This window comes from Flagellimonas onchidii (assembly GCF_004804315.1).
GTDB classification, from domain to species: Bacteria; Bacteroidota; Bacteroidia; order Flavobacteriales; family Flavobacteriaceae; genus Flagellimonas; species Flagellimonas onchidii.
This window is the reverse complement of sequence record NZ_SRXX01000023.1, coordinates 1-43,623: the sequence shown is the minus strand read 5'-3', so window position 1 is coordinate 43,623 and position 43,623 is coordinate 1. Positions and strand designations below refer to the sequence as shown.

Genomic DNA, 43,623 nt, shown 5'->3' with positions numbered 1-43,623 from the left:
ATAGGCTAAGGCTCACCGCCACACAGGCCCGCCTGATACTCAGTCCTTCCTCTTTGGCCAAGTATCCGACAGCTTCTCGCTTTTCGGCGGGCCTTAGAGCTTTTTTTTCGATAAGGTTCTTCAGCGCATTGTTCTCAAAGGCCAGATCGGCGTACATGCGCTTGAACTCCGCCAGTTCCGACTCCATCTCCTTCATCTTCTTGAGTTGGTTGACCCTCATGCCCCCATATTTTGCCTTCCAGTTGTAAAAAGTGGGTTGGCTGATACCATGCTCACGGCATATCTCCGCTACGGCCTTGCCATGTTCCTGTCCCGATAGTACCTTGATGATCTGTGTCTCGGTGAATCTGCTCTTTTTCATTCCCTCAAATTTAAAACGTTGAACTCTAATTTTCAACGCTCCTATTTATAGGGAGCCTTACAAATTCCCTGAGTTTGCGGCAAAGGTTATAATGTAACCTTAAATATAGACCTTCATTGATTTCTACTTTAATCGACCAAACATTCATATCGGCATCATATTTTCCATTGTCTTTAACCACCCTGTATACCATATAGTCAAAACATTTAGAATCGATAAGAGATTGGACAGATTCAGAAAAAAGCAGAGATGCTTCTTCATTCATGCAAAGAAAATAGGAAATGGCATCCATAGAACGGGTATACAAAATAAATAGAGGGATTACCAAATATAATAAATCACGCACTATACTGCGTAATTTATTATTAAGGATTTGCGCAAATTCCCTTCATGACAAAAGAGGAACTGTCCGAAAAGAGAAAATCTATTTCTAAACGTATCAAAGAACTACGGTTGGCTTCTGGATATACCAGTTATGAGACATTTGCCATTGACAAAGGCTTTTCTAGACGTGGTTATTGGAGCTTGGAGAACGGCGGCAATTTCACCATCAACACACTTCTAAAGATTACTGAAATCCACAATATTACACTTATCGAATTCTTTAAGGGTGTAGAATAAAATTCTTCATCAAACCCAAGCTGGAGAAAAACTTTTAAACTGCTTTTCCTTTACTCTAAAGGTTTTGTCTATTATATACACATATATTTATATAAATAAGTATTTAAATATATACATACTTATATATTGAATATTGACGTAAAAAAGTATATCCATGAGCGTGTGGGTATACCAATCAATTGTCAAATTTATTGAATTACCAGTCATTCCCTTTGGAATGTTAAGAGAACTCAGGGGCATACATGTTTTGCATAGTGAATATCCCAGTGGAAAAATCGCCACTGTTATTGACACGTAAACCATATTCAAGAACATAAGTCCCTTTCAAATAAACTGTCAAAGAAAAAATGTGTAGACACATCTTTTGTTGACTGATAGTACCCCAATCCATCTTGCCATTTATATTATAAATGGAAATCAGGTCCTTGAGATCAACATATTTCAAATTATTATTGAAAACTATCAATAGAAATAACAGCAATTGGCATATCAGGAAAGCATCTTTCTTTTTTCAAAATCCTTTTCCATAAGAACTATAATTTTTTGTGTAATCTTATTGGCAATATATTTTTTAATAAGCTTTAAGGTGTTCCGGAGCATCCAATTCTTTTTAAACTTATTATTTATCTCATATGTGATTATTTTGACAATCCGGTTCTTCATTTGAGATTTTATGCTCTCAAGGTAATTACGTTGAAGTCTGGGAAATTCTCCAATGGTATACTTAAAAGGGTTGGTATCTTGATTTTCTTTGTCAAAAAGGAGATTGATATCAGGGATAATTGGAAAATAAACCTTCTCTTTATTTTCACGCTTGAAAGCCCTTAAAGATTCTTTGTTCAACTCTTTAAATAATGGGTGCATATTATTTGCATCATATTCCAACATCAAAAATGCCCTTAAAAAATTGCGGGCATTGTTCCTTCCTAGAAAAAAGTCATGCTTTCTAAACTCTATATCCAAAAAACCTCCAAACCCTCCAAGTGCCGCGCAGGATAATGGTGGATGGTTTTTTAAAACACCCATTTTCTCCCATTTTATGGGAAAAACCAATAACCGAAGATAATCCCTATAAAAAGATCCCGAGTGCTTAACCCTCACCTGCTCTCTTAGAGTCGTGTATAACTTAGGAATCACGTCCCAAAAGCTTTTTTGAAACCTCTGGATAGAAAAAGAATCTTCAATGGGAATGAATTCATCTTGGTTATAAAAATTGGGAAAAGGGTCGATCATAACTGTACCGAACATCGGTAATTTAGAATTATAGGGCGGATTTAGTTCTTCGAGCACTTGCACTACTTCTGAATATGGCTCATTATTGATAGTCCCGCCATCCACATTTGTGAAGTCAAAATATTCTTCCTTTATTTCTATTTCAATTGCCCCGGCTCTCTCATTTTTTATTCCAAGGTTTCTAAGAATACTGTTCTTAATATACTCTTTGGATAATTTTCTTTCAAAGTGTCTCGGTGCCAGCCCAATAGGAAAAGCTCCGGTAGCTTTTGTACATAACTTTATCAATTCTTTGGATTCCAGGTCGTAAGGATCAAATTTTAGGAATATATCCTTGTCCTTCCCAACATTATATTTCAACTTAAAATGGGCCACAATCATATGTTCGTTCATACGATGACCTGGAGAATAAGGAAAATTGGCCGAGGTGAAGTTTTCAAAATTCAGTTCAAATGGCACTCCACGAAGACTACACAGCGTAACCAAAACCCTTAAATCTTCTGAAATATATGAGGGTAGTTCCCTTTTTTGGTCTTTAGGCACAAGATTATCAAAAACCTTGTCAGCTATCCGATCAATAGGTTGGGTGTTGAGCAAGGAGGGTATTCCATCTTTGTTATTCTCAAAATCATCGGTAAGTAACATTTTTTCAAAAGTTCCCATTTTAGGGCCTTCTTTCTTCGTATCATCATCGAGCAATACCCAGCTATCATAAAGTATATTACCTGTTTTTGTGTCTGATGGCTCTTTGACCGGTTCCATTTTCGAAAATGCTGAAAGTGCAGTAATTACTCCTACCATTCCCCCTGCGGATGCCCCTCCAAGAGCATCAATGCAAACATTGTGAAGGGGTATTTTTTTTTCAAAATCATTTAATGGTTGTTTTGCAACAATCTTGTTCCGAACGATTGTCTTTTGTTCTTCCCAAAGTTCTAGAACCTCAATAAGGTAATCCATGAAGCCAGCAGTATAGGCACCAGCGGATACGGCGCCAGCCATAGTGATTCCTAAGTGAAATGTGTTCCGGGTCTCCATTCAGCCCTTAAGTAATCATAATTTGTTTAGAATATCCTTTAAAACATCCAATAATCATTCTGTTTGCTTTAAAAACCTTATGCCTCTTAGTTAGTTGAATTTCATTGAAATTTTATAAAAAAATGGCGATACTTATTGAGATAAGTAATATGGAATCAAAAGATTATTCCTTTTACAATATCAACCACAGTTTTTATTACTTTATTCTTAAAGTGCCCCAAGCTTATCTTAGAAATTCCAACTTTCTCTAGCCCTTTCATGGCCAATAGATCTTTTTGGCTTTTCACCAACCATTGATATTCATCCATGCTTATATCTCCACTTGCAAGTAATTTTGTCCACCGCTCCAACTTATCTTTTGATGCATTTAAAAAATCTTCAATGTCTTTTTTTGTTTCTTTCTTGAAACCCCCATACTGGTCTCCTAAAACTTGTAAAAGGGATTCTTTAAGTTCCTTAAGTATTTTTTCAAAATCCATAATACCATTCGATTATTGGTTATCTAATATGATGTTCATAAGACTATTTTCCGATTTCTTATCTTTTTTCCCCTCGTACTGAATCAAGATATCCATAGCTTCCACTACTTGATTCTTGGATTCTTTCAAAAAAACTTGGGAGAATTTTCCTTTTTCTTTCCAATTTTTGAAAAACCCAGCTAAAAGATTTTTGTCATCATCTGAAAGTAGCTTCCACATCTGATAGGAAATTCCATTGTTAGGTTTGTCCTTCTCATAAACAGTAATTTTCTCTACATCAACAAATAAATCCGCTATTTCTTGGGAATGGTCTTGATAAGGTGTAATTGCCTTGTCCATCAATCGAGAAGCATCTACTTTAATTTCCACCGCCTTTTGATACGAATATTGATCAAAAGGGGCAGTCCTGATAGCCGCACAGGAATTAAACATAAATACTGCTAATCCTATTAGGGCAAATAATTTCAATGGTATACTATTCTTCATAATGGTCATATTTACAATTGGAATAATTTTTCTCTCACTTTTAATATTGCATTCATGTGATAATGGACAATCTTATCCCTGCCATCTTTGGTCATCAAGATATTTTTACACTCTTCCTCATTGTCCATAAAAAAGTTCTCCGTTAGAATCGCGGGCATCCTAGTTTTGGTCAAAACATAAAAACGGCGTTCTTTGTCCAAATCTCCATCGGAAAAATCTGTACGAAGTTTTCTATCCGGGAACACGTGTTTATACTCATTACCAAAAATGGTTGCTATTTTATCACTTTTCGTATCCCCAGGGGAAGTAAAGATTTCCGAACCATGACCACCACCCGCATTTGCATGTACGCTCAAATAAAAACTATTGTTCTTTGGATATAGGTTTGCCCTTTTGACACGAGTTTCCAATCGGACATCCCAATATTCAGGAGCAATATTGACATAAGAGATTTTATGTCTTGACAATTCCTGAATCAATCCATTCACAATGGCTCGGTTAAACTCTCCTTCAAAAAGTTGGGAGTTGTCATTCCAAATAGGACTTCTTTTTCCAAGGGTTTGATATTCTCCATTAATAAGTCCCCCATGACCGTTATCCAATAAAACAAGCATTTTTTTTACTGTTTTTCAATGTGTTGGTACTTCTCCATTACCTGTGCTGCAATAGCTTTAACATTCCCTATGGAGATATCACCTCCCTTATTTTCAACTTCTTTCAAAACCGTTAAAATCAAATCCAACGTTGGAACATCAAAATTCCCTCCTACCGTTCTTAATGCTGCTGAAAGCAACTCTAATTTTTGTATATCCATTTTCTTATTTTAAAAATTATGTGTTTTGTATGATGCTGACAGTACGCGATATATTTGTTACTCCTGAAGCTGTTGTTGTAATAGTTATGGTTGCAATTCTTTGAGACCCCGTATTATTGGGCTGAATATCCACTCCAAAGGTGCCCTCCCCGACTCCAAAATTGTTTAGCAGAAAAGCCCATGATTGATTGGATGAAACAGTCCAGGATGTATTACTATTTACATCAAAACCAGTAATTTGACCTGATGAAAAAACAACTTGGGAAAGTGGAGAAACCGTTAGTGTTGGAATGAATGTCGTTACTTCATCATATTTTCTAAAATTTCGCAATGAGTTTTTTGAGCCAGAATATGCTGGATCAAAACCACTTGCAGATGCTTCGGCAAAACATTCTACCAAATCATCCTGTGATCCTGAAATTTCATCTACAACATCTTGTAATGAAAAGCTATAATTATCAGGTACTGCCATTATATCAATTTTTCTATTAGTTTTTCCAATTTTTCAACCCTCGCTTCCAATTCAGCATTTTTTGCGACCAATAAATCCACATAAGCAACAGATTTATAACCCTCATCATTTGTTCTCACAAACTCTGGATGCTCTTTTTCCAATTCTTGAGCAATAACACCATATCTTTTTTCCTTTTCGTCTTTTAGGAGAAAAGTCTTCCATTTTGCATTAATTCTAGCTGGTTCAACATCTTGAACGTTACTTTTCAAACGTTCGTCGGAGGAAAGGATAAAATTAGAAGCGGTTATGGTGCTAGATCCTACTACTGTACCATTCTCATTTACTGTAAAAATCACATTACCCGTTCCCGTAGTATTATGACCAATCTGAAACTTTGCATCAGAATTGTTGTTATTGGAATCAATATTAATGCGTAAATGATGATATGAGTTTATTGTTATGTCGTCACCGTAAGTATCGCCATAAGTACTTCGTATCGAATGATGAGTATTAGTTCCATAGTTGTCTGCATCCCAAGTAAAAAATATCCCTGCAAACCTATACAGGTTGGAATGGACACCATTGATTACCCTTCCATGAATATCGTTAACTCCTTCAATGGTTCCATCTGTATGTAATCTCAGTATATCTGGATCATTGGTTCCGTGGATTGAAACATAATCTCCAAAGCCATTATCATCTGAAGGACATAAATGCAAGACTCCTTCATTTGTTTCTGAGTTTGATGTTTCATGCATAATATAACCCGGATCATTTGATGAAGGTCCTGCAGAGAAGTTTATATACCTTTTGTATGTTGTGGTATCTGAAAAAGTATCTGCAATATTTGAGGTTCCGGATTCAGAATAAATCCTAATTGATGTATCCTCTAACCTAAATTCATTAGCTCGAAGAAAAGATCCAAAAACACGAGTCCCATTAGCAAAATCACCTCCGTAGTTGATTGCCAAATAATTTCCGTCACTTGAAGAAAAACCCACAAAAGCCCTTTTTCCATTACTTCTTACATCCCGACCATGAAAACTCCATCGATTACTCCCATCTGATGCATCCAGAAATTGGTCTAGCCAATCATTTGTTCTTGCAAGTCGAATCCAACTACTCCAAGCACCATTATAATAACCCCTAAAAAACACCTCTGGACTACCATCGTTGTATGTGTAGTATTGCTGTGTTACTCCAGCAGATTTCTGTACCACCAATGAGCCCGCTTTTGCTTCAGGATAATTACTCCCACTTGCCGCATCTGCATTTGCACTTTGGTAATAAAATCCAGCCGTTTGATATGTGTTCAAGTCTTGACCCCCAGGAAGCTCAGACGCTGACAACGGAAACAAGTCGTTATCATTTCCCTCATGCCAAATATCATTATCATTTATCCTAAACACTCCATTAGAGTACATATGGATACTTTTCCAGTCTTTGTCTCCAGCTCCATTACCCCCAATTAACAATATATTGTTATTGTTGGTGTTCGGCTTAATAAATGTTGTCGTTGAATCACTAAAGGTCAAATTAGGAAGTTCCAAATCTCCCTGCATGGTATCTCCAGATTTGCTGACCTTACCATCCAATAAAGCCTGCAAACCAACAACTGTTGCGATTGGAATTGAATCGGGCAAACTCTTAACATCCAAAACCTCGGTTCCGCCAGATAACAATTGAAAGGTATAAGTCCCATCCCCATTATTAGTTATTCCGGTTACCGCATCCTCTTCCTCGATGTTCAAAAAGCTATCGATCAAATCGGAAAATTGCACCTCTGTTGGATAATCTCCTGTCTCAAAATAGGTCTTTAATGTCGTATTGTCTCTTTTCATATGTTGAAGTCTAATCGTTATTCAGAAACTATTTGTTTTCTACGTTTGCGAGCCTACTTTCCAACTCTGCGACTTTTGCCACCAGCAAATCAATATATCTCACCGACAGGTTTCCATCTTCATCATCATAAACAAATTCTGGATGATTATCTTGGAGATCTTGAGCAATGACCCCGTATCTTAATTCTCCAGGAGCAGCTTTCATTTCAAAGGTTTTCCATTTAGTACAAATCCTTGGCTGATTAAGGTCTTCTATTTTGGTCTTTTTCCTTTGATCTGATGACAATATAAAATTGTCGGCATACATATTCCCTCTTGCGTATATATGGCCATGCGATGCATTTAGAAAAATCCGGGCGTTACCATCAGCTGCTACATACATACCCCATCCACCTGGATTAGTTCCTAAGTCGGTTGAATTAAGAAAGGACGCTCCAGAGTTGGAGTAGCCAATCCCGTACATATTTCCAAGAGTAGCTCGATTTGGCAAATAACTAGTCCCAATAGTAAATATTGGGTTTGTATGTGTTCCCGAAGATGATGTATTGTGACTACCTACCAAATAACCTGAGTTAGCCAATTGCCTTATAAAATTCTCGGAAGTGGAATTTGTCAACACACCTCCATTAGGGCGAAACGCCCCATTAACCGTTAAGTCCGAATTAATAGTGCTGAGAGTTCTTCCAAAATTATGAGTGACTCTACCTCCCCAACCAGAAGACCAATTATCGGGAGAGCAATTTATTTGTAAACCTTCCTCAGCATTTACATAAACATATTCCCCTGTTTGTCCAGTAGCCTGACCAGCGGATTCCCCTGCATTTAAAACCAGTTGTTGGCCTGAATTTGTATCTATCCTATTGGTCTTTATCCTACTACCTACAGTAAGCACACCGCTCATGGTATCGTCGGTATCACTTCTCAAAAAGTTTGAGCCTTGTATCCCATCCAAGGTGTCAGCATCAAGACCAGAACCTGCGCCATCGTTACCGGCATGATACATCTTGTGTGTGGTTGCACCTGCGTCTGGTGAAAAGAAAATACCAGATGCCGATCCTGCCATTTTAGCAAAAACCAATTCATTACTGGCACCACCAGTATCTGTATCATTTGATCCAATACCTATCCTCCAATCTAATAAATCTCCATCTTGTTTGAGTCTAATACTAGGATGATCCCCTTCATTGTTATTATCAGTATCTGCCTGAACTGTTAGGACAGCATCTCCAGAAGTGCCTGAACTTACTGTAAGATTACCGTTGATCGTATCTCCAGATTTGCTGACCTTCCCATCCAATAATGCCTGTAAACCAACAATGGTGGCAATGGGAATTGAATCCGGGAGACTTTTGACATCCAGAACCTGAGTTCCTCCAGACAGCAATTGAAACGTATAGGTCCCGTTCCCATTGTCGGTTATTCCGGTTACCGCATCCTCTTCCTCGATGTTGAGAAAGCTATCAATCAAATCGGAAAATTGTACCTCTGTTGGGTAATCTCCCGTCTCAAAATAGGTTTTTAATGTCGTGTTATTTCTTTTCATGATATACTTTAATTATGTTTCAAAATGGAATACCTCAACAGTTCTATTATGCCAATGGCATGGTCAGCACTTTATCTTCTTGACTAATCAATCCCGCGGTATTTTCCACTACTATTTTAAAATGATGATATATCTCCTGATTATCTGAATTCTTTATGGGCAGAATATTGGTTCCCAAATCAGTAGTCTCAAGAGGAACGCTGATATTTTGGTCATTGGACTGAACTTCAAAAATCTTCAACCAATTTCCTTCATTATTTAATTTGTATAGATGATACTTCCCTTTATATATGGTCTTTTCCCAACTTAGCACAATATTGCCCAATTCCAATCCCCCATTGACCACGTCCCCCATAAAGGTGATTTGCGGAGCCAAAGGGTTTGTATTCTCCACGATTGCGGACACGATGAGTTTTGATGTTTCTGAAGGAACAAAATCGGTGATAACAACATTTGGATTATCCTTGTCCGCATACTCAATTTCCCTATATGCTAAGGCTCTATAATAGATGGGGTCTCCATAGGGCACTTCAGAAAGGTCTTCAAAACTGTCCGATATTTCCCAAATGTCGTTGCTTACCTGATCTGATATTTGCAAGTCGAGCTCTTTGACCTTGACCATACTCCTAACCGACAATGCATCCGCGGCTTTAAGGGTTCTATATAATGCAATCTTTTTAATGCTTTCTATATTGGGATACGCATTTATCTCTATCCTCATTTCAGGTATAATTCCCAAAAGTTTATTTTCCAAAATGGGAACAACCTTTTTTATTGATGGTGCAATTGGCGGATTGGTATTTATCAATTTAACAGGACCTAGAACAGGACTAAAATCTCCCATTTGCATTTTGTTGCCCAATTCTTTCACAGCATAGAAATAAAGATTGTTGGATGTGCCATCCAATCCAAAATCAGTAAACTGCACTTGGTTGACTGCTAAAGTTTTCGCCATTGGGGCTATGTCAAAATCAGGAGACTCTGGTGAAAGTAAAGCTCCATTCCCATCCCTTACCACCTGTTTTTTGGGGATAGGTCTATAACTTGAATCATTGATATAATCGTACAACAAAGGAATCTCGGTCAATGGGACAAAAATATTTTGTATAGCAACCTTAATGCGATCTACCATAGTCCCTGGGTCAATACTTCCAGGAGTTTCGCCTCCAGCAATATCAAACAATGAGTTATTATCTGGGTTTGGCAGTCTATAGCCCTCCACATTTTCTGGATAAATGGCAAACTGTCCATCTGTCTGATATGAATTTGATGGGTAATCGTAATCAAATCCAAGTAAATTTTGCCATCTGTTTGCCAAAAATGATGAATCAGAATCCTGAATTTCCTGCTTTACCTGTGCCACTGTCTCAGGTTTGTACAATATGTTTAGGATGGCATCATCATCCGCTCGGTAATACAATATCCCATGTGGTCTTTGCAAGAATTGGGTTGTGAGTGTATATGAGGCCTTTCCAAAACCATCAGGTCTAGTGGCATACAATGGTCCGATTGGAAGTTCAGGCTGCAATGGTTCAATCACCTCTTGTGCGAACATTACCGTTGGTACCGATATTTTTGAAAATTGGGTTCCAGAATTTCCTAAAGTCCTAAAACCAAAGCATGTATACTTTATTCCCTCTCCTTCACCTGGCAATACGGTATTTTCCGTGAGGCCCGAACCAATATCGGCATACAAATAAATACGATATCCCGGATAATAGTTGACTTGTATGTTCCCTGTTTGTATTGAATCATACGAGGGATCCGATGAAAAGCCATTGTCTATGAAATAGACTACCAAATTGTTTGCAGTTCCTATATTTTCAGTTTTAACTACTTCCAGGGTTCTTCGGTTTCCATTAACATCACCTGTTGTGTGTATCCGTATGATTCCTTTATGCCATTGCACAGGGTTTGCACCTGAACTTTGTGGATGGTTAGCCAATTGGGTAGATGAAAATGTAGCTTTATATAGCCCTTTGTGTTCCAAAATGGGTTGATTGCTTCCATCAAAACCAACCGTTTGAGAAACTTCCTCTACAACTGCATCGTCCCATATACCCCTTGATTTTTCCACAAACTCTTCTATAATGTCATCAGGCCCCCTTCTTTCGATAACTTCCCTATGCACACTCCAATTATCTCCAATTTGTACTTTTAATGAATGTGGGTTGGGAGTTCCCCAACTTGAAGCGTTCTGAAGGTTTTCAACAGCCATGAACATTCCATCCCCAAAAATCTTGGGGGCCTGTAATGGTTCGTTGGCATCTGGTTCCACAACCGTTCTTAGTTTATCCGAAATTTGTTTCTTGTAGACAGTAAAAACTATTCCATCATTAGGGTCATCTGTTACCTCATGGATAATATATTCGGTTTCTTCCAATACAAATACACCTCCTACAAAATTGGATAGGCTACCACTCGGCATCGCGGGTGTGATGGTTTCTCCTGTACTGTCCAATTGATAATCCCCAATTACTATTATGGATAAAATCTCATTGGATGGATGGTCTGTAACACTTATCGCTTTTCCAGTAATATTCAGGGGCAAATTATCTCTAAAATAAATCTCGACTTCATCTGCGTATAATTCCTGACTATCTGGAAAAATGGCATTAACATCCAAAGGATTTGTGACAGAACCCATATTCTCCGGATTTATCTCATAGTTCAACAATTCTTGACTTGTATTATAATCAAAAATTAGGCGAACCAACGTTTTGTCATCTCCGGAAATATTGGATAATAATTGTTGTTCATTTGCTGATGTAAGTACCAGTGGAGATTCTTCTACAATCAATAACGCATTCCTGTTACTTGGTGGAACAAGTGCTTGTTTAGGTACTATTGAGGTGGTAATATTCCATTGCACATTACTATATGCAGCTCTAGAAAACCAATTGATACCATAAGAGCCATAAACATGCTCCCCTGATTCTTTTTCACGGTGTACAAAAAGCGGCACTCCTTCGTCCGGAATTGGTAAAGGCAATGTTTCGTTATGTGCGGTCTCTCCTGAAGGGACCACGTTTTGATATGCATCCGTATTGGGCAATTCGGGTTTTCTCCAATTAGTTTCCCCTATACCCTTATATTCTATCCCAACAAAAACGGGTACGGTATTTTCGGATAGATTGAATTCTGAATTGGGACTATAAAATCCTTTATCTATGGATAAATCATCCTGTTCTTCGGCATACAAAGTAATATATCTCGATTTTCCATCTTGAGCATATCCGTCGTCATCGGTAATGGACGCTGGTGATTCCCCAACCCCGCTATTCGAAAAAAGGCCTGGAACAGGTTCTTTGAGGTCAATTGATTGAGGTAAACGTTCATCCGCTTTGGATGTTGGAATCGTAATATACCTATGTTCAGTGTCTTCTGCCACCAATTGCCCATTTTCCAATGTAACCTTGGTTTCGTACTCCGCCATGTACACAAATGAATCATTATTTTGGACAACACTGCCCACATCCAAATATCCCAATCCCAGCATGCGGGCAACATGAAAATCCAAAGAAGCCTGTTGTAATAGTGTAAGATTGCTAAGTTCAAAAGAGTTATCTGCTTCGGTAACTCCATCACCACTTAAATCTTCTCCAAAACCATAACTCTGTAAAGCACTTGGATTGTCTGCTGCATCACTTAAATTGACATAATCCTGTACGGTTTGCTTGATATTGCTCTGTGTTACAGGGTTCACCACATTCCATTTATCCTTGTAGTTTTGTACGTTCACAAAAGCATTTTCATTGTAGCGTTGCCATTGCCCATTTACCAAATCAGAAGATGGTTCTAGACGGGAGAAGACTTCACTATCAGTTGTAGATAGTGAAAAATCCCCTAAACTGGTCCAGCCGGCCCCGTATTCAATGTTTGCTGTAAGAACACTATAAAACTCCAAAGCAATACTGTTCATGCTACAATCTGTCAACCTAAAACGGAAACTACGCCCATTTTCCGTGACCATACGTGTATTGGAAAGTTCAGTAGTGCCTGTAAATGTTTTTCTACTGGTTATGCCCTTTTCTGCTGCAAATTTGTTTTCCTCTACGGATAATAGTTCGGTCTCAACAACAGGAGACGCTCCAGCAGACACATTAAAAGATACTGAAAAGAAGAGTTCATTTTTACTTTCCAATTCCAAAATTTCATTTCCATAGGCCGCCAAGAATTGAGTGTGTTGAGTCAAAGGGTTAATTGTGCTCTTTATGGTATTATATTGCCCTTTATTTCTGAAATATAGATAGACTTTAATCCCATTTACCAGATAAACCCATATCGCATTGCGATCATCTATCACGGAAGGAGACTGGGTCAAATCAAAAGTTGTATTGGATTCAACATAAGGGGCGCGGTATATCTTTACAAAATCATCGGGTTTGTTATAGTTGACCGTCGTTGAGGCCAGGTTACCCTTAGGTAAATGTTTTGCCAAATCTTTTTTAAGTAGCCATCTTAAATGAATTCCAGCTGCACTACCATCATTTCCGGTTGAGCCTGCTGATTGGAGATACAGGTGCGGAGATTGTACAATCTTGGGAATTACCGCTTCAAAAACCACTTGAACGGTGCTTGTGGCTGCTTTCCCATCTACGGTAAATGATAAAGTCGCTGTTTCTGCCGTATTGGACGAAGTAAGATTCGCCGTATAAGTTCCATTGTTATTATCCGTGACCGTAGAAATTGAGCCCGCATTGGTATTGATCACCACCGTATCTCCTCCCTCAGAAAGATTTGCCCCCAAAAAATCCTTCAACTGAACTGTGATCGAGGAGGTTGATGTCCCATCTGCATCAATAGTATTGGGTAAGGCAGTAATGGTACTTGTTGCTACATCATAAGTTTGCGGACATAGCTGATTTATCTTCGTTGAAGTAACCAAACTGACTTGTGCGGAAAATAAAGGGGAAGTTGCAATATGGTCTTCAAGTGTATACGCTGGGAATACTGTCCACCCACCATCTTCATCAACCATTGAATCGCTAAAAGAAGTAAATGGAATACAACTGGACGTTCCATCTGTTTGGCTTTTTAAGACCCTATACTTAAGACCCCCAGATGTATCTTTAAATGTCGTGACAAGGAAATCTTGAAATGCATTGAACCAGATTACTTCACTGAAACCATCTGTTTTTTTGATCCATTCTATACCAAGATTTTCATTTAACCGGTAGATTATTGCCTCACCAGGGTTTGGCGGAGATTCGCTTTTCTCTCCAATTAAATATATTTTGTTGTTGGCAATGTACAATTGGTTAGCGGTATTGTCATAGCTATAACCATTATTGAACCTTTTTACAATTAAAGGGCCTGCATCATTACTATTGACATCATTGGTATCATATATGATCAACCCAACATTTTGTGAAACGTCCCTAAAACCAATTATCAGCTTATCATTTATTCTGCCCAAACGCATTTCCGCATTTATGTTCCTCGGCTCAAAACCTGAAATCGCATGAAATCTATAGGTATGGAGAACATTCAGATTCCCATCAAGAATGGCAATATTACCTAAATTAGGATCATTGTAAAGGACATAAATAAGTCCATTGTAGACTTCAATACCTCTAACTATATCGTATGTTGACCCAGTTATTTTTCTACGCTTGTTTTTAATAATATTCCCATCATCATCGATAATCAGAATATGTTCATATGCTCGTACAACAAATTGATTATTGGAATATGGCTCTATAAGCCCATCTGGACCACCAAGATAACCTATCGTTATATCATAATATTTTTCCCACATCAAGACCCCATCTTGTGTAATCTTTGCTAGGAACAGTTTATGCTCTGAATCATAAAACCGGCCAGATAAAATAATCTGATTTGTGGTATGGGATTCAATGACATAATCTATATTAGGGCCTCCAGAGCCACCAGATGTATAGTCGAATTTAGCCTCCCAAACAATATTTGCATTTAAATCTGTTTTTAAAATACTTCCACTGTCACTTCTCCAATACAAAAAATTGTTAATCCTATTCAAAAGGACAACCGCTAAGGAGTTGTCACCAACCGTACCCCTAAAATCTTTTAAGAAAAACTCATCTTCCATTCTATTATTTTCTTTATGAGTTGACGTTTATATTTTCTACCAATACCGTGTCTTGCTCGGCATAATCATTTCCATCCCACAGCAAGTATTTAAATCGGATTCGCAGCGCTGTATTGGTAATCTTTTTATTGTTGCGCATTACTAATACCTGTGCATAATCCTTGGAAAACAACATGTGGTAATTGTTGTCAGGATCATCGTTGGCATTGTTCAATATTTTAATGGTTTCCCCAATTTCATTCTCAGGAATTTTGGGATCGTTGAACGGTTCTGGATTTCGAATTAACAATGCGATAGTATCCCCTGTATTTTGATCCACAATGGCATTAAATTCTGTACTTATGGCCGGTTCCATAGGAGATATGCCAAAAACACCCTCCATCACCCTATCAAAATAATCCATATACCTATCTTCCAGTGCTTGGGCTGCAGCATCTGGAGTTCCGTTAATAAGGCTATAAGCCGAGTCAATTTGGGCAGTTGACAGACCCAATCCCATTTTAAAAATGGCTTCCTTCTGGTTACCATTGCCATCACTCAACAAATAACTGTTTACTTGTTCCGTAAAATTGGTATAACGGGATGTTTGGAAGCTATAATTATGTACTTCTTGCAAGCTTCCCTGATACACATTGTACACTAGTGCCTTGTACAGTTTTTGCGGCCTTAAGTTAGTAAGCACCATAGTTCTCATCTTACTTTTAGGACGTATAGGCTCTCCTCCCGTCAGTAGGCAGCTAAAGTTGGTATCTTGTGCTGAGACCAAATTGTTCCAATGTTTAAGATAGTTTGGCATCAACGCCTGGTTATCATCATCCCATGTTTCAACCCCTCCTGGAATAGCTGTCTCATCAAAACCTTGTGGCAAAGGATAGGGTATCAATGTGTCATTTACAGGATCTTTTATCATTATTTTCATTTCGGAATCCAATTGCGGAAAACCTGATGCAAAAGCCGGCCATGTATTGAACATGTGATATGATTGAGGTTTTACAAAGAATAACTGTAGTTTTGCCTCACCATTACTGTAGAAAAGAGGTTTGGAACTTAGTAGATTACCGTCCGCATTTGGATAAGATCTATTGTAATCGATATACTTCCTTAGATTAGTCAAAGGATATTTATCAGGAGCCAATAACTTTCCACCAGAATCTCTTTCATCTCCATAATCAACTCCCGTGGCATTATGATAATGGCCTATCGGGCCAGCCGTTCTAAATCCATAATAATAATGATAATCCCCTGCCGTGCTGTTTGAATCGTTATCGACTGTATCTTTCAATTTCAAATGGAGATAGTATTTAGTATCGGGCCTCCAAATAGGAGCAATCACACCTTTAACCGCATCTTCTGCTAATTGATAGTCTTCTTGTATTGCTGCTTGCGATGGGATGTTCTGGTTAAACTCATAATCTACTTCAGATAGCCAGCATACCTCATGAACCTTTGTTGTGCAATTTGTATATTGATTTAAATTGTTCAATACAATATCTCTTGCTCCGATGCAAAAAGTACTCCCTATTTGCATTTGTCCGAGACCCCCTGAAAGCACTCCTCCTGGCACGTGTTGAATACATCCTGTTTTGAGCAAATCAATAATCTCCTGTTTTTTAGCTTCCACTTCACTTACATTCAAATAATCTGTTAGTTCGATTACTCCTCCACCCCCATTTATGGCTTGCCCAAATGCCGCATCGTTAAAAGCTTGAAGCTCTTCATTCAAAGCGTCAATGGCATCTATATTCAAAAAATCTGGAGTAATTATCACCCTGCTTATGCTATCAGTCGAATTTTCATATATTACTTCAGATTGAAGCTGTGCACTCGTTAAGTGCTGCTTGGAAACCAACTCGTACTCCGGTTCAAACTTAATATCATCTATCGTGGATTTATAATACTTTATGGTTACGCCTTCCCCTGCCGTAGATAATTTCAATGTTACTTTTTTGGAAGGGTTTGGAAGGCGTAATTCCATATCCATGTAGTTATAGAATTCTATCGATTTTGCATAACCAAAAGAGTTGCTTTCAGTTGTAATTTTAGCTCTGAAGTTTTCCAAAAAGTCTTCAACTGAAAGTAATCCGATAACTTTAAAAGACAACCTTCCCACAGAGTAGAAGTTATTTGTGTTGAGCTCGTAACTTGCATTCTCAGATTTTTTCAGCCAATTGGCGCATTCAGGTTCCAGAGCTGTGGTTTGACAAAATAAGGATGCTGCCGTAATACCTAATCTTTCAGGAACATACCAACCTGGCTCTCCCAATTGGGTAAACGAAAAAGGATTGTCACCCAAAATACGGACGGCATTGTACTCTTTTCCGGTCTTTTGCCAGTGCCCCAATTTCAGGTTACTAGCTGTCACACCTCCATCTACTGCATCGGGCAAAAGAGCCTCGTATGGGTTATAATCTACCCAAGCACTTCCGCTCCATGCTTTTATCTCTATTTCTTCTACGGAATATTCATGTTTTACCTGCCTTAATTCCCTCCCCCTAACGGTTTTTTGGGGTGGAATTAGCTCCACATAGTTTTTAGGCGCATTGTTTACACCACCTGTTATACCGGCAACCGGGTTGGGATTCATAGATTTATCAAATTTGATATCTATGTAGGTATCCAATGGAAGAACCGTATTGTTAAACTTGTTATTGTTGGCGGAAGGAACATAATTTGGGTCCGTAATATTGGTGTTCAGTTGCACTAGGTCAAATGAGTCTCCAGTTAACATATGCACTCCTTTGGCCAATTCTAGCACTTTTTCTGCAGCGATAGGTGGCACTGGTGTTCTATCTACATTCCTGGATTTTTCCCATTTCAATTCAATTGGACCACAGAACTTAATTTTAACAAATAATATCCTAACCTTAATACATAACCTAAACTTTCCATAAATCAGGAATGGTTTTGCCGCCTCTACACCGAAGATCAAATCAAGGGCCACAGAAGCACTGAGTATTTTTATATCCACCGAAGCTTCTCCCCCTGCTGCCAAATAAGCCCCTAATTGCGGTCTCTCAAAACTAATGTACCCCCCAACTTCAACATAAACATAGGCTCTTACCCTAACAGGCCCAAACTTTTTGTTAAAATCAAATTCGCCTCTGGCACCTGTCTCAATACCTCTTGCTGAAAGTTGCAGATACGCCTGCGCCATAAAAAGAGTTAGCAACCTTGCCGAGACCGGCTCTTGCTTTGTCCCAAAATTCACATACCATCCTGAAGGATTATTGAAGAAGAAACCAGCCTCTACCTTAGCCTGTAAGTCCAATATCCATCCATTGCTCCTTGGAACTTTAAAATCTGCACCCAATCCAGCTTCCACAGAATCATCACCAATGGCCAAAAAGGCAAAAAATGGTGGTTCATCGGTATCATCCAGTTCCAGACGTTTACTCAGGATGCTTGCCTTGCCTTCTATGAAGAATAGACTGGGAATAGAAAGCAACATAAAAACTCGAAACGAAATGATACTATCGTTACCGTAAGTAGCGATTGATGCTCCTGCACCGATTGATACCGGGTCTTTGTAATCTTGCGTTTGTTCTGGGCCACTGAACTTGTCTATGTTGATTCCCCGTTCTGGGTATACGTAGTAATCGTACCAACTGTCCTCTCCAGAGGTGAGTCCAATTGCTTCTTTTTCTGCCACATATCTATACCCAAAAAGGCCTCGAAAACCAAAAACGCCCAATCCTGTTGAAGCCAAAGGTATAGGTACCGGAATCTCTACATTGGCATCAACAATAAAAGCAGGGTATTTCGGTTGGAGGCGCATTTCTGCACTACCACTGATTCCCAATTTAGGCAGTTTTACGGAAATACCACCAGCATATTCTGAAGAAACACCTGGTTCCGGGATTGATAGATAACCATTTATTATCGCTGTTGCGGTGCTAGGTGATGCATTGCCCGGAATAATGATATCCACCTCTATGGTACTGATACGGATATATGAATGATGTGGCTTTCCGTTGGCGACATCATCATCCACAGTATAGTAATAGCGGATTCCATCTCCACGGACATCCACTCCTAATGGGTCTAAGTTGAGCGCTCCGTCAAAACCCCAACATTTGTACTCTCTTAACACCCCATTATGCTCTTGCTGGTGCGATGTATAATTGAGATTGGTAATACTCATTTTTGCAGGCCCCAAACAAATACCAAAATTGGTTGGCAAGGGGATGGAGCCCCCAACAATTTCAAAACTACCATTGCTATAAATTCGCATAGCCGGCAATGCAATACGCACATTGTCCCCTCCACCATCGTTGCAAAGCAGTTTGTTCATTACCGGATTAGTAAATTCCAATTCGGCCGTTGTGCCAATAAAAAAATCATCATCCTCTTTCCCTAACTCCACCCCTTGGATGTATAACTTCAATACCTCAGGTATTTCTATAGGTGCAAAGCCATCTTGCTCCGAAGCAGTGAGCAAAAAGTCCCCATCAGAATCCAAATGGCCTTTTATATCTATTTCAGCATCATTGCCGTTGGCATCTTTAAGGCGCGGTATTTTTAAACCTCCCAAAATATTGGAATCAACAACCTCACCTTGTTTAAAGGTAATGTCGAAGGCCGTGAACCAAACTTCAAAGCCATTTTGTCCTATACGTTTGGTTAAGCGAGGCATATTTAGTTCATCATTGGAATCATATAGCGTATTGAGATAATTATAGTATTCAAGTGGCTTTTCATACGTTATAGTACTTCCCCCAACCGGTGTCAAACTTATGGGAAACACCAACTGACTGGCTTGTTCTGTTTCCAATTGTATTTTTAACGCAGCATGATCTGCAATATCGGTAATCACCAAATCACCATTGACATCCCTATGCGTGGTTTGTATTGGATATTCAAAAGCAAAATAATCCGTGTAATAATTGGTGATGGTACCATTTGCATTTCTAAACGTTTGTGTTTCCAAAGCAATAGTCCCTGACAGCCCTCCTGTTCCTATGAGTAAATCGTAAGCAGCGATTTTTGCAGTAACACCCCCTACTACCGAATCATCATTAAACCACTGTTTTGGCAATGTGATAGCTGCATATTGTGCATACACTCCCCTAAAGCTTTGTGGACGACCATCTATATCAGCTTCAATTATATTCTGGTTTTCACTTAAATCCACCTTTAAACGGTCTACCTCAAGAATCAAACCTGTATTACCAATCATTGCAGGAGAGGTGCTCGTCAACGCTATATCCAATGTATAACCTACTCCCTCATCGGAACTCACATAGAACAATGCTTCACCAAAGCGAAAACCTGCTCTGGGTTCTCCCGTAGCCTCATCCAGCACCGGTAACACATCTAAACTTACCGGATCCACAGGTTGTAAAATTTTACGTGGAAAATCTATCCCTGCCGATAACGCCAAGGTGGCTTTAAACTTGGGAAGCATCAAATTTCGCAGGTACGCTTCAACGTCTTCCGTGGGCAAGAGTACTTCAAAAAAAGCGTTCAGCTTAACTTTTGTTTCATCCAAATCCCCAACGTTGAGCATATAATTCTCAAAAACGGCTTTTGTCGGGCTTTTACCTAAATCTTGCTCTATCGCCGTTAACAGTTCGGGCATGGGATTAAATCCTGTTGGCTCTGAAATGGACAGCCCCAAATCCGTAATAAATTGTTGCACCAAACTGGTATTGGCATCTGCAGGAGTGGTGAACGTATTTATGGCATTGGCCACCACTTGTGATTCTGAAATCTTCAACACCTGAAGTCCCAAGTCATACAATGCCTCTGGAGAAAATGAAAAACCTTCAACATCAAAAGAACGCAGATAGGCCAAAATGGGCCATTCGTATTCTACTGTGATCGGGAACGAGGAAATGGTACTATCTGATGCATCTGGATTCAGCGACAGAAAAATACCTGTCCCAGGAATCTCCAGATCCATTCTGTTTTTAGAGACGATACGAAGACTGTAATAGGCCTTGTCCCCATATATACTTTTTGAGTACTGTAGGTCTTTATAATGAATATTATCCAACAGTCCTGCCAAGCCTTCCTTTAAGAAACCTAATAGGTCTGGCAGCTCCTCTGCATTTATGACCATCGAGAGCGAAGGGTAGTAACGGGATGTTATGGCAACTTCTGGCATACTTTATATTATTTATGGGTTGTTCCCAACAACATTCTGAAATAAACGATGTTGTTCCTGCTTGCTAAGCTGTGCTATGAACACAACCTTATGTGTTACTAAAATTACAGTATGATTCAACACACCCCCGATGGCTTTTCCATCGAATGTTGATGGTTTTTGGGTTTTAACTTTAATTTAAAATATGATGCATGAGATGTTCATTATCCCATAAAAGTTATTGGAAAGTTTGATAAGATAATAAAGCCCGAAACTAAGTTTCGGGCTTTATTATCTTATCATTATATACACTAATTACCTAAAGAATCTAATTTATCCTTTAGAGCTGTGGCAAAATCTCCCAACTCCCCAGGGTAATTTGTTACAGTATTGTTTACAATCTGTTGGGAATATGCTCCATAGTTTGGATCATTCACCAATTTTTTGATAATCATTCGCCTCAAAGGCATGGGCTTGCGAACAAACTTTGCCATTTGTGGTATGGGTAAAATCTCAACATGGTCAAAGACATTCTGTAATGTTGCATAGTCATCAAAGAACTGCAAGGCAGCATCTACCAACAATTGCAAATGGGGTTTTACCACATTAAAGCTAGTATCATCCTCCACATCTTGCACATCCAACAAGGCGTAGTCAACTCCAGTAACGTTTAAAACCCCACCTCCTACGGTATCACTTTTTTCATTGGAATCTTGTTCTCCCACAGGATGAAAACGGAGTACTTCTTTGTAGTTTTTTTCCACTTGGTCAAAGCAAATATTTACTGAAATACCTTGAATAACAGCACTATGTGGGTAGTATTCATTTGCAAAGAAATATATTCACAATTCTCTATCGGCTAGTTTTTTTATATACCAAGGCTCTTCCCCTTGTCGCTTAAAGCCATTGGGCGCCAATTGGTCCACATGGGCCAAAAAGTCTTTTTTATTATATGTTGCCATTTAATTACAGACTATTCAATTTTGTTTTAAGAGCAGATACAAAATTGAGTTCTTCGATGTTGTTTTCTAAAGTATAAAAATCTACTATCGATTGTGTATATACCTCGTAATCTGGTGCTTCTACCAACTTTTTTAAAATCATTCTTCTATAAGGCATCGGCTGTTGCAGAAAATTCCCCATTTGCATTAGTGGAAGGGTTTCAAGATAGTCATGTATTGCTTGAAGAGTTGAAAAAGTATCGTAAAATTGTAATGCACCCTGAACAATAGCAAAAGTGGTATCGTCTTCTACATCTTGCACATCCAAAAGTGTATAATTAACTCCTGAAATGTTGTACCCCCCCCCTCCTATAGTGTCTTTTTTTTCGTTTGACATGTAGCCATCCAGCGGGCTTATCCTTAGTACTTCATCAAAAATGTTTTCGATTGCATCGATGTAAACATTGACCATTATTCCACGTATAACCACACTATGAGGGTAGTACTGTCTAAGAGAAAACAGCATTCTTAACTCCCTATCTACCAACTGTTTGACATAATAAGGCTCATTGCCCATCCGTTTGAAATCTGTTGGTATTACCGAATCGGCATGAACCAAAAAGTCTTCTTTATTATATGTTGCCATCACATTTGAATCTAACTTCCCAATGAATCTAATTTACTCTTTAGAGCTATCACAAAGTCGGACTCATCAGGATAATTCGACATCGTATTGACAACAATCTGTTGGGAATATGCTTCATAGTTTGGGTCGTTCACTAGTTTTTTGATAATCATTCGTCTGAAAGGTAATGGATGTTCAATAAAGTTTACCATATCAGCAATTGACAAGGATTCTGAATGATTAAATACTTCTTGTAGTTCTGAAAAATCTGCGAAGAATTGCAAAGCTGCATTTATCAATAATTGTAAAATGAGGTTTTATTACATTAAAACTGGCATTATCTTTCACATCAGTGATCTTCAACAAACTATAATCCACTCCATTAACTCCCTTTAAGCTTCTACCAATTGTATTCTGTCTAATTTGTTCTAATTGAGTTGGAAAATCAGTTGTTCTTTTAAGCTCACTCAATAAATTCTCAACTTCATTAAACTTAATTGCGATGCTTACACCAGAAATTATTGCACTATGCGGATAATATTCACCAACAGAAATATTAATTTCAAGAATTCTCTCTTGTTCTATCATTTGAAACAAACCCGTTTCTAGCTGTTTAAAGCCGATAGGCTTAATTTGTTCCAGATGATTGAACAAGTCTTTTTTATTATATGTTGCCATTTATTCAATTACAGGCTATCTAGTTTTGCTTTCAAAGTCGTAGCGAAAGCTATCTCTTCTGACAGATTCTCTGAAGTATAGTGATTAATTATTGATTGCGCATAGGTTTCATAATCTGGTGCTTCTACCAACTTCTTTAAAATCATTCTTCTATAAGGCATCGGCTGTTGCAGAAAATTACCCATTTGCATTAGAGGAAGGGTTTCAAGATGGCCGTGTATTGCTTGAAGGGTTGAAAAAGTATTATAAAATTGTAATGCACCGTCAACAATTTTTTCCAGTTCTGGAAGAACAATGGCAAAAGTGGTATCATCTTCTACATCTTGCACATCCAAAAGTGCATAATTAACTCCTGAAATGTTGTATCCTCCCCCCCCTATAGTGTCTTTTTTTTCGTTTGACGTGTAGTCAGCCAATGGGCTTATCCTTAGTACTTCATCAAAAATGTTTTCTATGGCATCGATGTAAACATTGACCATTATCCCACGTATAACCACACTATGCGGGTAATACTGCCTAAGAGAAAACAACATTCTTAACTCCCTATCTACCACCCGTTTGACATAATAAGGCTCATTGCCCATCCGTTTGAAATCTGTTGGCACTACCGAATCGGCATGAACCAAAAAGTCTTTTTTGTTATAGACTGCCATCTAAATTAATTTTTTTAATATCATTTAACGATTCACCATCATCAAAGTCATAAGCTTTATACCATTTGATATCTCCATCAAATTTCAACGTTTCTTTTGCAGATAGATTTTCTTGGTTAGAAAATTGAGATTTGGTTTTCTTACTTCGAACAATCAGTTCATTGTTTCCTCTTGCTTTTAATTGTGCTTTGCTCAAAACAGTACTTTTTTGAGTTTATCGCAAAAAAAGCCCGAAACAACATTTCGGGCAGTATATAATTCTAATGCTTCCTTGTAAATACTTTTTGCATGTTAGGTATTCAAAAAATCGAGCCATTCTTGAATTAACATTTTGGCATCTGCAAAAGGAATGGACAAAACACTATTGAAGACAACATTAGGCGGATTTATTTCTATACCGTCATCATCCGAAGCGGCAGAGGCATCCAATGAAAAATATTGCTCATAATAAGCTCCATTTTCTGCATTTTCTATTTCCTCAATCAACGCTTCACATTCAATTGCACTTATCCGAGGGATAATACCTACAAGTGTGGCATAACTATCCGGAATATCTTGTGTACAACTATAACGTATACTCCCTATAGGGGGTTGTATTTTAACAAATTTTAGATTAAATTCTTCGTGTTTAGCCATTATTGTTGCAAATAATCCCTCCAAGCTTCCACTATAACCTTAAAATCTGCCGTTGGCAGAACAAAATCCGGAGTTATGGTTTCATCATCAAAATAATCATCTACATCTTTATAAATTTTTGTGTCAGGAAGTTCAATATTAGCAAGTTGTAAGCTTTGTGTTGCCCCTCCCCCCAATGATGCGACTCCTGTTAGCACCTCATTAACACTTTGTAATAACCTATTTGCTTCGCTCAAACTATAATGATCGTTTATATATTGTGCCAACCACATATTTTCAGCTGTAATCAATGCCCTATCACCGACGGGGGTAGATATATTTACTTTGTACCGTTCTAATATTGTCAATTAAACTATTACAAAAGATTATTAAAAAACAGAACTCCCTTATATTGATTGCAAGTAATCTCTCCATGCTTGCAATAAGACTTTAAAATCTTGAATTGGTATTGTTTGAAGAATCAAATCTTCATCATTAGGTAAATCTCCATAAATTTTCACTTCAGTTTGATCAAGAAAAGCAGAAAATGCATCTTGAGATTGAAGAATATCATTTAAATCATCAATTGTGCCTGAATTTAGAATGTAATTATCTAAATCATTGAGCATATCCTGCAGGTGAGCAACATTTATGGTGTCATCAAGAAAGTTTGCGAATGCCCCGCCAATACAGGTTTTTCTTGTTTTCCCCGTATCTGGATTTAATTTTTCGACAAAAGAAACTTCATGTATATTCATTAAGCTAATGACTTGTTCGTTCATTACGTGATTTGTTTTTTAAATTTAAAAAATTACCTCTGGATAGGCTGTGATTAAATCACCATTTGATTTAGTCAGTACAATCAAATTTGTACCATCTGTCAATTCCAATTCCAATCTAATACTTCCACTGTTCAGCAATTGTCCTCCACCCTCACTTTTACTTAATGCCAAAGCTACTTCTTCATTAATTTTTTGTTGGCTCCATGTGTCAGGAAAAAAAGTTGACACTTTCGGGTTAGTGTATTCGCTATTATTAATTGGATTTTGCCAACCATTCCCCGGTTTTTTCCGATACTTAGCAAGATAATATCCATTGGCATTAGGTCCTTCTAATATACTAACAAGTTCTATATCTGAAGGAATTGGAGGATGCAAAGAGTGCAATCCAGTGGCTCTATGTTTTTTTATATTTGGAAATCCGTTAGCCGCAAACGTTTTACTTGGAGACAAGGAAGAAACATCAACAGTTAGATTAGGATTTAAATCTCCTTTATATAAATGATTTTGAAACGGTTGTGAAATTCTGATTCTTCTATGTTGGGAAAGAAAATCAACACTTTGTCTAACTTCAATCAGTTCGCTAATCTCTTCCCATTCATCAATTAAATCTGGCGGCCCAACCAATTCTTGAAACACCTCATCAGAAGCATCTTTGAAATCAAAATAAAAATCATGCTTTTTAGCCTCGGTAAAACCATTTAATTTATTTACTACATCAGTCAGGTTTCTGTTGTTCAAATCAACGATAAAATTATCATATAGTTTGTTTATATCCGCCAAGTTGACCAGTTCATCCCATGGGCCGGCATCAAAATTGGTAGGTTTGCCATCCGGTACAATATCACTGGCGGAACGACCAGCCATTTGGGTGGCCAAAAAATCACCGGATAATGAAGCTACCTCTATCCAGAACAATACGCTTTTAAGTTTATCACAAAAATCAACATCCCCATCACAATTGTTATCGGTATAGTTTAGATAAAAACTTATGGCTCCTGAAGAAAGTTCTAAAATGCCCAGGGCCAATTGCCCCAGTTGTGATAAGGTGCGCAAATGCCTAAGTCCAGCGATGGCACCAATACCGGAGATTATAGAGGCTGCATCCAACATAAAGCCAATCTGGGTATGAAAATCTTCTTCATCCCCTTTATCGTCTACATACTTTAGAAAAAAAGGAGGTATATAATTATTATCAGGCGGAAGTTGCACAGCAGTATCTTGCTTTGTGCTAAGTAAAGATATGGGTTGAAAGAAGTCGTATGTAGTGGATTTTCTATCGGCATAGACAGGTCCAAAATCACCTATGGCAGTAAGGTCTTCGATCCAATAAATGCCATCTCCCCCATCACTAAATAGAAAAGTGAAATTTTCGTAGAATATACCTCCCGACTTTACTGATTGATAGTTTAATAAGGCAGGTCTGTCGGCTATGCTGTAAGGTCTACCGAAACCTCCAGAGGCGACCTCTGTACCCCATTTCAATATAACATTTTCATCATATGCTCCATTACGGTATGGATTATAGTTGCTATTTACCCAAAGAGCATAAAGAGCAAAAACCAGCTTTTTTCTATTGTCTTCACCTCCAATTAGTAAAATTGCATCATCTACTCGATTATACAAAAGTTCAAACAGTGATATATAGTTTTTATTGGATTCTCCATTTTGGAATCTCTTTTTTAAGCCATCCAAAAATTTGGTAATCTCATCTACATTAGCTGGAGAGGGATTATTCAAATCAAAAGCACTGACAATTTTTATGACCAAAAACTCTTCATTAAAACCCTCTTTTCCAAACCAAAATTGCTCAATGGGCTGTAGAGCCAGAGGTTCCAACATAAGTAGTTTTTCTTCTGTAGACAATACTTTTAGGGCCTCTATATCCAGGGCACGGGCCACTTGGCACATTTTCTCCGCCGTACCGCCACTTTGTATCTTCTCTTTGTTCTCTTTAAAATTTCTGATATAGGCTTTTATAAAATCGCGGTAGGCCTTAAACTGCGCATCGCCCCAACTATTATAGGGCTCCGTTTCAGAACTCCAAGTGGTCTGCTGTTGAGGATATACCATCAAGGGAAACGAACCCAACCCAATCATGGCCTGTTTGATATCGGAGTCATCATCATCCAATTGCGTAATTAGATCCGAAATTTCACTTAATACTACTTGATCTATTCCACTATCTTTATAGGCACCATAAAAATTAGTACCGGTTGCAGAGAAAGCCTCACAATCACTCGCCTCAATGATTTCTTCCGCTTCGGGCGGCAAATTGACATTGCCTTGGTCATCTTCTATAAGAGGCACCGAAAAAGGAGGGGTGGTGCTACCTATATAAGGCCAGGTGACCTTACGCTGACAAATTTGGGTAGCAGAAATCCTTTTATATGTACCTAATATCTTATCGGTTCCCGAAGCTGCAGGGATAAAAAGCCCATTATCCGATAATGGGAGCAATGCACTGGAAGGTGTGGCCACTTTATTTCTTCTACTGGCTAAATGTACCGTACTATCAGCATACCCTACGAACTCTTGGGTCTCAACATTTTTTATGGCCTTAAAGACCGTGTTCCCATACTTGGAATGTTTCAACTCTAGAACAATGCCTCTATTGTCCCACTTTATAACCTCCATCTCATCAGTCAATTTAAATGCTTGATAACTGAGAGAGCCTGGGACAGTTCCGCCGTTGATCAATATGATACCTATATCTTCCATTATATGATTTCGTTTTCTTCAATTATATTCTCCAATGCATAATCAGAGGCCGTCAATGTTGGCATTTCCTCTATATATTCCCTTGAATAAAAACAGTGGTTATCGAGGGTATAGATTGTGGCATTGGTACTGGGGTGATATAATCCCAAATCTCCGGTATTGTCTTCTCCGAATACCACTAAATTGTATTTATTATATTCCCTTCCTTCTTGAGAAACAAAACGACCATTGGAGGCCAAGGGAATAAAAAATAGTACCGCTACTTTTAAGGCATTTCCCGTCACTTCTGCAACTAGCATATCTTGTTGGGCCTTTGTAATCCCTAAATACAATTTATGGATCGGTTCTCCTTCTTGGTGGTTAAATGTAAGGCCAGCTATTGAAACGGCACCATCGGTAAAGTTCTCCGTGGTCAAATAATAGGGCAGGTCAGGCAAATAAAAATTGTTCACATTGCTTTCAAATGGAACATTACCAGCATTGGGCAAAAAGGTTATGGCGCTGCTTCTATTCAATACTCCTTCACCAACACCCTCCACCAATTGTGCTTCATAGACCACCCTATCCTGTATTTGAAGATTGTTCACATTCTCGTAAGCCAATTTGTCGGCCACCATTTTGGTCTGCAAGGCCAATGTATTTTCATCAACATGCACTAAATGTTGCGTATTGCTATAGCTCCATGCAATAACATCGGTACCGGCACTGGCCAAGCGTTGTTCTATGTTGACGGGGCCAAAAAGCGTATCCAAGGGTTTAACCGGGCGTTCTACCAAAGTGCCGCCCACATCCTCACTGGCCATTAAATTCACACCCTGATAGACCAAGTGCACATAACCTGCCACATTGGCCTTATTGGCCCCACTGTCCACCGCAGGTACAATAACCTCTAGAGGGTTGCAATAATCTTCTTGCACTGTACTGCCATTTTGTGCCACTGTGGTTTCCGGGATCAATTGTGCAGCCAACAAAAAATTGTTTTCAGCACTTGTCGAAAGTTGACCCAATTGCCCATACAACATTACAGTACTTGTCGCATTGAACACCAATTGCAAAAAGAGACTATTGGTAGTATTGGCATGTGCCTGTTCAGTATCCCATATCAATAATGGCCATGCATGTGTTTTATAGGGAGCTGGCGTAGTTGTATCGGTGGCCACTCCTTGTTTTATAACATCGGCACTGCCCAATTGCCCCTCATATGCCCCGTAATAGTTGTACGACCGCCCCAAATGCCCTGTAGATGTAGGTACACCGTATTTTTGGTGGCAAAATTGGCCACGACATCATCATATATAGCTTGCCCGTTTTTCTTTACGGCAGTACCGCTTTCATTGACCCAAATCGTTCCATTTTCATAATGCAAACCCCAAAAGGCTGCAGGATCCATAAAATGGGTTATGGCCTCCCGATATTGTTTTTCTATATAGCCCGTGGGCAATTGGGTGGTATCCAAAATATTTTCAGCAGTACGGGCATAGGCCAGATCAAATTGGAAACCGGTGCTTGAGGTAAGTGATTTGTAATCTCCATCGCTTAACACAATATCCAGCCCGTAATCTCCCGTAAAATTTCCCAAATGTGTACCTCGGGGCACCATGGGAAATTCAAAAGACTTTATGGTTTCGTTATTTTCGTCGCCATAGGCATCGGCCGCAAAAAAGTAGTCATCGATCAATGTATTGGCGGCTTGGTTCACCGGGTCGTAACCAATCCATTTGGCCAAGAACGTTTCCGCATCAGCTTCGGCATCTGTCCAGTCGTTAAAGGTTTTTAATTGACTCCATAATAATTGTATAAATGAGGTCGCTGTGCCAACTTGACTATGTGAAACCAAATTTGTATCTCCTGACGGGATAAAATCCGTTTTTTTAAGCCCCCTGTACACAAAATACTTAATAGCCAATCCATTAATTGGTTGTCGATAAGGCCTAAGGACAAGATTTACCTTAGTTGTATCGGTATGCGGCTGTAAAAACACTTGTCCTGCGCATATAGCATAGGCTTTAATATCTGAAGCCGTAGTGAATTTTGCTGTTGTCCTATATTGTGTAGATTCATTTCCTACAACTGGTCCAAATACCTGACCGGGCGTCTGGACAACAGTTGACTCGCTAAAAAAATATGATTCTGGTCTTAATGATTTTGACATTGTTGAGTACTTTTCCTGCAAATAAAATTAGGATATGATTCAACGTGCCCCCGATGGCTTTTCCATCGAATGTTGATGGTTTTTGATTTTTAACATGAATTTAAAATTGAAATGATGGAATAGCCATCAATAGCCGACAATCTTGTTATGGACAATAGTTACAATGAATAAAAAAACCGTCCACACTACAATATGGACGGCCCTGGCCTGTAAAGTATGATATCAATTTATATGGTCATTGCCCTAAACGTTCCATTGGACAACGTTATCGTTTCATCATCGGCCGAGGTAATCGTGGCCGTAAATGTACCTTCAATATAATCAGCCGTAACTGCTGCCACATTGATGGTTCCGCTTTCAGCAAAATCAAAATCGAATCCCAACGATTCGGATGTAAAGGATATTTTATAATCCCCATCAAGGGCTCCGCCTTCAATAGTATGGTTTCCAACAACAATATCCAAAGGCAAAAACAAACTTATCTGGGTATCGCCAACATTGGTAATCCCTTCCCCATTGTTTCCATTAAGGGTGATGGAAAGTGATTCCGCTGTAATAATATCTTTAAAATCATAATCTGTACCAGCTATGGTAAATCGGATATAAGTATCCGAAACCCCAGCATCCGAATCATCGGAACTACATGATTGGAACATACTTCCGAAAATAAGGGCTACGGTTAAAAAGAAAATGTTTCTGAGTTTTTTCATGAAGATAATTTTTTGATTCATTGCTAAAAACAATGGAACTCCCCAACTATTTTACAGGCTTTGTTAAATTTTTAGACCGTTCGTCTATTTGATGGAAAAGGAATCTTCATATGATGGATAATCCATCAAAACTTGACGGGTTATCCCTTATCAGATGTTCACAAATAGTATTATTCTTGTAAGTTATCAGGTTGGCAAGCTTCTTCTAAAATACATACCTATGAAAAGCAAAAAAGTTCTTTTGGACAACATCTCCACCAAGTTTGGGATAATCAAAGAAAAGTTGTTGATAGAAAATTCAATCAACGACCTTAGTTTAAATATTCACCTAGAAAATACCTATCTAAAAATTTTAAATAACCTTTATGGATACAATCTTAAAAATGCCAATCTTTTTAAGCGAAACTTTGTTGCTGTAGATGGGGTGGACCATGAGGACAGAGTTTTTGTACAAGTGACCAGCACGTTTAGCGTAGAAAAAATTACTGCAACGTTAAAAAAAATAGAAGAAAATAAACTTCATGATCAGTTTGACACTCTCATTTTCATTTTTTTAAAAGGGAAGAGAAAACTGACGCAAACGTCTAAAACAAAGATTCTAAAAAATGCAAAAAACATTCCTTCTTTAGATTTGGAAAAACATTTGCTGGACCATACAGATATATATGGCCAATTGGTTTTTGATGATGACTACGACAAAATCAAGGCAATTGATATATGCCTTGATCAAGCTATAGGCAGTATTGACCATATTAACAATAACAGGTTAGCATCTTTAGGCATTTCTTTTGGGGAAAATGATTTGGACAACGTATTAAAATTAATCCTGAAACTACTGAATAGGCCTATTGTCATAAGAACATGCTCATATCATTTAGTGGAATCAGTTGAAAGACAAAATGTAAAGCACAATGGTAGGCTAGTGTATGCAACAAATCCACAGCAAATAGAGGGCACCGATTATTTTATGGCCATTATATCCAATGAATATATAATGTCCAATCTAAGGGAGAAGAGCCCAAAAGTACTTGAGTGTGCCATTTTAGAGTATGCCATTAGGAATGATAGCCCCATACAGGCTTTCACCTTTGATTTTTTCCTTGAGAATGAATCGTTTATAAAACTTCCACAATTTATATCGTATCAAAGCATAGATGTTGAGAACATAAATATTGACCATTTAATAGAGGATATTACCAAAGAAAAAAATGGTTTCCCATTTGAAATAGAAAAATATAAATACGGACTTATTAAGTACCATTCAGATTTCAAATTAGTAGAGGAAACACCGTATAAGGAACTTAAATACAATTTTTATAAGTTCACTATGGATGAATATCCTGAAAATGAAATCAATTATCTTATAGTTGATAAGGGATACAATCGCACCAAAGTCATCGGGCATTTTCAACAGAATTATGACCTTGGCAAAAAGCCTTTTACCATTTTATTGCCCAAAGACGAACTCAAAACTCGAAAGCGCATAGATAATTTTAAAAGTGACCTCAGCATCAATCGGGTACATTATATAGATGAGTATTTATTTGATAAGTTGCTCCAAAAAGTTCATAAGCCCCAAAACTTTGAAGATGAATCTTTTATCAATCCTATAATATTGAAAAACAATCGTAGGATTGGACTCAATGATATTATGTACTGGATCATTGAAAACACCGAATCCACAATAGCGGTGCTTGGAGGAGCTGGGGGTATGGGCAAAACCACTTTGTGTGAAAAGGTATGCAACGAAATTGTTCATAAACACAAAAGGTATATTGTCATTTTTATAGATCCCCAAACTTTTATCAACGCTTTTGAAAAAGTAGGTTTTGATGATGGTCAATACGATCTATACAAAGTTTATGAAGCATGTACCGGTAATAATGCCATAGAAGAAGAGATTTTTAATATTAATCTGCACGCCGGTAATATTATCATCATTTTTGATGGCATTGACGAAGTAATCTCAACTATTGAGAGCTTTAATCTTAATCGTTTTTTGGAAAAAATATCAAGGGTCAACGAAAATTTGGGTAAGGGAAAAATATTGGTCAATTGTAGGGACAGTTACATTGATGATCTAAAAAAGTATTACGAGGAAAAGAACCTGAACTCTATAGAGTTTTATGAACTATTACCCTTTAATAAGCAATTGGCCAGGGATTATTTTTCGAAAAAAATGCCCAATGAAACAAAAAAGATAAACCTTTCGATCAAATTATTGGAACAGTATGTAAGGGAGCATACAAACAACACGGGTTATGTATATCCTCCATTCGTATTGGAGTCAATCAGTTCTTACGTACAGGATATAGAAAATCTAGAAGATGGAAAAGATTTTGAAATAGACAAATTCAAATTTGTTTCCAAATTGCTTATAAACAACGACGTTACAGATCTTATAATTTTTAATGTATGTAAAAGGGAAATCTTAAAGAAAAGAAAATATGGTTTTTCTTTAAAAGTGGATGATCAAGTAAAATTTATGGTCAATTTGGCCGTGGCCCAAAAGGGAAGTATTGATTTGGAGGATATAAAGAACATATTCAAGAATATTGGTATCAAGGATCGTATTGACAGATGTGTAGATACAATCAAAGATCATCCCTTTCTTTACAATGAGAACTCGGCATGCAAATTCAGGTTTTCTTTTTTGAAAACACATTTTGAATCCATTGGTATATATAAACTTGTTACTACACCTGATTATTTTGCAATCAAGGATAGCTTTATCAAAGCTCTTGCAATAAGGGGCAGTTATAATTCGGTCACTTTTAAAAATATTGTTCAAAAACTTTCTGATTCGAATAATGATTATGGCAGGCAATTAAATTTTGGCAGAAAACTAATCGGTGATATTAATAAAAATATTTCTTTACCGTTGCACATCAAGGAAAAGGCCATAAGCAATCTTTTTGTAATCTTTTATGGAACATCTACCACAAACAATGCATTGCTGATAAAGGATCTATTTGCCAATGATGACGGAATAATTGAAAACCTTTTTTTAGTGGATATTCCTGAAAACAGTGGTATTCTGATTGATTTTTCAGATCTTATCTTGACTCATTCAAAAATTGAGAACTATCCCTCCTTTTTCCAGTGCAAATTCAATGATGGCACCTTCTTTGACGATAGTTGTGAAATCAACAAAGTTTTTTCAAATCAATTGAATTACAATAAAATCTCTGCCGACAAATCAAACTTTGATTCAGATATTGATGGAGACAACTCTATTTATACAATATTAGGTCTGTTAGAAAACATTGAGGAGCGAATCGAGCTTGCACTGTCATCTTTTTTTGAATGTTTTTATACAGGTTCTTCAAAACACATTACAGATAAAATCACTCCAAAAAGTCTCAAAAGTAGATATAAGTCCAATATTTCACTGGAAACCATCAAGAGTTCTTTACAAAATCACGGCATCATAACTAAGGTTGATGATAAAAATGTGGTATTGAACAAAGATTTTTTAAAAAACATAAACCGTTACAAAACCCAAGGTCTTGCTTTCAAACCTCTACAGAAAGCAATGGATGAAATAACTAACGATTATATGAAATTATAACCATCATCCGTTTGTTTTGTTTATAACCATTTTAGCATTATAAGTTATACCTCTTCAACCTTCAATTATCTAACTGACGGAAAATCCATCATTCTTTGATAACTTCTTTTTTTTAACAACAAATTAATTATCGAACGCTTGAATATTCACTTATTTAGATAGTCAAACAACTCCCCCTAAAATCAATTTTTTCAATCAACACTAAAATTAACTTAAACCTCAAAATTGATTTTATGACACGAGAATTGAAGATTTTAATGGTTGACGACCACCCCATGACCTTGAAAGGATATGAAACAACATTAACAAATGTCGAGAACTTAAATATTAAATACATAGACGGCGTTCATAGTTCTGATGAAGCTTATTTAAAAATTAAATCTTCAAATAATGTTCCTTATGATATTATGCTATTGGATATCAATCTTCCCCCATCACTAGATAAGCGATTTTTGGATGGTGAAGATTTAGGAATAATGATAAGAAAAGAGTTTCCAAGTATTAAGATACTTGTCCTTACTATGCTGAACGACAATTATAGGATAGGCAGTATTTTAAAAAGCATTAACCCCAATGGATTCATGGTCAAAAGCAAATTAACACCCAAAAAGTTACAAGAGGCACTGATAACGATTATGGCCGATGATTGTTATTACTGTGAGATTGTCAGCAATCTTGTTCGAAAACAAGTATCAAATACTGTAGAAATAGATGTCTTTGATAAGAAAATCCTTTATCATCTTTCATTGGGCGAAAGAATGAAAAATCTACCCAAACTAATTCCATTATCAATGCCAACCATAGAACGGCGAAAAAGAAAGTTAAAATATCTTTTTGAAGCCAAGGATGACAAATATTTGCTGGAAAAAGCCAAGGAAAAAGGTTTTAAACGTGCCCTTCTTACTTTTTTTTGAAAGATGATAGAGTATCTGAAAAAGTAAAATAGCCATCACTATTTGGATAAAGAAAATGGAAAGTGCCCATTTAATACGCACAAAGCTTTTATAGTCATAAAAATAGGCTCGGCATTCTTCATTGATTAACCTTAAAAAGATTATGTTTTCCAAGCAATCAAAAATACCAGGCAAAGTACACAATAATATCCCCCATTTGGTTGGTTTAACCTGCATCTCAAAAACTGCAAGCTTATAAGAAGAAACAAACAACAGTGAATATATGATAATAAAGACAAAATCGAACCAATGGTTATTGATCAACACATTTTTTTTGTGGCGGATTGTCAAATCCCTAAATATTTGATAATCTTTTGAAAATTCGATTTCAAGCAGGTTCCCAACATGAACTGCATCAATGCTATAAAATATGAGCGCGCAAATCAGTACACCAATTAAAAACATCCACCATTGTACATTGTAACGGCTAATCTTATCCATGTTTATTTGAATTGGATCTTTTGTTCCTCATTCAACCGTTCCTGTTTATAATCATTCCAATTGAATTTTTTTAACTGGGCTATTGCCGCTTTGGCCCCTTCTTCGAACAATCCTTTTTTTTCTTCGTCTTCCATCCAAAAATCCAACCAATTAAACTCAGTTGTATTGACAAGTTCAACCAAATATTTGGTTTCTTCATTTCTTAACAGAAAATCATTATCATAAAAGTTTCTGAAGGTCTTAAGATAAGATGCCACATATCTCCAAAATGTTTGCTTATTCCTGGAATTTTCGACAGATTCACGACTCGATAGTAATACCCCAAAAGTTGGGAAACTTGGCGGTTCGCCATCGGTTCTATGAAATTCCCTGATTGGAAAATTCGACAACATGCCACCATCCACAAACTTTGCCATGGTAATTATCCTATTCGTTTCCTCTATCTTATCATAATGTTCTCCTTTAGGAACAAGTACATGAAAGATAAAGGGCAATGACATGGTTGCCCTTAGATAGGCTGCAGGCCTAAGATTCATCGGGTTTGCCCAATAAAAGCTTGCCTCCTCCGGCAATTTGACCACTTTATTATGGGTGAGGTTAGCCGTTATAAGTACCAATCTTGGATTCGATAGGTTCTTATCTGAAATTATTTTGGTCTGTTTGAGTCTTCTGTGAAGGTCTTCCGTAGTATCAACTCCCAAAAGATGCATCAGTGTATCTGCCCATCGATAATAAATATTGCCGGTATTGATTCCATAGTTGGGCCCAAGAATCTTTAATATTATAAAGTAACAGAACAACAAAAATGCAAAGACGTTCAACGTTCCTATTATAAAGTCAAAGAACCTGATTTCCATACCGGTCAATCCATTTTCTATATTGAAAACAAGGCTAAGGCTAAAATATAGACCAGCAAGGAACATGAGTGATAAAAGTAGTAACGGAAACCAAAGCTTCCATGATTTGATGTTTTTAAAAAGAAGTTCTTGAAAATACCCCACCACTCCCTTTCTATCCATAAAAGATTTAAAGTCCATATTGGCAATGATATGGGTCAATAATTCTGACTTTGTCGTTTGTCTCTTTCCATTTTCAAAAAAAATAGAAGGTTTTTGATAAACCTCGTTTGGAATTGCAGCCAAAAATGCAGCATTGATGGCACCGGCACTCGTGCCTCCATAACTATGAAACCGTATCCCGGCTTTTTCCATAATATATGTGTACCCTAGCAGAGCAATCCCGAACATACCTCCCCCTTGCTGAACCAAATCCACAACAGGTCTTTCCTGAATTTCACCCAAATGGTCAACTTCTTTAATGGATGCTTCCGAAATTCGGTCGGGATTTATGACACCATCTTTGATGCAGGACTTAAATTTAAAATCTTCTCTTGTGGCCTTTTCCCAAAGATTATCTGCTAATTCTAGCATTTCCTTGGTTTTGTCCAACTTATTCGAAACAATGATTTTATAATGCATAGCACGCTCAAAGAAGGTTTTGATATTTTTCATCATGTAGAATTTATTTTATGTGTAGATACACAATTAACCTTTATCCTATGCTTCCATGAAAGTTGTCCCGAATAGGAGTAGGACATGCTTCTTTTAAATGGAATAATCTGGTAAAAAGCTTTAATCAACTTGGTAGAAGTTAAAAAAAATGTAAATATTACATTGATGGTTTATCCATCGAATTTTACTGAGGATTCTTTATAAATTGTCAATACCGAAATCATTCAAAAAACCATGCTGCTTACTAATTGTGTTACCGGCGCATCCATTGCACAACAATGGAGGTTTACATAATTCGTTAAATCAAAATTCATTGAAATGAAGATTCCATTTGAAAATGCAAAAAGAAAATTAGCAAGACTTTGGTTTATTGCTTCAGCACTGATAATAACATGTGGTATAATTGCTTTTTTTCTAAGCAGTGAAAAATCAGAAGAGGTTACTTCTACCTATCCATGGTTGATAAACTATTTGGGCCCAACTTTAACTCTTATCGTGACCATCATCGCTTTTGACATACATGCCGGAAACACAGCCTTAAACAGAAAGGTAGATCGCTTTTTCTTTAGGGTTTCCTATTATTTTTCCCTAGTATATCTCACGATAATTTTTATTGTTTATTCCCTTACCGCGTTGGTGCAAATCGTTCCTGAATTATATAATTATTTAGGTGCGGTTCCAAAACTAGAAAGTACGGTAATTGAACGACTTGATTCATTGAAAGTGTTATTAAATTTTCTTTTGACATTGGTAACTACTGCGGTAGGTTTTTTCTTTTACAAACGAGAAACTTGATGTGGGCAAAGCACTTCTTCTTCAAAAAACGACATCTAATTATACCAGTTCATGGCTGAATTGGTTTTTTGCATTTCCACTTTTTTGTTGCAAGTCCAATGTAGCAATTGTGCTCCCATAACTAGTACGAAGAGCGCTCATTGGAAAGCACCGCCAAGAATAACTTCTTTAAAAATTTTAAGGGTTACATACTTTTAATAAACGAAAAACTCATCGAATACAATTAATTCAAAGATTCTTTCGAGTATCAGGTTAAATAGCGACCTGCGCTCTTAATGATAATTTTATTCAATCCAACCCCCAAGCCTCCTTCAATTTTTGAGCTGCTTCATAATTTGAGATCTTGAGATAACGACGAAAAGCCTTTTCAGTTTTATGACCTGAAATCTTCATGATAAGTTGAACGTCAATGCCATTCAAATAAGCATTAGTACAGAAAGAACGCCTACAAGTATGAGAACTTATCAATTTATATTTTTCCAAAAGTTGCGACTCTTTGATAGTTCCACGTTTGTGTTCAATTTCCACTTTTTGCCTTATTTCTGCTGAATCCCCAAGTTCCTTTATGCGCCTGTTGAAAGTAAAGGAATCAACATCAGGAGAGTAACCATCATACTTTTCTAAAATATCCCTCACTTGCTTACGAAGAGGCACAACTATTCGGCCAGAGGTTTTCTTTTGTCTAATATTTAAAAATCCATTGTCATCTAAATATTCTGGACGTATCCGTTTGATATCCGAAAATCGAAGTCCAGTCAAACAACCGATAATGAAAAAATCCTTTACCAACTCCAATTCCTTATCTTCTTCACAATCAACAATGGCAATTGCTTGAATTTCTTCATCAGTAAGATAAATATGGTCTACTTCTTCTTGAACGACCTTAAATGCAGATAGGTCGATAGGTTTTATACGATTTCTTCGCATACGGTCGTTCAAAAATGCCTTGAGGTTTTTCACCAATTTCCCAATGGTATTGTTCTTCATACCAACGCCTCCAGTTTTTAGCGGTGCCTTATAAGCTAGGTAATCTGTCCATTCTTGGTAAAACTGATAGTCAAATACGTTGAAGTTGATGATGATACCCGAAAACTCTTGAAAACCTTCCAAATGCTTTTTCAGGGAGTTATAGTCTTTGATAACATCTTTGACCACTTTTCCTTTCTTTTCTTCCAAGTAATTATCGAATTCTGTAAAAAAGTCCTGAACTGGCGTTTGATTGATGGAAGGCTCTCCATCTTCAAATTGGGTCTTAAACAGTTTTTTAGATAATGGCCTATTTTGATTTTTATACGTAGTTATTATCTGTTCTGCTAAACTATCCATTTGTGAAAGTTGGACAAACTCACTAGCGACTTCTTTGGATTTTTTAAGGAATGATTTCTCTTTGTTCCAAAATCTGGGATGTATTTCGATTCCCGTATCGATTTGAACTCTTGCATGACGATTTTCATAGTATCTTAATTTGATACTATGTTGTCCATTTTTGTTTGGAGACTCTGAAATATAGAAGTTGTAATTATACATTTGCGTGCTGCATTCGTGCTGCAATTTTAACGAAAAGTAATATTTTTTAATGTAAAAAGCAAATTCATATTTTTATAAATCTTTGATAATCAATTAAATAATATAAAATGATGTAAAATGAAAAATAAGGGGTAGCATCCCGTCCAGACCGCCAGTAAAATCAAGCCCTCCAAGATTCGGAGGGTTTTTTGTTTTTAAAAAATGCATAGTTTTTGTTTTCCTACTAAACTTTAACATTTTTTAACCCAATTTGTGGGAATTAAAATTCCTTCGGAGGGTTTACATCTAGTATTAATGCAGATTTTGTTGGATTCTAATCATAAGGGACGCACCTGTACTACTAGCAATTATATTTTTTAGAATATTTGAAGAAAGGTAAATGTTGCGTAAATACTTTTCAGTTGCCCACCGAATATTAAAACATTATGAAATCATTCCATTCTGTCCACCAGAAATCCTCTTTACCCAACAAACGCCTTTCACCATTTATCATGATTTCCAATCTATCAATATTGCTTTTTTCATAGTTCCCATTCACATAAACCCTCAAAAAAACTAAATCTGTGAAAAGCTCATCCACTTGTACTTCGAAAGGTAATTCTTGTTTCTCAATCCCCTCCTCTACTGTGCAGCCTAACCTAATTGACCTTCAGGCAACAATCTACAGCACAGGTGATAAAATCTACGCCCAAGCCATAAACCCTGTAAATTATCGTTTAAGAGCTTCTTTTGTCTTCTCTTTTAAAATCCTGAACATCCACGAGTATGGAGTTCAGTCAAAGATGGAGCTTTTAAAATTTTTGAATAAAAAAAGAGGTTGCCCAAAGGACAACCTCAATTGTTAGAACCCATTTTATAGGGTTACCCCACTAACAAACTTCTTCAGAGCACTTATTTATTTTCTCTGATTTTTCTTCGTCTAGTTGCAAAGTAGTCGCAATTCCAATTTCTATCAGTAGCAATATCACATTTCCAAGAATAAAAATACACTAGTAACAAACTAATCTATTCTCTTCCATGTAATTCCATCACTTTGAAATTCCATGGAACTATGCCTAGGTATGGTTGAAATTTGTATTCCATCAAAACCGGCCAAATTAGGGCCAATATCCCGAGGAGTGGATGTTTTGTTTACAAGGCGATAAACTCTCCCTTCATGTTCTGCTGCTTCTGGGAATAAAATGACAGCAGCTTCGTTGGTAATAACTACCGTATGATGCGTATGATCTAAGGTCAATCTCACAGGAGTACCAAGCCTACTTCCCACACTATTTATTGGTTTGATGTTACTTACAGCAATTCTTCTTTCCTCATCAAAGATTAATCCACTCCCAATCCTTGCTTTAAGTTCGCCAAGAGCAATCTCTAATCCTCTCCCGGGATTTACCGGCCTGTCACCTATAATCTGCCACCAATTTCCAGTACTTTGAATTGTAAGAGAACTATTCGCTGGTATAGTTCTCAGAACTTCTGATAATGTAAACCCTCGTACATTAGAGCCAATAAAATTCGCAGGGTTATTTGACAGGTTTACAATATGATAAATTCTTCCTTGATTATCAGTATTTGGGGTTGGCAGCTCAATATTAAAGGAGTTGCCAGACAAAATCACCGTATAGTCATTTTCATTCAAGGTATATGTTTCAGAAGAAGATCCGATATTGATCACAAATTTCAATGGTCTGATATTACCAACTTCAAGTGCTCCAGCAGCATCAAACCTTAATCCATCCCCAATGTTTACTTCAAGTGCTCCGCCATTTACCCTTAATCCATCCCCAGTGCTTACTTCTCCAGACAATAAACCTACCCATCTAGTTCCATTGTAATAATAATATCCTTCTGAAAGGCCACTGCCGTCAGGAACGAACACAGTAAGACCTTCTGCCGGTGCAATAATGGTAGAGGTATCGGTCTCTCCCGTAAGTGCCACTCGGGGCAAAAGCACTCCTTTGTCCGTGGCACTTACATCTAGGATAGAAGAAGCATCGGGATTCAAGGTGTTTATCCCCGTTGAAGTCGTCTGGGCTATCATATGTATACAAGGTAATACCATGGATATTGCCAATATAAAATGTTTCATCATCTATTAAAATTCTATTATTTTATCATTATTTCAATCATTATTCCAAGAGGCAATAAATTTTAAACTCTTTTAAAGGAGATTTCTTTGTGGTTACTCAAAAAACCTTTCATTCTCTTTTTTCTTACTTAAGGTGAACCCTCACGTAATGGGAACGGAGGGGCCTTTGCGAGAGCGCCGTGCGCCACCTCTTGCGATGGGACAGCGGCGCCACCGTTCGACTCGAAGGACACTTCCCTTCTAAACGAACTCGCTATATATGCAAACACACAAAAGCAATAGCAATATGAATACATCACAGATGACGCCAACTGTCTTTCTTTATTTTTCTCGTACCTTTTCTACTTTTTTTACTTTATTTCTGTAGTTTTTATCCGATAAGAATAGGCTCTTCCCTTATTTACAGAGGGGTTCAACGAAACCATCGGCATCTTTGATGTAACAACTGAAAGCTTATTCTTAGACCATTATATCCAAAAGATAAACTAGAAAGCCAATCTTAAATAAACTTTCACTTTCCCATGTAAAACCATACCAAATGAATATTTGACAATTAGGAAATAACTTATTTATCTCTGATTTTTCTTCGTCTAGTTCTTTCTAAAGTAGTCGCAATTCCAATTTCTATTAGTAGCAATCTCACATCTCCAAGAATAAAAATATACCAGTAACAAATTAATTTATATCTATAATCTGCCAACTATTTCCAGTACCTTGAATTGTAAGAGAACTATTCGCTGGTATAGTTCTAACAGCTTCTAATAATTTAAACCCTTGTACATTAGAGCCAATAAAATTCTCAGGCCTATTTGACAGGTTTACAATACGATAAATTCTTCCTTGATTATCAAGACTTGGGGTTGGCATTTGAATATTAAAGAATTCGCCAGCCAAAATCACCGTATAGTCATTTTCATTCAAGGTATATGTTAAAGGAGAACCTCCAGTATTGCTCACATATTTCAATGGTCTGATATTGGTATTAACAACTTCAAGTACTCCAAAAGCATCAAACCTTAATCCATTCCCAATGTTTACTTCAAGTCTACCAAACCCCGCTCTTATTCCATTCCCAGTGTTTACTTCAAGTGCGCCATTATTCAACTTTAATCCACTACCAAGGTCAACCCAATCGGTCCCAGTTGTAGTGCTGGAAAGCAATCCCCCCATTGCTCCAGGAAGGCCATTGCTATCTTTAAGGGCTCCATTGATATGAACACTGCCAACAACATCCAAGGCATCGTCAGGAGCTGTGGTTCCAATACCTACCTGGCCTTTGAGTGCAGTGGTCTCCACATTGTCATTTCCCAGCACAACAGAATTATTTCCCAGGCCAATTGCATCAGTTCCAATTACTATTTCATACTCAGAGCCATCTTTTGCAGTACGTGTTTGGGCTCCAATATATACAGAACTATTAGCTGTAGTATTAGGGATAAGATTTATCCCGCTCCCCCCGTTGTCAACAAATTTTCCAGCTTCATCCCCTATAGCAGTATTTCTACCTCCTCTAGTCAATTCCCCCAAGGTACCTTTACCTAGAGCGGCATTCTGACTTCCACTGGTGTTTTTTCTTCCAGATTTAGAACCAATATATGTATTTATAAATCCTCCACGCATATTCTCACCCGCAGCATATCCCACCAAGGTGTTTTCAGAATTCTTCAAGCTAACATCATCAAATCTACCGGCACCTTGCCCTATATAAACCGATGTGTTCAATACTTCAAGACGTGGACCGTCCATCACAAAATGCTCTTCGCCCCCCATCTCAAAACGAATCTTATCTTCATCAGCATTCTTCTCCACTTGTACCCTTGTATCACCATCAATGTCTTTTAGCTCT

General features: G+C 37.5%; 33 protein-coding genes and 2 pseudogenes. 5 read left to right on the top strand and 30 right to left on the bottom strand.

What is annotated here, in order from left to right:
- Both E4661_RS17465 and E4661_RS17460 read right to left on the bottom strand, forming a co-directional pair.
- Positions 1 to 361, bottom strand: a 361-nt coding sequence (locus E4661_RS17465) for a transposase (RefSeq protein WP_136468759.1), incomplete at its 3' end; no start/stop codon positions are given.
- A gap of 25 nt (positions 362 to 386) precedes the next feature.
- Complete coding sequence (locus tag E4661_RS17460; protein ID WP_136468758.1) at positions 387 to 707, bottom strand: hypothetical protein; 321 nt, start codon at positions 705 to 707, stop codon at positions 387 to 389.
- A gap of 44 nt (positions 708 to 751) precedes the next feature.
- Between E4661_RS17460 and E4661_RS17455 the strand changes: the two genes are divergently transcribed.
- Positions 752 to 982, top strand: a complete 231-nt coding sequence (locus E4661_RS17455; RefSeq protein ID WP_136468757.1) for a helix-turn-helix domain-containing protein — start codon at positions 752 to 754, stop codon at positions 980 to 982.
- Positions 983 to 1,202: 220 nt separating this feature from the next.
- On the opposite strand, the pseudogene E4661_RS19690 reads toward E4661_RS17455, so the two are convergent.
- The 24 genes and pseudogenes from E4661_RS19690 to E4661_RS17345 form a co-directional block, all read right to left on the bottom strand.
- A pseudogene (locus E4661_RS19690) lies at positions 1,203 to 1,386 on the bottom strand (alpha-2-macroglobulin family protein); the annotation flags it as partial.
- An 85-nt stretch (positions 1,387 to 1,471) separates the two neighbouring features.
- Entirely contained in the window at positions 1,472 to 3,250 is a 1,779-nt protein-coding gene (locus tag E4661_RS17450) for a hypothetical protein (protein WP_136468756.1), read from the bottom strand.
- 155 nt (positions 3,251 to 3,405) lie between these two features.
- Positions 3,406 to 3,729, bottom strand: coding sequence for a hypothetical protein (locus E4661_RS17445; RefSeq protein ID WP_136468755.1), 324 nt, complete (start codon positions 3,727 to 3,729; stop codon positions 3,406 to 3,408).
- A gap of 12 nt (positions 3,730 to 3,741) precedes the next feature.
- Complete coding sequence (locus tag E4661_RS17440) at positions 3,742 to 4,215, bottom strand: hypothetical protein (RefSeq protein WP_136468754.1); 474 nt, start codon at positions 4,213 to 4,215, stop codon at positions 3,742 to 3,744.
- An 11-nt stretch (positions 4,216 to 4,226) separates the two neighbouring features.
- Complete coding sequence (locus E4661_RS17435) at positions 4,227 to 4,829, bottom strand: N-acetylmuramoyl-L-alanine amidase (RefSeq protein WP_136468753.1); 603 nt, start codon at positions 4,827 to 4,829, stop codon at positions 4,227 to 4,229.
- A 5-nt stretch (positions 4,830 to 4,834) separates the two neighbouring features.
- The gene (locus E4661_RS17430; protein ID WP_136468752.1) at positions 4,835 to 5,029 is read right to left on the bottom strand and encodes a hypothetical protein; all 195 of its coding nucleotides are present in this window, start codon (positions 5,027 to 5,029) and stop codon (positions 4,835 to 4,837) included.
- Positions 5,030 to 5,045: 16 nt separating this feature from the next.
- Complete coding sequence (locus tag E4661_RS17425; protein WP_136468751.1) at positions 5,046 to 5,501, bottom strand: BACON domain-containing protein; 456 nt, start codon at positions 5,499 to 5,501, stop codon at positions 5,046 to 5,048.
- A complete protein-coding gene (locus E4661_RS17420) occupies positions 5,501 to 7,324 on the bottom strand; it encodes a pyocin knob domain-containing S74 family peptidase (RefSeq protein ID WP_136468750.1) in 1,824 nt (607 codons plus the stop codon). Before E4661_RS17420 ends, E4661_RS17425 begins: the two co-directional genes overlap by 1 nt.
- A 28-nt stretch (positions 7,325 to 7,352) precedes the next feature.
- Positions 7,353 to 8,867 (bottom strand): tail fiber domain-containing protein, encoded by a 1,515-nt coding sequence (locus E4661_RS17415; protein ID WP_136468749.1) that lies wholly within the window; start codon positions 8,865 to 8,867, stop codon positions 7,353 to 7,355.
- Positions 8,868 to 8,913: 46 nt separating this feature from the next.
- A complete protein-coding gene (locus E4661_RS17410; RefSeq protein ID WP_136468748.1) occupies positions 8,914 to 14,937 on the bottom strand; it encodes an Ig-like domain-containing protein in 6,024 nt (2,007 codons plus the stop codon).
- A 13-nt stretch (positions 14,938 to 14,950) separates the two neighbouring features.
- A complete protein-coding gene (locus E4661_RS17405) occupies positions 14,951 to 21,043 on the bottom strand; it encodes a hypothetical protein (RefSeq protein ID WP_136468747.1) in 6,093 nt (2,030 codons plus the stop codon).
- A gap of 290 nt (positions 21,044 to 21,333) precedes the next feature.
- Positions 21,334 to 21,786, bottom strand: coding sequence for a hypothetical protein (locus E4661_RS17400; protein ID WP_136468746.1), 453 nt, complete (start codon positions 21,784 to 21,786; stop codon positions 21,334 to 21,336).
- Between the two features lie 202 nt (positions 21,787 to 21,988).
- Positions 21,989 to 22,609, bottom strand: coding sequence for a hypothetical protein (locus E4661_RS17395; protein ID WP_136468745.1), 621 nt, complete (start codon positions 22,607 to 22,609; stop codon positions 21,989 to 21,991).
- A gap of 11 nt (positions 22,610 to 22,620) precedes the next feature.
- Positions 22,621 to 22,800 carry a hypothetical protein gene (locus tag E4661_RS19160; RefSeq protein ID WP_205728977.1) on the bottom strand — a complete coding sequence of 60 codons (180 nt, stop codon included), beginning with the start codon at positions 22,798 to 22,800 and terminating at the stop codon, positions 22,621 to 22,623.
- Between the two features lie 28 nt (positions 22,801 to 22,828).
- Positions 22,829 to 23,266, bottom strand: a complete 438-nt coding sequence (locus tag E4661_RS17390; RefSeq protein ID WP_136468744.1) for a hypothetical protein — start codon at positions 23,264 to 23,266, stop codon at positions 22,829 to 22,831.
- Between the two features lie 8 nt (positions 23,267 to 23,274).
- The gene (locus tag E4661_RS17385; protein ID WP_136468743.1) at positions 23,275 to 23,919 is read right to left on the bottom strand and encodes a hypothetical protein; all 645 of its coding nucleotides are present in this window, start codon (positions 23,917 to 23,919) and stop codon (positions 23,275 to 23,277) included.
- Positions 23,906 to 24,115, bottom strand: coding sequence for a hypothetical protein (locus tag E4661_RS17380; RefSeq protein WP_136468742.1), 210 nt, complete (start codon positions 24,113 to 24,115; stop codon positions 23,906 to 23,908). Before E4661_RS17380 ends, E4661_RS17385 begins: the two co-directional genes overlap by 14 nt.
- A 95-nt stretch (positions 24,116 to 24,210) precedes the next feature.
- Positions 24,211 to 24,555, bottom strand: a complete 345-nt coding sequence (locus E4661_RS17375) for a hypothetical protein (protein ID WP_136468741.1) — start codon at positions 24,553 to 24,555, stop codon at positions 24,211 to 24,213.
- Positions 24,555 to 24,902 carry a hypothetical protein gene (locus E4661_RS17370; RefSeq protein WP_136468740.1) on the bottom strand — a complete coding sequence of 116 codons (348 nt, stop codon included), beginning with the start codon at positions 24,900 to 24,902 and terminating at the stop codon, positions 24,555 to 24,557. The genes E4661_RS17375 and E4661_RS17370 overlap by 1 nt, the downstream gene beginning before the upstream one ends.
- Before the next feature lie 39 nt (positions 24,903 to 24,941).
- Complete coding sequence (locus E4661_RS17365) at positions 24,942 to 25,316, bottom strand: hypothetical protein (RefSeq protein ID WP_136468739.1); 375 nt, start codon at positions 25,314 to 25,316, stop codon at positions 24,942 to 24,944.
- Positions 25,317 to 25,337: 21 nt separating this feature from the next.
- On the bottom strand, positions 25,338 to 28,034 hold the full coding sequence (locus tag E4661_RS17360; protein ID WP_136468738.1) for an EndoU domain-containing protein: 2,697 nt from the start codon (positions 28,032 to 28,034) through the stop codon (positions 25,338 to 25,340).
- Positions 28,034 to 29,266: a hypothetical protein gene (locus E4661_RS17355; protein ID WP_136468737.1), complete on the bottom strand. Its 1,233-nt coding sequence runs from the start codon at positions 29,264 to 29,266 to the stop codon at positions 28,034 to 28,036. Before E4661_RS17355 ends, E4661_RS17360 begins: the two co-directional genes overlap by 1 nt.
- The gene (locus E4661_RS17350; protein ID WP_136468736.1) at positions 29,203 to 30,186 is read right to left on the bottom strand and encodes a hypothetical protein; all 984 of its coding nucleotides are present in this window, start codon (positions 30,184 to 30,186) and stop codon (positions 29,203 to 29,205) included. The genes E4661_RS17355 and E4661_RS17350 overlap by 64 nt, the downstream gene beginning before the upstream one ends.
- A gap of 227 nt (positions 30,187 to 30,413) precedes the next feature.
- The gene (locus E4661_RS17345) at positions 30,414 to 30,896 is read right to left on the bottom strand and encodes a hypothetical protein (protein ID WP_136468735.1); all 483 of its coding nucleotides are present in this window, start codon (positions 30,894 to 30,896) and stop codon (positions 30,414 to 30,416) included.
- A gap of 220 nt (positions 30,897 to 31,116) precedes the next feature.
- Here E4661_RS17345 and E4661_RS17340 point away from each other — a divergent pair, with 220 nt between their 5' ends.
- Positions 31,117 to 34,467 (top strand): SMEK domain-containing protein, encoded by a 3,351-nt coding sequence (locus tag E4661_RS17340; protein ID WP_168796413.1) that lies wholly within the window; start codon positions 31,117 to 31,119, stop codon positions 34,465 to 34,467.
- Between the two features lie 233 nt (positions 34,468 to 34,700).
- Entirely contained in the window at positions 34,701 to 35,381 is a 681-nt protein-coding gene (locus tag E4661_RS17335; protein ID WP_136468733.1) for a response regulator, read from the top strand.
- Positions 35,382 to 35,863: 482 nt separating this feature from the next.
- On the opposite strand, the gene E4661_RS17330 is transcribed toward E4661_RS17335, so the two are convergent.
- Positions 35,864 to 37,375, bottom strand: a complete 1,512-nt coding sequence (locus E4661_RS17330) for a patatin-like phospholipase family protein (RefSeq protein ID WP_136468732.1) — start codon at positions 37,373 to 37,375, stop codon at positions 35,864 to 35,866.
- A gap of 315 nt (positions 37,376 to 37,690) precedes the next feature.
- On the opposite strand from E4661_RS17330, the gene E4661_RS17325 reads away from it, so the two are divergent.
- Complete coding sequence (locus tag E4661_RS17325; protein WP_136468731.1) at positions 37,691 to 38,167, top strand: hypothetical protein; 477 nt, start codon at positions 37,691 to 37,693, stop codon at positions 38,165 to 38,167.
- A gap of 288 nt (positions 38,168 to 38,455) precedes the next feature.
- On the opposite strand, the gene E4661_RS17320 is transcribed toward E4661_RS17325, so the two are convergent.
- Positions 38,456 to 39,694, bottom strand: a complete 1,239-nt coding sequence (locus E4661_RS17320) for a site-specific integrase (protein ID WP_168796411.1) — start codon at positions 39,692 to 39,694, stop codon at positions 38,456 to 38,458.
- A gap of 563 nt (positions 39,695 to 40,257) precedes the next feature.
- On the opposite strand from E4661_RS17320, the gene E4661_RS17315 reads away from it, so the two are divergent.
- Positions 40,258 to 40,539, top strand: coding sequence for a hypothetical protein (locus tag E4661_RS17315; RefSeq protein ID WP_136468729.1), 282 nt, complete (start codon positions 40,258 to 40,260; stop codon positions 40,537 to 40,539).
- Between the two features lie 155 nt (positions 40,540 to 40,694).
- Here the strand turns inward: E4661_RS17315 and E4661_RS17310 are convergent, their stop codons facing one another.
- Both E4661_RS17310 and E4661_RS19155 read right to left on the bottom strand, forming a co-directional pair.
- Positions 40,695 to 41,780: a hypothetical protein gene (locus E4661_RS17310; RefSeq protein WP_136468728.1), complete on the bottom strand. Its 1,086-nt coding sequence runs from the start codon at positions 41,778 to 41,780 to the stop codon at positions 40,695 to 40,697.
- A 672-nt stretch (positions 41,781 to 42,452) separates the two neighbouring features.
- Positions 42,453 to 43,623: pseudogene (locus E4661_RS19155) on the bottom strand (hypothetical protein); the annotation flags it as partial.

Excerpts from the sequence above, each read along its gene's own strand:
- E4661_RS17455 (WP_136468757.1), top strand. The coding sequence starts at position 752 with ATGACAAAAGAGGAACTGTCCGAAAAGAGAAAATCTATTTCTAAACGT.
- E4661_RS17450 (WP_136468756.1), bottom strand. The coding sequence starts at position 3,250 with ATGGAGACCCGGAACACATTTCACTTAGGAATCACTATGGCTGGCGCC.
- E4661_RS17445 (WP_136468755.1), bottom strand. The coding sequence starts at position 3,729 with ATGGATTTTGAAAAAATACTTAAGGAACTTAAAGAATCCCTTTTACAA.
- E4661_RS17440 (WP_136468754.1), bottom strand. The coding sequence starts at position 4,215 with ATGAAGAATAGTATACCATTGAAATTATTTGCCCTAATAGGATTAGCA.
- E4661_RS17435 (WP_136468753.1), bottom strand. The coding sequence starts at position 4,829 with ATGCTTGTTTTATTGGATAACGGTCATGGGGGACTTATTAATGGAGAA.
- E4661_RS17430 (WP_136468752.1), bottom strand. The coding sequence starts at position 5,029 with ATGGATATACAAAAATTAGAGTTGCTTTCAGCAGCATTAAGAACGGTA.
- E4661_RS17425 (WP_136468751.1), bottom strand. The coding sequence starts at position 5,501 with ATGGCAGTACCTGATAATTATAGCTTTTCATTACAAGATGTTGTAGAT.
- E4661_RS17420 (WP_136468750.1), bottom strand. The coding sequence starts at position 7,324 with ATGAAAAGAGACAATACGACATTAAAGACCTATTTTGAGACAGGAGAT.
- E4661_RS17415 (WP_136468749.1), bottom strand. The coding sequence starts at position 8,867 with ATGAAAAGAAATAACACGACATTAAAAACCTATTTTGAGACGGGAGAT.
- E4661_RS17410 (WP_136468748.1), bottom strand. The coding sequence starts at position 14,937 with ATGGAAGATGAGTTTTTCTTAAAAGATTTTAGGGGTACGGTTGGTGAC.
- E4661_RS17405 (WP_136468747.1), bottom strand. The coding sequence starts at position 21,043 with ATGCCAGAAGTTGCCATAACATCCCGTTACTACCCTTCGCTCTCGATG.
- E4661_RS17395 (WP_136468745.1), bottom strand. The coding sequence starts at position 22,609 with ATGGCAACATATAATAAAGAAGACTTTTTGGTTCATGCCGATTCGGTA.
- E4661_RS19160 (WP_205728977.1), bottom strand. The coding sequence starts at position 22,800 with ATGGTAAACTTTATTGAACATCCATTACCTTTCAGACGAATGATTATC.
- E4661_RS17390 (WP_136468744.1), bottom strand. The coding sequence starts at position 23,266 with ATGGCAACATATAATAAAAAAGACTTGTTCAATCATCTGGAACAAATT.
- E4661_RS17385 (WP_136468743.1), bottom strand. The coding sequence starts at position 23,919 with ATGGCAGTCTATAACAAAAAAGACTTTTTGGTTCATGCCGATTCGGTA.
- E4661_RS17375 (WP_136468741.1), bottom strand. The coding sequence starts at position 24,555 with ATGGCTAAACACGAAGAATTTAATCTAAAATTTGTTAAAATACAACCC.
- E4661_RS17365 (WP_136468739.1), bottom strand. The coding sequence starts at position 25,316 with ATGAACGAACAAGTCATTAGCTTAATGAATATACATGAAGTTTCTTTT.
- E4661_RS17360 (WP_136468738.1), bottom strand. The coding sequence starts at position 28,034 with ATGGAAGATATAGGTATCATATTGATCAACGGCGGAACTGTCCCAGGC.
- E4661_RS17350 (WP_136468736.1), bottom strand. The coding sequence starts at position 30,186 with ATGTCAAAATCATTAAGACCAGAATCATATTTTTTTAGCGAGTCAACT.
- E4661_RS17345 (WP_136468735.1), bottom strand. The coding sequence starts at position 30,896 with ATGAAAAAACTCAGAAACATTTTCTTTTTAACCGTAGCCCTTATTTTC.
- E4661_RS17340 (WP_168796413.1), top strand. The coding sequence starts at position 31,117 with ATGAAAAGCAAAAAAGTTCTTTTGGACAACATCTCCACCAAGTTTGGG.
- E4661_RS17335 (WP_136468733.1), top strand. The coding sequence starts at position 34,701 with ATGACACGAGAATTGAAGATTTTAATGGTTGACGACCACCCCATGACC.
- E4661_RS17330 (WP_136468732.1), bottom strand. The coding sequence starts at position 37,375 with ATGATGAAAAATATCAAAACCTTCTTTGAGCGTGCTATGCATTATAAA.
- E4661_RS17325 (WP_136468731.1), top strand. The coding sequence starts at position 37,691 with ATGAAGATTCCATTTGAAAATGCAAAAAGAAAATTAGCAAGACTTTGG.
- E4661_RS17320 (WP_168796411.1), bottom strand. The coding sequence starts at position 39,694 with ATGTATAATTACAACTTCTATATTTCAGAGTCTCCAAACAAAAATGGA.
- E4661_RS17310 (WP_136468728.1), bottom strand. The coding sequence starts at position 41,780 with ATGATGAAACATTTTATATTGGCAATATCCATGGTATTACCTTGTATA.